Here is a 57,671-nt window from a genome sequence, read left to right as displayed (position 1 = left end):
GTATACTTAGCTTCTAACCGCACATCAAACTTTGGCTGTTGATAGCCTACATAAATTGAACCGCTATTTTTAGGGCGGTAAACGAGGTAATTACCGTAAGTAGGCTCACCAAATGCAGGTTTTATAGGGTTTCTATCTTCTGCGTCTAAATAATTATATCCAAAGCCAAATAAGAAAGAATTGATTTGCCAATCTGACGTTAAACTTAAGCCTTTGATCTTTGCTTCTCCGATATTTTCCCCAGATGCTATTAAGTTTTCTGCATCAGTATGGTAACCAGTAAGTCGTGATAGCTGATTATCAGTGACATACTCCACGAATATTTCGGTGTTCTTAGTGGTTTCAGGTTTTAAGTTTGGGTTTTCATAGCCTGGGAAGTATAAATCGTTAAACGTAGGAGCACGAAACCCTGTGGCATAACTTGTACCAATACGTACACCTTTTAACGGACGTATAGCAGCACCTATATTGTAGGTGCTTTCATTGCCATATTGGGAATTATCATCAACACGGTAATTAGCTTGCAAGTCGTAATACGTGTCGGCTAATTGATAGCCGATAAAAGCACTTTTTATAGTGCGGCTATCGACATCGTATTCAGTAGTAGAGTCTATCTTTTGCTTTAGGTGTTCAAGTCCCAAAATCGCATGACCATCACCTGCTTTAATTTGGCTCTCTAAACGTGCATGGTCTTGCTCAGTATCAAAAACAGTGCTGTTATTTAAATCATTACCATCTTCATAAGTAGAGATTTCATCGATACTACGACCATAGCTTAGCTTAGTAGTAGCAAGATCGTTAGCGTGTTCAATAAATGATGTTGCTGAACCATTTTTCTGATCACTATGAGCATCAGGATGTACAGCTCCAGTTGTCCAATCAGCAAAACCATCAAATTCAGACGTTGATTTGTTGTATAAAGCGCTTAGACCTGCTTTTACATTAGGTGCGATTTTTTTTGTCACAGCAAGGCTTGCGGAAGTCATATTAAATCCATCGTCATCTGGATTGAAATTGCTTCCAGTTTCGACAGCATTGAAACCATCAGTATCAGTATGACTAATGCCTAAGCTAAGCGTTGTATCTTGATTGGTAAATTGACCATTTACTCCCAAGTTATAGAGGTTGTGAGACCCTGCTCCCGCCGTGACTGAAACGTTGTTTTGCTCGATGTTAGAGCCTTTGGTAAATATTTGAATGACACCGCCCATAGCGTCAGAGCCATATATACTAGAGCCTGATGCACCATATAGTATTTCGATACGGTCAATTTGATCAGCAGAAAGTAAGTTTAATGCTGGCGTGCCTAAAGAAATAGAGCTATAGCGGATGCCATCAATAAGTACAAGTATCTGCTTGCTATCGTAACCGCGCATGTAAAAGTTACTAACACTTCCCATACCACCACTTTGAGTAATGTTGATGCCCGGTTGATTCTTTAATACATCTGTTACGGTTTGACCTTGATAACGTTGTAACTCTTCCTTATTAATTACTCGTGTTTGCGCAATTACATTACTTGTCTTAGTAGGTGTACGAGTGGCTGTCACGACGATTTTATCAAGCTCAACTTGTGGTAGGTTACTATCGTTGATGGAAGTATTTTCAGAGGTAGCTGCCATTGCGGTATTTACTGCAAGTAAGCCAAGCGCGCTCAAAATACTTAAACGAAGATAGGTACGTGAAGATGCACGTGATACAGACATAGTCGATTCCAAAGTAATCAAGTTAAAAATGCAGAAATGAGAGGTAACTATTATGACGTAAAAGGGGTCAAAAGTTACAAAAAACAGTATATAAGCAAAACTGCGCTCATTATCTACAAATCGTTCTGCTTTATAAACTACTTTAACCTAATGTTTATTCAGGTTAGGCTGAATGTCATTCATGTTAGCTTACTAAATAGTCTATTGAAAATTAATTTACCTAAATATTTCATTAGCATCTTCTTAGTTTTATAGGAGAAAGCTGTCTTTAGAAATACTTATTATTAGAAATGCACATAGAGTAAGAAACCAAATACCAATACAGTTAGCTACAAAATTGCGTAATCAAAAGCACTGCTGTCATAAATAATTGTTACTATAGTATGGACGTCACCTGTCAATCTATCATGCCATTTTTAAACTAAGAGGTTTGTTTTGTCTATCAAGCATAATCTGACTCCCAGTTCTTCGCCTAATTTATTCTCTGCTATTACTAAAATGCCATTTATAGTCGCGATGCTATTACTGACTATGCTGTTGAGTATCGCCTTGCCAAATAATGCTTATGCTGTCGAGGCTGGTGCGCTTGGAGTGGGTAATGACAGTAGTGGAGAGACAGTAAGTACGCCATTGCCTGATTCGTTTGGCCGAGATACGCCGCGTCATACGGTACAAGGGTTTATCAGTGCGCTGGGTGAAAATGATTATTTGCTGGCAAGTAATTATCTCAACTTATCAAAGTCCGATAACCCAACGACCGTTGTGCGACAGTTTAAACAAGCACTGGATGCCGGAGGGCGTTTTCAGCCGGATCTACAGATTAGCAATTCACCTGAGGGTAATCTAACTGACCAACTGCCACCGAGCCAAGAAAATGTCGGTGTGATTAATATCGGCGAGCGAAGTGTTCCGCTATTGCTAGAAAGGGTAGTCTCAAAACAAAACGAACAATATTGGCAGTTCTCTAGCGATACGCTGACCTCAGTACCAGAAGTGATAGAAAATACTGAGCCGACCTTAGTCTCGCGCTATACGGTTGACTCTTTAGATGGCAAAAAGCTTTTCGGCTATCAACTAGCTGATTTGGTCGCCGCGCTCACCATGATTGTGACTAGCTTTGTACTCACTTATGTCGCGGTATGGTTGCTATACCACTTATTAAGGATTGTTTATCCGTATTTGCGTGGTACGCCATTACCGTTACCTAATAAGGTAATATTGCCACTTTCTGTGGTCATTATGGCATTGATACTATCAGAGGTGATGGTTTATGCAGGCGTATCGGTGACACTACGTGAGCCAGTCAATCGCTTTACGGATATTGCTTCTTGGTTGGCGCTGACTTGGCTACTATTGCGAGTAATCGATGCGATATTTACCCGAGCGGTAAATCTAAGCTACAAGAAAAACTATACTGAGCGTGTCTCAATTTTGGGACTGCTGCGCAAGGTTGTCAAAGCGCTACTCCTGATATTTGCAGTGATTGTCATTTTTGGCAATTTGGGTTTTGATTTGACCACTGGTATTGCGGCACTGGGTGTGGGTGGTTTAGCATTAGCCCTTGGTGCGCAAAAGACGATCGAAAACCTAGTTGGTAGTGTTGTAGTGGTGGCAGACTCACCTGTACGTATCGGTGATTACTGTAAATTCGGTACTTACGAAGGCACAGTTATCGACATTGGTATTCGCTCATCGCGTGTACGGACCTTGTCGCGGACGATTGTTACGGTACCAAATGGTGATTTTTCATCGATGCAGATCGAAAACTTTACCTCTCGCGATATGTTTCGTTTCTTCCATTACTTATATATTAAGCGTACCGCTGATCTTGACGTAATATTTAAAATGGTTAATGACTTGGATGAATTTATAAAAGAGCATGATTTGACCAATCAAGAATGGAATCAGGTCAATATTTTGGAGCTGCGCCAAGATTGCTATGTTATTCAGTTGCAAGCTTATGTGAATGCTATTGGTATCATTGAGTTCTATGACAAACAAAACGCTTTGTTTGTCGATATATTAAAGAAAGTCGCGAAATATAAAGTAGAACATGCATTGCCGACTCAGCAGTTGATTGTTAATCAAACGGAGCTTGAACATCATGTGGGAAGTAGCACTGATGAATCAGCAGAAGGAAATGAATCAGATAATAGTAGTAACTCTGCTAATAATGAAGTGTCTGATAACAAGGAAGTAAACACAAGCGTATACAGGAAAGATTACAACGACGATGGCATTAATATTCGTAAAGATAGCGACAAGACTAAAAATGATGTTGCAAGTCACCACAAATTCTCTATGGCGACCGTCAGCAGAAGTGGTGCGCTTAAGGCACTAAAGCATAAAAGTCATATGCTAAGAAAAAGTAAGTTTAAGCACACTAAAAACAAATCTGGCTTTTCTATATGGAACCAGCCTTAAAAGAGACTTTTTTATCCCGAATGGCGTTTAGTAATATTAGTGCTATTTTTGCTCAATTAGCTATAAAGGTACTGCGGTTTTATCACGTAATGAGCTGTAGCACGACCAAAGCAATAGACTGGCAGCGCTGCGATGAGGTGACCAATGCTGAGTTAGGTCTTTAAGTTGCTTGGGTGTTGGGCGCTCTGCTAAGCCTAACAACTCCATGGCTGCAACTTTAATGGCCAAATCATCGACTGCAAGTATGTCTGCACGTTTTAGCGAAAATAGTAAATACATCTCAGCTGTCCAACGCCCAATGCCTGTCACAGCTGTTAAATTTGCTATGACTTCTTCATTTGGTAAGGTTTCCAATGCTGCAAAGTCTATATCATGATCCACTAAAGAGCGTACATAACGAGTTTTCTGCTTGGACAATCCCTGCGTCTTCAAACTATCGTCTGTCGCTTCACGTATCGCTTGCGGTGTAATTAATTCTGCATCAACCAACCGTTTCCAAATGCTGGCAGCGGCAGCTACTGATAACTGCTGACCGACCATCGCTCTCATCAACTGCTCAAACCCACCTGCATTATGCCTAAGGTTAGGGGTGCCTACCTGCTTATGGACAGGGGCGAACCTTGGTTCAATGGTAATTAATGCAGCAATCTGCTGTTCTAGTTCGTTGGTGTTTTCAATAGTCTGTATGGTCATAGTGATTTCGCTTTGCTAATTAGAAGGAGCTCAAGTCAATATATTAATGCAGAATGAGAAGCTAACATTAAATGGAATGTACATTAAAGAGAGCATTCATTAAAGTACACATCGTTATAGTCTATGTCTAAACCATTAGTAAGCGATAAAAAAAGGACTGCAAATAAGCAGTCCTTTTTATGTAGTACCATATCACTAACAGTAGACCTATTCGCCATCTGCTTTAGGTTTTTTAAGTAGTACTAGTACAGCACCGTTACCACCATCTTTTGGTGGCGCAGAGCAAAACGCTAGTACTTCTGGCAATTGACGTAACCAGCCATTGATACAGGTTTTTAGAATCGCTTCGCTACCTTTACCATGGACAATTTTTACCATGGTTTCGTTTTTCTGCTTGGCTTGGCTCAATAGTTGAGTCATCGCTTCGCGAGCTTCTTCTATTGTACAGCCATGGATATCTACCGCATCATACCAACGCAGCTTGCCTTTTTTGAGCTGATCAAAGATTTTATTTTGCAGTGTAGGCTGCTTATAAGACAAATAAGCTTCAGCAGCAACAGGGTTCAGTAGTGCTTGCATATCTGACAAGCCTGCACCTAGATCACTGGCTTCACTACCTTGAGCCGCCGCACGTTTTGATAGTGTCGCTGCATCAGGTTTGCCTGCCTTAGTTGCACTGGCAGGTGAGCGGACATTTTTGTCTTCTAGCTGATTGACACCGTGCATGGCTTGCATAAACAGAACTTTATCGTCATCGATATGTTCACTATCTAGCTGCTTGACTGTCTTTTTTACTTGCTTTTGAGTCGGTAGCGACACCGGCTCAGTTGGCTTTTGATTCTCACCTTCAGGTGAATTGGTATCACGGCCTTTGCTCAGCTGGCCTTTGAGTTCTTTAAGCTGGTCTTGCATTTCTTTTGAAAACAGAGAGTTTGACATAAAAGTTAACGTATCGTTGATTGATGAATGGTTGATTGAACAATGTCTATAGCGCAGACATTGTTCAAGCTATCGAGCATTTATTGAAACATAAATTATTGAGTTACTTTACCCGTCTGCTGCGACGCCCGCAAGTAAGGATTGTAACGCTTGCCCTGGATGATCAGTTTTCATAAATTGCTCACCGATCAAAAAGTGCTGAATCTCATTATTTAACATGAGACGAATATCATCACTGCTATGAATACCACTTTCGGTCACGATAAGTGGTTTTTGCTCAGCACTATCAGTAGCAAGTGCGTCGTTTAAAATATTCTTAAGATCAAGCGTGTTTTGCAGGTCAACATCGAAGGTATTTAAATCACGGTTATTGATACCGTAGATATTGTGTACTGAACGTGGCAATTGTAGCGCACGCTCAAGCTCAGATTGGGTATGTACTTCTATCAATACGTCCATACCAAGCTCTATACTTAATGCATGTAACTCTTGTACTTGGGCATCATCTAAGCAAGCCATAATGAGTAGGATGCAGTCAGCGCCCATTAGGTAGGATTGATAAATTTGATAGACATCAATCATAAAGTCTTTGCGTAATATCGGTAAGCTTGAAGTATTAGCCGCCTGAATAAGATAGCTGTCATTGCCCTGAAAGTAATCACGGTCGGTCAATACAGACAGACAACTAGCGCCCGCTTGCTCATACTGCTGCGCAAATAGAGCAGGGGTAAAGTTATGATTGATAATGCCTTTAGACGGTGAGGCTTTTTTAATCTCAGCAATGATACCGATACCATTTTCTTTAGTGCCAGCAGCACGTAGCGCCGCAGCAAAACCTCGACGCGGTTTATCATCAGCTGCGACCTGTGCTTGCAAGTCCTCTAGAGACAATGCTTCGCGAGCGGCTTTTAATTCTTCTACTTTGGTGGCGACAATGCGCTGTAGCACTGATGGTATGTCTGAATGGGTTGTGGTCATACTGGTATCCGAATATTGTTAAATGTAAATATAGTCAGAGAACTATTAATAACTACTAAATGGCTACGGCGTTTCCCTTCCTAGATGTACGACTTGTACAATCTGCGGTCGGCTGCCTGTTATCCTTTTTAAATTTCTTTGACTATAGACAGTATATAAATGCGTATAGATTAACCTTGAGCGACTAGCTGTTGGGTATAGTTGGCTAAAGACTCAAGTTTGAGTAAAGCATCGCCATTTTGAATAATTTTTTGTGCTCGGCTAACACCGTTAGGGTAGTTGCTGGCAAGTCCTGCGGTGTATATCGCGGCACCTGCATTTAGCGCAATCATATCACGTGCTTTAAGTACGGCGCGGTCATGAGTGTCGGCTCCAGATAGCGCAGCACGAATCAGCTCTAAACTTTGTGCTGGAGAGTCGACATCGAGGCCGATAAGAGTTTGGGACTCGATACCCGCATCTTCTGGCATCATGTCATAGACTGATATCTCGCCATCTTTTAGCTCAGCGACTGTGGTCGAAGTCGCAAGACTAATTTCATCAAGACCATCTTTTGCGCCTACTACCATGACATGACGTGCGCCTAAGTTTTTCATCACCTTAGCAATCGGCTCACATAACTGCGCGGTAAATACACCGATGACTAAGTTTGGCGTGCCAGCAGGATTGGTCAATGGGCCCAAAATATTAAAGATGGTACGCGCTTTTAATTCACGGCGTACAGGGTTGGCATAACGCATGGCGCTGTGATGATTGGGTGCAAATAAAAACCCGATACCTTGGTTTTCGATACAGTCTTTTGCTTGCTCTGGAGTGAGCGCAAGACTGATACCTGCTTGCTCAAGTAAGTCTGAGCTACCAGATTTGGTCGAGACGCCGCGATTGCCATGCTTAGCAACTTGTGCACCAGCTGCCGCAACAACCAACGCCGATGCAGTTGAGACATTGAACAAGTTAGCACCATCACCGCCAGTACCAACGATATCTACCAAATAATCACAGTTCTTTGGTTCAATATTGGCAGCTAGTGCACGCATGGCACTGGCAGATGCAGTAATCTCGTCAATGGATTCGCCCTTCATTCGCAGCCCCGTCAAGATAGCGCCCATCATAGCGTCGCTGCATCTACCTTGCATGATAATCAGCATCACTTGATACATTTCATCAAAGGTTAAATCGATGTGTTGAAATATTCTACCCAAAGCTATGGTTAGCAATTGATGTGTTTGCTCGTCAGACAATTTTGCAATACTCTCTGGCGTGTGCGTTTCTTCTATTTTTGTCGTACTCATTATGGTCTCACTTACTATTATTTTTTATATGAATCTGTGTGAAATTTGGCATAGGCTTATGAAAGCAGCATTTTTTACCAAGGTATTTTTAGTCAAATCTAGCCAACTTGCGGTAGCTCATCGGATGTCAGAGTAGCCAAGCCATGAGTCTGTAAAAAGTTATTGAGCAATTGATAACCTGCTTCGCTCAATATTGACTCAGGATGGAACTGGACACCTTCTACAGCAAAATCCTTATGGCGAATACCCATGATTTCCTCAATACTACCATCAGCATTCTGTGTCCATGCAGTGAGCTCAAGGCAGTCTGGTAGGCTTGTCTTATCAATGACGAGTGAATGATAACGCGTAACCTGTGACGGGTTAGGTAAGCCAGCAAACACACCTTGCTCGTTGTGATAGATAGCTGATAAACGGCCATGCATGACTTCGCCAGCTTTGACCACTTGACCGCCAAAGGCTTGACCGATAGCTTGATGACCCAAGCAAATACCCAGTATAGGAATAATCCCTTTAAATGTCTCAATGGCTTGCAGCGAAATACCTGCACGGTCAGGATCGCACGGACCTGGGCCAATCACAATGACATCAGGTGCAAGGGCTTTAATCTGCTCAATGCTGACTTGATCATTACGCCAGACAGTGATGTCCTGCTTTAGCTCACCGAAGTACTGTACGATATTGTACGTAAAGCTATCGTAATTATCGATCATCAAAATCATTAAGGCTTCAACTTATCAGTTTTATTATATTTTTAACATAAAATTGGTTCTCACTGTTATCGAGTCACTTGATTGTCAAAGACAAGCAGCTATGACTATAACAGAGGGCGTTATTGCGCGCGGTTATCTTACCACTATTTTGTTTTCTATCAAATGTAGGGTATAGGCTATCTAAGTAAGCACCAAGTAAAAACATATTTTTTATTATTTTGTCGATAATGAAAATAGTTTGAGCAGGGATAGTGTTATTAATTCAGCTATTAACGGCGCACTAATAAATAGCATTATAACGATAAATATATTTTAATTTGCACCAATTTAGTGCTTTTAGTTCTCAACTGGTGCTCTAATTAAGTGCTATTCTAAAACTGAACTAGATGAGAATTAATTAATATCTAACGATATTAATCGTATAAATCACTGTAAATATTGATAATTATATCTGCTTACAACTATATCTAGAGTTGGAGTGTCAATACATTGGCATAGCCTTTGCATTACTGCTGTTATGATTTTTTTAAAGCCAAAAAACTGGTCTAAAAATAATTATTAACAAGAGCCCGAAGAGTTCAGCATTATGAGTTGTATATTGCTAGAATGTCGTTAGGATTGAATTGGCGTATGTTAGACCATGTGCACAAATATTGGTCTGATTGAGTAAACGCTTTAGATGAGCATCTTGACTAATACGCAAAATAGTGCTGATAATAAGCATAATATCGAATGCGCTGTTTTAGTATTGAGAGCACATCTGACATTCTTGGACAAGAACATCATATTAATAATTTTAAATCGCAATTACGTGATCAACACAACGGAGACTATTCATGTCGAATAAACTATTAGATCTTATCCAATCCTCTAACGCTAAATGGGTTGATTTTCGCTTTACTGATACACGCGGCAAAGAGCAGCACATCAGCTTTCCAGCTTCTACCATTGACGAAGATGTGATGGAAGACGGCAAAATGTTTGATGGTTCATCAATCGCTGGTTGGAAAGGTATCGAAGCGTCAGATATGATCTTGCGTCCTGATCCAGAAACTGCTTTTGTTGACCCGTTCTTTGACGCGGTGACTGTGGTAGTGACTTGCGATATCATCGAGCCATCAACGCTACAAGGTTATGACCGTGACCCACGCTCCATCGCACGCCGCGCTGAAGAGTATTTAAAGTCTACTGGTATCGGTGATACTGCTTACTTTGGTCCTGAGCCTGAGTTCTTTGTATTTGACGATGTTAAATGGTCAGTTGATATGTCTGGCGTTAGTCATAAAATCACGGCTGAAGAAGCAGCATGGTCGACTAACGAGACTTACGAGTGGGGCAACATGGCGCATCGCCCACGTGTGAAAGGTGGCTATTTCCCAGTACCACCAATCGATAGCTCACATGATATGCGTGCTGTTATGTGTGAACGTATCGAAGAAATCGTTGGCGAAGGCCGCGTTGAAGTTCATCATCATGAAGTGGCTTCTTGCCAGTCTGAAATCGGTGTTGCATTCAACACGATGGTACGTAAAGCGGATGAAGTTCAACAATTGAAATATGTTGTTCACAACGTTGCGCATCAGTTTGGTAAAACAGCGACCTTTATGCCTAAGCCAATCGTTGGTGATAACGGTTCAGGTATGCACGTACATATGTCAATCTCAAAAGACGGTGTAAACACATTCTCTGGTGATGAGTACGCTGGTCTGTCTGAAACAGCATTGTACTTCATTGGCGGTATTATCAAGCATGCTCGTGCGTTGAATGCGATTACTAACCCATCAACGAACAGCTATAAGCGCCTAGTTCCTCATTATGAAGCGCCTATTAAGCTTGCTTATTCAGCATCTAACCGTTCAGCGTCTATCCGTATTCCACACGTGAGCAGCCCGAAAGCGGTACGTGTAGAAGCACGTTTCCCTGATCCAACGGCTAACCCATACCTAGCGTTTGCTGCACTATTGATGGCTGGCCTTGACGGTATCCAAAACAAGACGCATCCAGGTGAAGCTGCTGATAAAAACTTGTATGACTTGCCACCAGAAGAAGAAGCACAAATCCCAACGGTTGCAGAGAGCTTAGATGTTGCACTACAAGCACTGCGTGACGATCATGACTTCTTATTAAAAGGCGATGTTTTCACTGAAGACATGCTAGAAGCGTTTATTGCTTTGAAAGAGGAAGAAGTACAACGTCTGAACGTAACTGTACACCCTGTTGAATTTGACATGTACTACAGCTGCTAATTAGTCGCTAAAACACTCAGTTATTTTGAGTCATAAAAACCAGCTAAGTTATTCTTAGCTGGTTTTTTTATGCGTATCAATAAAGTATATCAGTCCAATTGATAAATTTTCTTTGAAATCGCTGCTGATTTCATGTCAAAACTCACGCATAATAGTTTTATAAAATTATATTAATAGTAGATACTATCTAGGTTGATGGATTATGACTTTATTAGCAAAATCGAGTTTTTTAAAGGGTAATATTAGAGTTGGGTTATGGACTACGGTTGCTCTCGCTAGTCTTTGTGCATCTTTCACGAATGCTGCACCCATTTATAAAGTGGTCGACGAGCAAACCGGTCAAGTCACCTTCACTGACCGTCCACAGGATTATGAGCAGCAAGCTGGCAAACAAGTCAGTCAAACGGCTATTACGACGGGTAATGAGACGAGCAGGTCAACTAATCTGAATACGACAACCAATTCTAATACAAGTCGCCAATCATCAAGTGCATCTCAGATAGCGACTACTACTGAGTCGCCTGCGATAAATACTAAGGTTACCACGCCAGTAAACTATCAGTTAGCCATTACTGAACCTAGCGAAGAGAGAGCCTATCGTCGTCCAGTACAGAATATCGATGTCAATGTGCAGATTAAGCCTGCGTTACAGGTAGGGGATAGTGCCCGTATTTATTTTGATGATAAAGAGGTTGCACAAGGTTTAAGTGCATCTATTGCTACTGTTGATGTTTTGCCAGGTGCTCATACAATCAAGGCGGTTGTACAAAGCGAAACTGGCCAAACACTTGAGCAAATCACACTTACTGTATATGTGATTCAAAACACGACCACATTGCAAGACAACAAAAGAAAGGCTGCGCAGCTGTTGGCTTATCAAAAGCTAGCTTGGTATCAAAAATTGATGCTAAAACTGCGTCAACAGGAAGTTGCTCAGTCACAATGATGGTCTCAATAATGAATGATGGTCTCAATAATGATTGAATATAGTTAATAGACATCGCTAGCAGAATAAAAAGGCAAGCACCGTTAACGATGCTTGCCTTTTTTAATATAAATCACTTATTTTAAATATAAGCTATCTTATTTAGTTAACTCGATTGTACCGTTAGCAGTCACCGAAATAGTGCTATTACCAGACTCAAAGCTTTGGCTTGGTACTGACTCGTCTGCCATTCCTGTTTTCATGCTCATAGCGCTATACATTGGACGTGGATAGTTGCTACCTGTGTTTAGGTTAACATTGATGACGCGGTAGCCACGAGCATCCCAAGCGCGGGTAAGGCTCTTAGCTTGCTGCTGAAAAGCGCGAGAGGCTTCGGTCATTAGCTTTTGCTCTAAAGCATCCTTTTTGGTATCTGATACACCAAAATTAAGATTATCCATCACTAAGGTTTCTTGTAAGTCAGCAATAAGCTGGCTAGTCGCTGAAAAGTCTGTACTTTTTAAGTCTATGTTTGCTTGACCTGTCCAGCCGATGATTTTATCGTTTTTGTCGTAGCGTGGATAGGTGCGCTGTTGCCCTGTGCTCACGGTCACGCTAGGGTAGCGCTTGGCGATTTTCATGGCATTGTTGATTGAGGTATTAAGCATTGTGGCTAAAGTCTTAGAGTCAGTGGCCTGTGCTTTTTTGTACAAGCTGGCGCGTACTTCGTCGTTCTGAATTTCTTCTTTTATTTCTGTCTGAAACGTCAGTTGATCATAGCCAGTGGGTTCTGCATGGGCGCTACCCATCATCGCTGTCATAAGACAAACCGTACCAGAAGCTAGTGCTGCTTTATTCAATAAAGTATTTTTCATTATTATCTCCTAAGTTGATTCTAATAATATATAAATGACAATTATCAACACTCATTTATACATGACAAGTTGTCCCTATTGTTTTTTAAAAATCGACATGGGTACAACTTCATTCACTAAAATAGCAAAATTCATATAAGTTGCTGTGAGAATTTTGTGACCTAAGTTACTGATATAATTTGTGCTCATACATTGCGAACATGAGCTAATGAACTAAATGACAGTGCTATTTAGGGACTAAAGCAAACAGTTTTAAGATAGGGGTTGTAAAATTAAAAATTTCTTGTATAATTTGCGACTGGTGGCTCCATTGGTAGCCTCGCAACATTGTTCTATGAATCCCGCCAGGACCGGAAGGTAGCAACGGTAATAGTTATAGTGTGTGCCGAGGATGTGCTGATGGAGTCGCTTTTTTTTGCCTAAAATTTGATAATTATATCAATAAAGTACAAAAGACATATTTGTGATGTATGAAGCCCTTCATTGTAAAGGGCTTTTTTTTGGTCAAAATTTTGTCTGATGGTTATCTATTTGCTTATGTAGTTTTCAATTTAGTTTCCTGTTCGATTTCCTTTGTAGTTCTGAGGTTTTATTGATTAATATGAGTTAAAATACAATGTATTAACTTTTTATTAACATTCTAGACACCTTGGAGTTTGATTATGAAGATGTTTGTTTGGCTATTCATTGCATTTGTGGTGTTGGTAGTTGTGTTTGGGGTATCCATTTTTAATAGATTGGTACGCGCACGTAACCAAGCAAAGAATGGCTTTGCTCAAATAGATGTGCAATTAAAGCGTCGTCATGATCTGATTCCAAACTTGGTTGAAACCGCCAAGCGTTATTTGAGTCATGAAGAAGAAACACTCACTCGCGTCATTAGCGCGCGCAATCATGCCCAAGATCTACAAGACTCTAATAAACATCAGCCAGACTCACTAGAACACATGGCACTATTTGCAAAAGCAGAAGGTATGTTGTCTAAAGCGTTGGGTCAATTCTCCGCTGTCGTCGAAGCCTACCCAGAGCTAAAAGCCGATAGTATGATCAAGGAACTCATGGACGAATTAACCAATACAGAAAATCGCATCGGGTTTGCGCGTCAGCATTATAATGACAGCGTGATGTTTTATAATAATGATCGCGAAGTATTCCCGAATAACCTCGTTAGTACGACTTTTGGCTTTCGTCCACTCAGTCAGTTGGTATTTGAAGATAGAGAAGCGATTGCTCAGGCACCGATTGTCAATATGGGCTAAGGTTTAGATAATTTTGGCGAACTCTAGGCAGCCTAATCTGATGGATTTTTTTGGTGAACAGCGGATACGTACGCGGCGCAGTCTATTACTTTATGGACTGTTTTTCTTAATTGTACTTGCTCATATGGCTGTAGGACTGGCTGCCATGTCTATACTGCTGACAGTATTTACAGGCGGTATATACCACTGGGTATTGGTTCTGGTCATCATTCTGACATTAGGTAGTTTCGTTGGTGGTAGTTTTTTAGAGTATCGACGCCTGCGAGCAGGTGGCCGCGCTATTGCTCAGCGAGTAGGGGCGGTTAGGCTGTTTATCGATAACAGTCAAGAAGCATGGGAGCACAGTCAAGGGGTCGCTCATCAACACGAAGCTAAAGAAAAGGTTCGCTATAGTTCACGTCATATAGCAGTACGTGACGAACGCGATTTTCCGCCAGTCTATCGTCGCTACTATGAAATCGCTCAACAACTGGCCATTGCGGCGGGTTTGCAAACCCCTATTTTGTACGTGTTACCTGATGAGCAGGGTATCAATGGTTTCGTCGCTGGTCGCCATAGTCAAGATATGGTACTTGTCGTTACTCAAGGTGCGCTAGATAAGTTGTCTGACGAGGCGCTATACGGACTCGTCGGTCATGAATATGGTCATATATTGCACGGCGATGCTACGTTCAATTTACAGCTGATGGTTGTATTGGCAGGCTTGCAAATACTGTATGACTGGAGTGATCCAATCTCTAATCGTCCCTCTAATTACAGTCACTTTGATAGCGATAGTATCTCCCAAAAGTCTCTATCACAGAGACAGGTTGATATGCTAGCACGCAATACAGAAGCGCAAACGGCCAATTTCACCACGCATAGTGAATGGGTCGCTTACTGGCAGCAGCAGTCACAACAACAGCAGTCCTCAGCCAAGCGTCAGTCTAAATGGGTACAAATGCCACCTATCATAGATCGTCAAGCCCCGCGTAGTGTCTGGACATTGCTACTGCATGGTTTAAGCTTCTCTAGTATGGCAAGCGCGCAGTTGATTAAGCACAGTTTTAATCGTGAGCGCGAGCTACTTGCTGATGCCACTAGTGTTCAATTGACACGTACGCCTGCGATTATCGAAACCTTAAAAGCCATTCATCAAGACCCGCTCGGCTCGCGTTTGTCTGGCATCGCCGATATCAACGGACTCAGCCATTTTTTCTTTGCTAGTAGTGGGGCAGACTTAGGGGATGTGTCATGGTTTGCCACCCATCCAAGCTTGACTGAGCGTATGAGCGCTATTAATGCGGATGCTTATCATCAGTTCGCGGTACAAGTCGCCAAAGAAAAGCGAATAAATCAGCAAAAGGTCAAAGAAATATATAGGCAACGCCGCTTAGGTGATTGGGGAGCAACAAAAGAAAATAGCCTAAGTGAAGATTTCCCAGAAAAAAACTTGCAGCAATCGGCGTTACTTGGATCTCAAACAGCTGCAACGATTAATATAAGAGACAATAAACAGACAAGTGACGGAAAAGTTCTTGCTGAATCTATAAGCGACAGTCGTAATAAAGATAGTAGTGAATCAGAGATTGATGACGGTTTAGAGTTTGCCATAGAAGCTGATGTGGTGGTCGATGGGCGGCTTCAAGTACAGGCCGAAGATATTGGCGCTCATCAGCTATTAAAACCGTGGCAGTCCAAACCTGACGCTGACCTACCAGGAAACACACTAATTGGATTTAATGATATTCAAAAGGTATCGCTACCTCAGTACATACTAAACCATAGTCATCATCCTCTAGGTGCGCTAGCATTAATCGAAGCTGTCTTGCTTTGTCATCAGCATCAACCCTTATCAACGACTGCCACTTATAGTTTGAATGATATTTGGAATGATGACTTCTCTAGTGCAACTGACTCGACTTCCCATGAGAAAATATTACCGCATAGGATAGATACTAAGCTGATGACAGTAGTAGCCAGTTTGGACAGGCGTTTAGACAGCGCTTTGATTGAACTCGCCTTAAACCAATTGCGTCAACAGGATTTATCTGAACTATGTATCGAAAATCTAAAAATTAAAAGTAAAGACGATCATAGTCATGACAGTCATCAGTACTATAAAAAACAAGAGAAATGCCGTACGATGTTGTTGCGTTATCAGCAGGGCATATTTGAGTTATTTAACCAACAGCTGACATTTGACTTAACCAAAAGCTTAGCTTCTGATTCGTCAGATCAAAATATATCTAGTGATAACGCTCATGCAATTGTTCTGAATAACCCATTAGCTTTAGCACAAAAAAAATCGCCAATATTATCACTATGGCAAGCGCTACATTTGCAGCAGTTGCTACCGATATTGTCTAAAGTTTTACAAGATACAGACGCGCAGTCTCTATGGCCGCAAATACTGAAGACTGGTATGGAAGACGTAAGGGCGCAACTAGATCCTTCAAGTCAGGTGTTTACAGGACTTAATAAATCAGACGTGTCAATTGCTGTCTTATTGGCTTATCGACTATCAAAAGATGCCAAAGGCCAGATGATCTCAATGCATGACCGATCGCTATTGAGTGAAGGTAACGACAGTGTGGCGCATTATATTGTAGATTTGAGACGGCATGCGCGCTTGATTGATATTGATCTTATGACAGTAAGCGATGTTAATTTGCAGTGGCTATTATTGACCGCACAGCACTTGAATAGCATTCAGTTGTTGGCGATTATTTCTGCGGTTCCTGTCTCTGCCAATCACTCTCTCAAGCGCGTGGTAGGTGCTCAGAATGCTGATAATTATCGAGAGAAGCAACAGGATGGTAGCCAAATAGATTATAATGAAAGTGAAATGAACCAGCCGACTCATAATGAGTATCGCCAATGGCTAAGTACGTTGCATACGGTGATGTTACACGATACGATAATCAGCCAAGATGAATACGATTGTTTGTTGGCAATATCAGAGCGTTGGCTTGGTATTCGACAGCTGTTTTGATGGGTATGGTATTTAGTACTTAATTAATAGTGTGAAGCATCCTCAGTGAGAGTTGCCAAAACCATAAAAAAATCTATAAATGATATAAACAAAATGAGTAGGATAGTAGAGTCGAATGAGTGATACCCAAGACCCGCTAATTGTATTACAGCGCCGTGTACAGCAACGCCAAATTCTAGCGATGATGGGTATCAATCAGTGGGTACAGCCTGTGTCAAAAACCATCAATATGGCTGACATTGCGACAGTTTCGGTTGAGCAATCACATATTGATTCCACTGACATTGAGTCTAACAACAATGAAGTAGCGAGCGCTGGAATTGTAGGCACAGTTGATCAACCGACTGATGGTTATGATATCAGTGATTATAACGCTAGCGACTATGTTACCGATGAGTATGATGCTGATTTGCAAGCTATCACTGAACAGACGACTAGCGAGCAAAGCCCTGTTACTTATAGTTTTGATTCCGTTGATTCAACTACGATTGGCTCAAATACTGTTAGTTCAAGTACTGAGTCTAACTACCATGACATCCCAAGTACTGCATCGAACCAAACTGCTGTAACCTCTACGACTGCCCCTATTGAGCAACCTCAATTCGCGCAGAGTGATTTTCCGCAGAGTATTAGTGATGACAGCATAAATGATGATAGTTTAAAAAAAGTAGTACCATTTGACCTGCAAGGTGGCCGCTATAATGACTGGGTAATATTGGTTGATATCAAAGCGCTAAATAGTGATAGTCAAAAACTATGGCAAAACATTACTCAGGCGCTATCAATCACTTGCGAGACAACATCATTCCCGATTTGTGATGGTATGGATACTGCTGAGCTTGCCAATGCCAGTCTTGCAGGATATATTTTTCGAATTGGCCGAAGCGAAGATATACAAGTTGCTGCACTGACCGCGCTGCCTGATGGCCTTCAACATCCCAATCTGACCACTGTGCCGACATTAGAAGAAATGCTCGCAGACAGTGATGCTAAACGTCAGCTGTGGGAGCAGATATCTCATTGAGTTGTATGAAAATTAACATCAATACCAATGCCTTTATCAACAAACTGAAATAAAAAACATCCTTTTATTTCATCATACCTAGGACTGTGATTATGCCTACAAACCCAACGTCTACAGCAACTGCCACACCGCATCGCCTGCCAAATTTTTGTGCTGGACCTGCTACCATGCCAACAGCCGTATTAGAGCGCGCACAGAGCGAACTGCTTGATTGGCAAGGTCGCGGCCTATCGGTCATGGAAGTCAGTCATCGTAGCAAAGAGTATATGGCCATTACTGACAAAGCGGAAGCTAAGCTACGCACGCTTATGGAGATACCAGATAACTATAAAGTGCTATTTTTGCAAGGTGGCGCAAGTTTGCAGTTTTCTGCGATTCCGTTGAATCTGTTAAATGGCGGACGCGGTGACTATTTGACGACTGGTGCATGGTCAGGTAAAGCAATCAAAGAAGCCAAGCGCTATGAAGCATTGGGTTTGGGCGAAATTAACCTAGTTGCGACTGGTAAAGAGAATAACTTTACTGACGTACCAGCGCAAAGCGATTGGAATATCAGTGAAGACGCGGCTTACTTTCATTACTGTGCCAATGAGACAATTCATGGCCTACAGATATTTGAGCCACCACAAGTAGATGCACCAATCATTGCTGATATGTCATCTTGTATCTTGTCGCAGCCGATAGATGTGTCTAAATTTGGCATGATCTACGCGGGTGCGCAGAAAAACATCGGTCCTGCAGGTCTAGTCATTGTCATTATCCGTGAGGATTTGATGGGGCAGGCAAGTGAATGGTGTCCTATGCTGCTGAATTATGAGCATCAAGCTGACAAAGAGTCTATGTCTAACACGCCAGCGACGTATTCTTGGTACTTAGCAGGGCTAGTGTTTGATTGGTTGGAAGAGCAGGGCGGTGTAGCTGCTATCGGTAAAATCAATCAGCAAAAAGCTGACTTACTTTATAAGACAATCGATGAGAGCAGTTTTTATAATAATCCAGTAGATTCTAAATATCGTTCTATCATGAATGTGCCGTTTACTTTAGCAGACAGCAACCTTGATAAAGTATTCTTAGAAGAGTCAGAAAAAGCTGGCTTGTTAAATCTAAAAGGTCATCGTGACGTAGGTGGTATGCGAGCCAGTATCTACAATGCCGTACCACTTGAATGGGTACAGCAGCTGGTTGACTTTATGATTGCCTTTGAAAAAAAGCACGCCTAAGCAAAATAATAACGGCTAGCGTATAAAGTCTTGCTATATAAAATGTAAATCAAGAAAGGCGCAACTGATCATGGTTGTGCCTTTTTTATATGTATAAGCAGACAGTTTGGTCGTGCTAGCGCGTAGTAATAATGGTTTGCCACGGATATGACTTAATGCTATCACCATTAAGTCATATCCGTGGCAAACCATTAGGTTAAAAAACCTAAGTTTGTTATGATAAAATTTTGCTATAACGCTGTTTTGCTGTCAGGCTTTACGTTTTGATATTTATATTGGTTAGCATAGAGGTTTGTTATAACGTCATGATAGTAAAAAACGCCCTGTTAAAAGCCATGTTGCTAACCATCACCGTCAGTTGGATACCGAGCAGTATCGCTGCACCTATCACGACGACCGCGCTTGGTCACAATAGCCCCACTGAGTACATCGATGCACCTTACTTACCTTATGCCAATCCAAAAGCGCCATCAGGGGGCACGCTTTCTCTAGATGCTCGCGGTACGTTTAATAGCGCCAACAAATGGATGACCACGGGTGTCGCGATGATTGGCACAGACTATCTGTATGATACTTTAATGACTGGCTCATTGAATGAAGCTTTTACCATGTATCCGCAGCTGGCAAGTAAAGTGACATATGATCCAGATGATACGAGCTGGATTATTTATCATCTCAATCCTAATGCTCGTTTTTGGGATGGGTCGGGTGTGACCAGTCGCGATGTAAAAGCAACTTTTGAGGCGATATTGAACAAAGGCCCCATGTATATTCGCAGTTATCTAAGTGATATCAAAGACATCCAAATCATTAATGATCAACAAGTAAAGTTTGTCTTTGCATCTGCTGAAAACAAAGAGATTTTACTGACCGTTGGGCAGTTTCCTATTTTTGCCAAATCTTCTATTGATACCGATTTTGAGAAAATCAGTCTGTCACCATTGATGGGTAGCGGTCCTTATAAATTGGGACGCGTCGATGCGGGACGTTCGGTAAGTTATATACGTGATCCCAATTATTGGGGGCGTGATTTGATGGTCAATCGTGGCCGCTACAACTTTGATATGATCAAGTTTGTTTATTATCAAAGTGATGAGATTGCATTTGAAGGTTTTAAATCTGGTCAATACCGTTTTCGCCCCGAAAATAAAGCATCGAACTGGGTGACTGGATATAATTTCCCTGCAGTCAAAGCAGGGCTTATCCAAAAAGAGACGATAACCAGCCAAAATCCAGTACCGATGCAAGCATTGGTGATGAATTTGCGCCGTCCAATCTTTCAGGATATCAAAGTTCGCCAAGCACTGACGGCTGCTTATGATTTTGAATGGATGAATAAAACCCTATTTCATGGGCAATATGAACGCTTGCAAAGCTTCTTTCATGGCTCAGAACTTGCCGCAACGGGTACGCCATCTGATGCAGAGATGCAGGTATTGACGCCGTTATTATCTGAGCTTGAACCGATTCAGCGTAAAGCAACATTAGCAGAGTGGCAGTTACCCACCAGCGATGGTAATGGTTTTAATCGTCAAGGGTTATTAGAAGCGCGTAAGCTATTGTTAGAGGCTGGGTTTTATTATGAAGATATGAAGCTGTATCAGCCTGATGGAGCGTTGGCTCAGATTGAAGTGCTCATGACAGGGGAGACTATGGGGCGTGTATTACTGCCTTATATTCGCAACCTAAAACGCTTGGGGTTTGATGTGTCTTTGCGCCAAGTGGATGGCCCACAATACTATGAGCGTATGCGCCGTTTCGACTATGATATGGTCGTTGATGTCTTTGCCCAAAGCCTGTCTCCTGGCGCTGAGCAAGCGGCATTTTGGGGCAGTGCTGCGGCTGATGAGCCGGGCAACCACAATAGCGTTGGCATCAAAAACGTTGCCATTGATCAGGTGGTCAAATCACTTGGTAATGCCAAAAATCGCGACGATATCATGTTGTACACACAGGTGCTTGATCGCTTGCTGCGCGCCGGTCATTATGTCGTACCCTTGTATGGCAAACCTGGCACCAACGTCGCTTATTGGGATCAATACCGTCATACTGAAAATCTACCATCCAATGCCGTCGGTATCGACTATTGGTGGGTGGATAAAGAGGCGGAAGGGCGTATCAATAAGTATTTAAAGCAATAAACAGTATTTACTATAAAGTTTGACCTTGTAACAACGGACAGCTGAGCCTATATGCTGTTTTATCAAATATATGCTGTTGCTATCAAATAACAGTTAGATTAGGGCGTGTCCTCATTTTAAAAATGGTGATAAAAATGAGATAAATTGCCGTCAAACGAGGAAAATAGTGCAGATAATATCGAGATATTGACCAACTATTTGACGATGTTTGGCAAAATTTAGCTGTTTTTAGCTCATTTAGAGGACACTCGTTTGAATTGAGTACACGCCCTAGATAATTCAAAATAACACGCAACAAAAATAACTACCGGTAAGGATTTAACATGAGTATCCGTATTCACCCAATCAAAGCATTTAGCGATAACTATATCTGGACATTGATTAATGAAAATAATAAGCAGGCGATTGTCATTGATCCAGGTCAAGCCCAGCCGGTCATTGATTATCTAGAAACGCATGAGCTTGAGCTAACCTCGATTTGGACGACTCACCATCATCATGATCATATCGGCGGCGTCGCAGAGTTACAGGAATCGTATCCGATGACTCATCTGGTTGCGCATAGTGAGCATGGCGTCGATGAAGATCAAACTATCAAAGATGGTAGCACGGTGAGCGCATGGGGCTGCTCTGCGCAAGTCTGGGATGTGTCAGGGCATACCGCTAGCCATATGGCTTATATCTTAGATATCGATGGGCAAAAGCACTGCTTCTGCGGTGATACGTTGTTTAGTGCAGGTTGCGGGCGTGTCTTTACTGGTACGATTGAGCAATTGCATGAGAGCTTTAAGCGTTTGAACGGCTTGCCTCATGAGGCGCTACTGTATCCGGCACATGAATATACGGCCAGTAACCTACGTTTTGGTCTGTCTATTGAACCTGACAACGAAGCGATGCAGCAAGCATTAGCACGAGCAGAGGCGCAAACTGAGCAAGGCATGGCAACGCTACCAGTGACACTAGAGCATGAGCGCGCGATAAATGTGTTTTTACGTACACAAGAGCCAAGTGTAATCGCAGGAGTGAAATCCAAAATGTTTATCGATGATGAGAAGTCATTGACGGTATTTGCAGCGTTACGTGAGCTGAAAAACAACTTTTAAAAAATGCTTTTGTGTACTGCTTCAACAAAAATCAATTCGCTGCTGAACGTCATTGCCCTCTCTCTTTATTTAGGAAGTCGCCATTATGGGTCGTTATATCTTAAAAAGACTACTACTGATATTGCCGACGCTATTTTTGATATTGCTTGCCAATTTTGTGATCGTGCAAGCAGCACCGGGTGGGCCTGTTGAGCAGCAGCTGGCACTTATTGAGCAGGGCGCAAAGGACAATGCGCTTGGTGGTAATATTGGTGCGGGCAGTGCAGGTGGCAACGACAGCACTTATCAAGGCACGCGTGGCCTCTCTGAGGAGATGGTCGCCGCAATCAATGCCCAATATGGCTTTGATAAATCTGCTCCAGAGCGGTTTTGGCTCATGCTAAAAAACTATGTACGGCTGGATTTTGGTGAGTCGTTTTTTAAAGGTCAATCAGTGACCGATCTCATCGTAGAGAAATTACCAGTCTCGATATCGCTTGGACTATGGAGTACGCTGCTCATCTATATGATTGCCATTCCATTAGGGGTTTATAAAGCGATGCATCATGGCTCAGGCATTGATAAAGCCACGGCTATGTTGCTGGCGATCGGACATGCGATACCTGTGTTTGTCTTTGCAGTGATTTTACTGGTTTTCTTTGCAGGTGGCAGCTATTGGAATATCTTTCCATTACAAGGGCTGACGTCCGAAAATTTTGATCAGCTAAGTGCGCTTGGTAAAGTAAAAGATTATTTTTGGCATTTGGCGTTACCTTTACTGGCAAGTACTGTAGGCGGTTTTGCAGGTTTGACCTATTTGACCAAATTCAGCTTTTTAGAGGAGCTTGGCAAGCAGTATGTACTCACTGCTCGTGCTAAAGGCTTAGGTGAGCGTCAGGTGCTATATGGCCATGTGTTTCGCAATGCGATGTTGATTATCATTGCCGGTATTCCAGCCGCTATTGTTGGTATCTTCTTTGCGGGTAATTTTTTGATTGAAATTATCTTTAAACTAGATGGCCTAGGCTTGTTAGGTTTTGAAGCCATTCAACAACGCGATTATCCAGTGATATTTGGCACACTATTTATCTTTACCTTAGTGGGGCTGCTACTGCAATTAATCAGTGATTTGAGTTATCACTTAATTGACCCTCGTATTGATTTTGAGGGGCGCTAATGTCAAATAATCAACCTTCATCAAAGAGCAGTCCTATTAATAGCGAACCAGATAAAGCGCCAATGCCTGAGCAGCTATCTACCACAAAAAAGCAACGCTTGAACCCTATCTGGCAAGCGCGTTTAAATCGCTTTCGCCAAAATAGACTTGGGGTGATATCACTGTTTGTTTTCGCAGTGATATTTGTTATTTGTATGGCAGCTAACGTCATTGCCAACGACAAACCCTTACTAGTGCAGTATCAAGGCGATTATTACTTTCCGGTATTAAAGGCCTATCCTGAAACGACGTTTGGCGGTGTATTTGAGACCGAAACCAATTATAAAGACCCTGCAGTGCAGTCGCTGATTGATGAGCAAGGGTTTTATATAATGCCGCTTATTCCGTTTGCCGACCAGACGCCGAATGTCGAGCTTGGTCTACCTTATCCAGCAGCACCCAATGCTCAAAACTGGCTTGGTACGGATGATATGGGGCGTGATGTGCTGGCACGGATACTTTATGGTATGCGAGTGTCGTTACTGTTTGGTCTGGCCTTGACGCTTGCGGGCGCACTGATTGGGATCATCGTCGGTGCGGTACAAGGCTATTATGGCGGCTGGGTAGATCTGGCAGGACAGCGATTTATGGAAGTATGGGGCGGTATGCCTCAGCTATTTATGATTATTATTTTGGTCAGTCTGTTTAGTCCTAGCATTATTATGCTGTTCGCCATGATGCTGTTGTTCGGCTGGATGGGTCTAGTCGGTTTGGTACGGGCAGAGTTTTTGCGAGCCCGCAACTTTGATTATGTGCGAGCTGCACGCAATTTAGGTGTTTCGGACAGCCAAATCATGCTCAGACATATCTTACCCAATGCGTTAGCTTCTAGCTTATCGCAGTTGCCATTTATTTTAACGGCTAATATTATCGCTTTAACTGCGCTGGATTTCTTGGGATATGGATTGCCGCCTGGCTCGCCGTCTCTTGGTGAGCTGATGGTACAAGGGAAGAACAACCTTGATGCACCTTGGCTTGCTTTGTCAGGATTCTTTAGTTTGACCTTTATTTTGTCATTGCTCATCTTCGTTGGCGAAGCACTGCGTGATGCGTTTGATCCGAGGCGTTCTTAATATGACTAAAAATATTGTCGCCACCAAGCAACACAACGCGCCAAATGAAAGCCCTAATCGTGCACAAGATAAGCTTATGCTAACCGTAGATAAGCTCACTATCACGACGACTACAGGCGTCCAGTTAGTCGATGCGCTGTCTTATGAGTTAAGACAAGGGCAAACCTTGGCCATCGTTGGTGAGTCAGGCTCTGGTAAATCGATTGCCAGTCTTGCGCTACTAGGGCTGTTACCAGATAGCCTCACCGTTACTGGTGAGGTGCAGCTGGCAAGTACAACAGGCATGTCGACCTTGTCCATAGCAAATGATAAGACGCGTAATGCGGCATTGCGGTCTATTCGTGGACAGCGTATCGGTATGGTGTTTCAAGAGCCAATGACCGCATTAAACCCGTTACATACGGTCGCCAAACAAATCGCTGAATCGTTGCGTCTAGTTGGTGTAGCTAAGAAGCAATGGCGAGAAACCAGTATCGCTTTGCTAAATGATGTCAATATTGCAGATCCTGCTGACAAGTTGAACCGTTACCCACATGAGTTATCAGGTGGTCAGCGTCAGCGAGTGATGATTGCCATGGCATTGGCTCAGCAGCCTGATATTTTAATTGCTGATGAGCCAACGACTGCGCTCGATGTTACCTTACAGCATGAGATTTTGACGCTACTAGATGATCTCAAGCGCAAGCACAATATGGCGATGATACTAATCAGTCATGATCTCAATCTGGTCAAGCGCTATAGTGATGAGGTTATCGTTATGCGCCAAGGTCAAACGATTGAACAGGGTAAAACGTCTGTGGTATTTGATCAGCCTAAGGCCGATTATACTCGCACACTTATCAAGCAAGACTTTGGGCAAGCATTAACCATAGAAGACGATAACGCAGATAAACAACCAAGCATATTAGAAGTGAAGCGCCTTAACGTACAGTTCCCAATTGAAAAAGGTCTGTTTGGTGGTACCAAGCGCTGGTTCGATGCGGTCAAAGATGTTGATATGACACTGCAAAAAGGTCAGGCATTGGGTATCGTCGGTGAGTCTGGCTCCGGTAAAACCACCATTGCGCTGGCGCTTAGCCAACTACTGAGCAACCAAGCATGTGTAAATGGGCAGATAGTGGTCAATGATCAAGATATCTCAGCATTGTCCAAAAAAGCGCTACGTAACTTTCGTTCGCAGATACAGATGGTATTTCAAGATCCATTTGCCAGTATTAATCCACGTATGACGGTCATGCAAATCGTGGAAGAAGGGCTGCTGGTACAAGGCGTGGATAAAGTCGCTCGTCAGCAAGCGGTGCTAGACAGCCTTGCTACGGTACATTTACCTTTATCATTTGCGCAGCGTTATCCGCACGAGCTGTCAGGTGGTCAGCGTCAACGCGTGGCACTGGCGCGTGCACTCATTATGAAACCAAGCTTACTTATATTAGATGAGCCGACCTCTGCGCTCGATAGTACCACACAGGTAACAGTAGTTAGTTTGTTACGTGAAATCCAAGAAAAACTGCAAGTCAGCTATGTCTTTATCAGTCATGATCTCAAAGTAGTACGTGCTTTATGTCAGCATATCATGGTGTTAAAACAAGGCACTTGCGTAGAGTCTGGACGTACCGAAGATCTCTTTAATCACCCACAACATACTTACACTCAGCAACTGTTAAAGGCAAGTACTGACTAGTTTGAACGACTTACTGTAGTCACTGAGACTGATCAGTCAAACTAAGCGACTAAATCAAGCGGCTTGGTATAAAATTGACACATTGCAGTTCATAATAATAGCGACATATTGAAAAAAGCAGTGGTACAATAATTTTAGAGAGCTGCCCATTTTATAATGCTGTGATACGTATCTTTATACATTCTGGCGCTCGTAAATTAGTAATATTTAACTGGCTGGCAAAAACGGTCTTTAACGGTCTCTATTGTAGTTAAAACCATCATTAAAAAGGATTTTTGTGCTCATGAAAACACAAAACAGTATTACTAAATTGGTAAAGAACAACAGCTTGCAGCATGCTGGTTATTTGGCTGTGGCTAAGACTCGGGCAAAGGTATTAAAAGCAGTCTCTTATGTGATACCTATCAGAAGACCAATGCTCTTTGTCGGTGATACTGCCTGTGATGAGCTATGCGATATGCTTATCAATGAAGGCAATACCAATGTGTTTATCGTCACGGATACAGTGCTCAACAAACTGGGTATACCTGCAAAAGTTACCGATTATCTAGATGCGAAAAATATCAGTTATCACATCTATGATGGTATTACGCCAGATCCTACTTTTAAAGTAGTTGAAGAAGGGCTCCGTCAGTCTATAGAAGCCAATTGTGACTCTATCGTAGCCATTGGCGGCGGCTCAGTGATTGATGCAGCCAAAATGATAGCCATGTCTCAAGGCAATAAATGCAAGCCCAAACAGCTAATCGGTATTCTTAAGGCAAGAAAGCCTGCGACCCCGCTATACTGCGTACCAACGACAGCTGGCACGGGTTCAGAAGCGACGCTTGGCGCAGTAGTATCGGATGATAAAACACATCAAAAAGCATTGTCTATCGACCCAAGAATGGTACCGCTAGCCGCAGCGATTGACCCAGTTATTATGAAAGGTATGCCAGCCCATATTACAGCAGATACTGGTATTGATGTATTGACCCATGCCTTAGAAGCATGGATGAGTGCTAATGCCAGCGTAGAGACAGATTATTATGCAGCCTCTGCCGTAAAATCTGTCATGCACTATCTACCACTAGCTTATAAAGACGGTGGCAATCTAAAAGCAAGGGAAGAGATGGGTATTGCCGCTCATTACGGCGGAATTGCCTTTAACAAAGCAGGTCTGGGTTATGTGCATGCTATCGCGCATCAGTTAGGCGCTTACTATAGTATTCCGCATGGCCGTGCCAATGCCATCGTGTTGCCTTATGTGCTTGACGTCAATCGCAAAGCGAGCAAAAAAAGGCTGGCTGCACTGGTGAAAAGAACCGGTATGGTACAGGATGGTCAAGCATCTAATGGCGATAGTGAGATAGCAGATCACCTTATCACGCAAGTTAGAGACTTGATTGCAGATCTAAATATTGATCCAACTGTCAATGGTATGCAAACTAGCAACTTTGATGATATTGCAAAGGCAGCTGCAAAAGAGGTCAGCGATACTTATGCCGTGCCAACTTATCTATCAGCCGCTGAAATCAAGGAAATTCTAACGAAGATTAAGCAGGCTAGTGATGAACGTGCTGATAGTAATAATGAAACAGCGTCATAGTTTTTTATAGAGCTAGTGATATTAAAATAAAAAAGTCTATTACTCTTTGGAGGATGGGCTTTTTTAATGCATTGAGATAATAAAGCTTCTGTCTTATTTTCATAGTTAATTCATACTAAAATATATAATCGTTATCAAACAATCGTTTAATTTATCTTGTGATTACACTCAGTTGCTAAAAAATATCTTAATAAACTGTAAATATATAACAGTATAGGAATGTTTCAGTGATACAAAAGCGTTAGGATATTTAAAGGACATTACGCTTAGGAGATTTTTATGAATCGCATATTACCATCTAAAATTATAGGGTTAGTTATCATAGCGAGTAGTGCGATTTACGCAGGCTGCGCATCAACTGAAAACAGCTCTACTGTAAAGAATACAACTGCCGCTAACCCATATGCACCGACTACGCCAGGACTGGCAGTAGCCACGGTAGCGGGTGGGTGTTTTTGGTGTGTTGAAGCAGGTTATGAAAAAATCCCTGGCGTGGTAGAAGTCGTGTCTGGCTATACGGGTGGCACCGTTGAAAACCCAACCTACAAGCAGGTGTCGGCAGGTGGTACTGGGCATACCGAGGCAGCGCAGGTGTATTATGATCCTAAGAAGATTACTTACAATGGCATAGTACAGGCGCTATGGAGAATCGCTGATCCTACTGATGATAAAGGGCAGTATGTTGATCGCGGCACACAGTACCGTCCAGCGATTTTCTATAACAATGCGCAAGAAAAGCAAATCGCAGAAGCGGCTAAGCAATCACTGCAAGCATCTGGCGTGTATGATAAACCAGTAGTGATCGAGATTGTTCCTGCTAGCACTTTTTATCCTGCTGAAGAGTATCATCAAGATTACTATAAAAAGAACCCGATACGCTATAAAGCCTATACCTTCAATTCTGGTCGTTATCAGTTTATCGAGAGTGTCTATGGTAAAAACTACGAGCTTGATTTTAGTCAGTTTACGCCCGAAGCAGATAGCACACAGCAAGTGACGCCAAATAACACATCAGATAGCAAAGTAAGCAAAGGTTTTAACCCAGATACATTTGTAAAACCTTCACAAGATGCGCTAAAGAAGTCCCTTAGTGATATTCAGTACAAAGTCACTCAAAAAGAAGGTACTGAGCGTGCCTTTGATAATGAGTACTGGGATAACAAAGAGCCTGGATTGTATGTAGACGTCGTATCTGGTGAACCACTGTATTCTTCGCGTGATAAATATAAATCTGGTACGGGTTGGCCGAGCTTTACTCGCCCATTGGATACGAGCTTAGTGGTTGAAAAGCCAGATCGAGGAATATTTGGGACTCGTACTGAAATTCGTAGTCGTTACGCGGACTCACACGTAGGCCATGTATTTGACGACGGTCCAGCACCGACAGGCAAGCGCTATTGCATGAATTCAGCAGCGCTTCGCTTTATCCCACTTGCAGAGATGGAAGCTGCTGGTTATGGTGATTGGGTAGATGATGTAAAACCAGTTAGTTAGTATTGATTTGCTAAAACTTGAAATCTTACTTAGTATAGTTAAACCAAAAAAAGGACGCATTAGCGTCCTTTTTTTGTCTTACTTTCAAGCGTTTAGCTCAGATTTACAAGTGTTTAAAACGCTGGCTGACGCTTAGGTACCGCACCCAAAAATTCATTACGGGCTTGATTGTTGTGTTGATATTCACCAAGCATCGCGGTACTACGCGTGGTTGAATGTTGTTTGCTAACACCGCGCATCATCATACACATATGCGATGCATCCATGACGACTGCGACGCCGCGGCAGCCAGTAACATCCATAATGGTCTGTGCAATCTGCTCACTTAGGTTTTCTTGTATTTGCAAACGGCGGGCAAACATATCAACGATACGGGCAAATTTTGACAGTCCCAGTACTTGGCCGTCAGGTAAGTAGCCGATATGAGCGACACCATGGAACGGTAGCATATGATGCTCACACAGTGAATAAAACTCAATGTTCTGTACCAGTACCAGCTCGCGATTCGCTGATGGAAACACAGCATCATTGACCACTTCATCTATACTTTGATGATAGCCTTGGGTCAGATGGGCAAAAGCTTTTGCAGCACGTACAGGCGTATCTAGCAAACCCGGACGATCTAAGTCTTCGCCAGTTGAAGCAATCAGTTGGCGATAAGATTCGGTACTTTCTTTATAATCTGGGGTTACGATGGGGGTGTTACTCATAAGTTTGGCAGCCATCCAAAATGTGGGTGTAGCTTAACGTTGAATCCTATCATGTGAGGATTCTTATAAAAATTGTGCAAGCTGGGAAGGGCTGTGATTATACTCGAAATCTGCTGAACTTCATACTGCTGTGGCTAGCAGTTGAGTCTTTAATCAATAAAGGGGTGCTTGGTACTTAATCGAAACAATTGTAGTGTTAATATTCGAAGTGCGATTTTTTCATAAAATAAGCAAACTACTATAGTCTGAGTATTTTATCTTTAAGCGTTGATGCTAAAATGCAATTTAATAACTCACGAAAAACTCTCACTGTCGATACTACTTCAAGTGATAAACTGCCATATAGTCATTTTGACGTTATTAGTTGTTTATATCAGTCAATCCAATAACAAGAATCAAATACAGTTTACGACTGTTTACTTAAATTAATTCGTGTATAATAACTCATCTTTTCATTTGTACTATTTAGTAGTCTCAATCTTCTAATTACTCTAAATAAATTCTTATTCTAAATCATCTCGATTGATTCAAAAGGAAATTTTATGCTATTGCAAGGACAACGATTTGTCGTAACTGGCATCGCAAGTAAACTCTCTATCGCTTGGGCTATCGCAGAAGCGCTGCACCGCGAAGGGGCTTCACTAATCCTGACTTACCCGAATGACAAAATCAAAAAACGCGTCGATATGGCCGCTGAAAAATTTGAAGCAGATTTGGTTCTAGAATGTGACGTAGCTTCTGATGAGTCAATTGCTGCGTGCTTTGAGCAAGTAACTGCCCATTGGGGTGATGGTATTGATGGTGTGGTACATGCCATTGGATTTGCACCGATGGATCAGCTAGATGGTGACTTTGTGAATGCCACTACGCGTGAAGGCAGCCACATCGCGCATGACATCTCTAGCTATAGCTTTGTTGCATTGGCAAAAGCAGCTCGTGAATTACTAGCGATGCGCCATGGTTCTATGTTGACATTGACCTATGAAGGCAGCATTTCAGTATTGCCAAACTACAATGTCATGGGTATGGCAAAAGCCAGTTTAGAAGCCAGCGTTCGTTATTTAGCAACGTCTATGGGCGGTGAAGGTATCCGTGTTAATGCGATATCTGCAGGTCCTATCCGCACGCTAGCGGCTAGTGGCATTAAATCTTTCCGTAAAATGCTCGATATCAGCGAAAAAATTGCGCCACTACAACGCAACATCACACAGACAGAAGTAGGTAACGCCGCATTGTTCCTATTGTCACCTTGGGCATCTGGTATCACAGGTGAGATTATGTTCGTTGATGCAGGCTTTAATACAGTAGCTATCAGCGAGCAGTTGATGATGCTTGATGAACCAGCACAGTAATTGTTATAGATGATTCGTTTGATAATAGAAAAGACAGCCAATTGGCTGTCTTTTCTATTTATACTATGAGTCTTTTTGGCTACGTGCTTTTTTAGCAATGCGCCTTTTTAGCTGCGTGCCTTTGGACGAGGGATATGATAACCAAGTTACCAAAGTGGATACTATGGGGCGGGGCGGTATTGGCATTTAGTGCTGGTTGCGTGAATACGACGGCATTAATGGGATTTGCCAATTTATCAGTGTCGCATGTCACGGGCAATGTAAGCTTGTTTGCTGCGGCTATCGCTCATTCAGACGCGCGTAGTATTTTATATATTGGTACCTTGTTGCTGTCCTTTTTGGCAGGGGCTATACTAAGCGGCTTTGTCATTGGACAGACATCATTGAAACTCGGTCGTCGTTATGGGCGAGCGCTATATTTAGAAGCAGCACTACTGTTGGTTAGCTATTGGTTGTATCAGCAGCATGACTACTTAGGGCAATTAGCAGCAGCAATGACATGTGGATTGCAGAACGCGATGGTGGCAACTTATAGTGGGGCAGTCATTCGTACCACTCACTTGACAGGGCTGACCTCAGACATGGGTGCAGCAATCGGTAACTGGCTTGCTGGTCGCTCTATTAGTAAGCCAACCTTAGGGTTCCAAGCCATTATCTGGTATTGCTTTTGTGGTGGTAGCGCAGTAGGTGCTTTCTTGTTTGCAAAAGTTAGCTATGATGCTTTGTTCGTTCCCATCGCCATTGTGTCGACAGCAGCATTTGTATACAACTATGTCTCAGATCATTTGCCAGAGGTTAGAGAACCGAAAAAAGATAGGCGCTTATCATAGTGATAAACGCCTATCTTTTTTGTTTGTACTAGATAAACATAATCTACTTAAAAATGAAGATAAATGTCATTGTTAATGAGATTTATTTTCTATCTTCTTCATGATCTTCATGTTCATGCATACCTTGCATCATATCTAATACAGAGTCGTCAGTACGCTGTTGATCTTTTTTGGCCAACCCATCTTGGTTAATGTCTTTTGGTGCCATTTTGGTGGTTGCATCAGTTTTATTTGCGTCTGTCATAAAGTTATTCCTTTTGTTTTTATTGATAATTTTCTATTCAACCTTTTGATTATGTTGTATCAGTTTTTGCTTGTATAGCCCTAAATGATGAATGTTTAGAGGCTTTATGTAATTTTTATAAATCAGGGTCTGTATGAAAAGCAGTGAGAGAGCCGTTGTTCAAAAATAAAATTAGTCGAAGGGTAACGGCTATTGACAAATCAAACAGATAAACTAAAGAAACAAAATTACTCAGATTGTATTCATACATAAATTATTCTGATATGATATTTTCCCGCGTAATATTCGCTATACGAATATCATGATGTCATAAAATAATTGTGTATTGCAATAATTTTTGATGTCATATTCCCTCTGGAGGCAATAAGGATAATTTATGTCAGAGAAAAAACTGGATAGCCATCTTCCTAATGATGGCAATGAGTATTTATTTACAGATACATTCCCAAAGGGAACGGGAAAAGGGTTGATCGTGGTCGCCATCGCGGCAATCATTAGCTTTATTATCTATAGCGTATTACCATTTGAAGTCAGTGCGAATAAAGGGCTAGCGTTGTTATTCTTTATTGGTGTGCTATGGCTCACTGAGGCGATACACGTCACTATCACTGCGATTTTAGTGGTTGTAGTTGGTACTTTGGTTGGTATTCCTGATTTTAATGCTGAAGTAGGTCTGCAGAGCTTTGCCAGCCCCATTATTTATCTCTTCTTTGGTGGCTTTGCCTTGGCTGCCGCGTTACATGTGCAAAAGCTCGATAGAAAAATCGCACTAAAAATTCTATCGTTGTCGGGCGGCAAGCTTAGTACAGCAGTATTTTTGATATTTGGTGTGACGGCATTCTTGTCCATGTGGATTTCAAATACAGCGACAACGGCAATGATGTTACCGTTGGCACTCGGTATTTTGACGCAAGTTGATAGTAAAGAAGATCGCGGTACTTTTGTGTTTGTACTGCTCGGTATTGCTTATTCAGCAAGTTTGGGTGGTTTGGGCACGATTGTCGGCTCGCCACCAAATGCGATTGCCGCAAAAGCATTGGATATCGCATTTGTTGATTGGATGAAGTTTGGTATCCCAATGATGCTGATACTATTACCAGTACTGTTGGGTGCGATGTATTTGTATCTAAAGCCGAACCTAAACCGTACTATGCAGCTAGAGCAAGATGAAGTTATTCCTTGGACTAAGACACGTGTATTAACAATTACTGTTTTCATTGTCACGGCAGTTAGCTGGATATTGTCTAAGCAAATTGGTGCTGCAGTTGGTATCGAAGATACAGATGCCGTTGTCGCGTTGCTGGCAGCAGTGGCGGTCGTGAGCTTAGGTCTAGTTTCTTGGAAACAAGTATCAGACAACACGGATTGGGGCGTACTCATGTTATTTGGTGGCGGTATTGCGCTATCAAATATCCTAAAAGTATCAGGTGCGTCATTAGTGTTGGGCGAGACGGTTGCTAATGGCTTACAAACAGCACCACTATTGGTGGTGATGCTTGCAATCTCAGCCTTTATTATTTTCTTAACAGAGTTTGCATCAAATACGGCTTCAGCCGCGCTCTTAGTACCTGTATTTGTGGCAATTGCTGAGCATATGGGTATACCGAGTGAGGTCTTAGTGCTTATTATTGGTATCGGTGCGTCTTGTGCCTTTATGCTACCAGTTGCCACACCGCCAAATGCTATTGTGTTTGGTACAGGTTTGATCAAGCAAACAGAGATGATACGTACAGGTGTCATACTTAATATTATCTCTACTATCATCGTTGGGTGTTGGGCATACTTTTTCTTATTGTAGTTAAATAGCTCATGTAGACACAGTCATATGTACAAATGCTAAACACCCCGATGTTCAAGACAAATTGAACGTTGGGGTTTTTTATGGCCTATCATACGAGCTAGCGGTATAGAATGTTTATTATTAACGTCATCTTATTAAATGGATTTGATCACATGATACAGTACTTATTAAAAGCAACTGTTCTGATATTACTAGGCGCAATTGCCGTGTTAATGGTATTTATAGCAAAATACTGGGCACCTGATCGTACCGTCGCTGAGCTAAAACAATGGCAACTACCTAGCAGCGAATTTATAAATATACAGGGTATGCAGGCACATGTATCACAGTCAGCTAATTGTCATGCAGATCGTGGCAATACAGCCGAAAAGAATCAACCTGAAACCATCGTTTTATTGCATGGTACATCGGCAAGTTTGCATACATGGGAGGGCTGGACCAAGGCGCTGTCTGAACAATACTGTGTCGTGAGCATGGATTTGCCAGGGTTCGGTTTGACTGGTCCTTATGTAGACGAAAGCACGCGATACAGCAGCGAAAATTATGCGGCGTTTGTTATTGAAGTACTCAATCATTTGAAATTGGATCGTGTCACGCTAGCCGGTAATTCATTGGGAGGCAAGGTAGCGTGGCGTACCGCTGCTTTGTATCCTGAGCGTGTCAGTCGATTGATATTGGTAGACTCAGTTGGTTATCCAGCAACGCCCAAACATGTCCCTGTTGGTTTTAAACTTGCTAAATATCCAATGATGTCACCAATTTTAAATCGTATCCTACCCAGAAGTGTCGTCGAAAAAAGCGTTTTAAGCGTGTATGCCGATGACAGTAAAGTCGACGAGAAATTGATTAACAGATACTATGAATTGACCCTACGTAAAGGTAATCGGCAAGCATTAAGTCGTCGCCTAAATGAAACTGATGATGAGAGCGTTCAAGCTCAAATAAAGCAGCTGGACATACCGACTTTGATCTTATGGGGTGCAAAAGATGATCTTATTCCTGTAGAAAACGCCGCATTATTTCATAGAGATATACGTAATAGTCAGCTTAAGATATTTGATAACTTAGGTCATGTACCGCACGAAGAAGATCCGTTAGCAACCGTTGACGTTGTAAAGCAGTTTTTGATTAGTGAGTCAGGAAATGGATAACTTAGAAAAGAAACAGATAAAAACCATCGCTGCAATTTCAGATATTCATAGTAATGTTTATGCCCTTGAAGCTGTGCTTGCCGATATAAGACATCGAGATGTTGATCAGATTGTCAATCTTGGTGATATTTTATACGGGCCAATAGCGCCTCATGCTACCTATGAGCTATTAATGGCAAATCGAGATGATATTATTACCATTAGAGGCAATCAGGATAGGCAGATTTATGAAGCCACTACAGCAGAAATTGCTAATAATCCAACCATGGGTTTTATTATCAAAGATCTCTCTAAAAAAGCGATTGAATGGATGCGGTCTTTGCCATTTGATTTTCATGTCAGTGAGGATGTATACCTCTGCCACGGTTCGCCGACCGATGACATGATATATTTACTAGAGGATATTGAAACGGGTCAACCAATAGTGCGTAATGATGCGACTATATTGGCGTTACTTGATGGTATTGATAATGATATTATCTTATGTGGTCACACACATATCCCGCGAACAGTAGTACTGTCGTCAGGACAAACTATTGTGAATAGTGGTAGCGTTGGCTATCCAGCTTACGAAGATGATTTGCCTATTATTCATAAGATGCAAACTTATTCGCCTCATGCTAATTATGCTCTTATCAAGTGTATTGAGACTCAACAAGGTAAACATTGGCAAACTGAGCATGTCAAAGTGGCTTATAACTATGAAGCAGCAGCAAATATGGCTCTAAGAAACGGACGTGAAGATTGGGCATTTGCATTGAAAACGGGTAGAGTGGTTCCAATATGACAGTTCTTAAAAACATTCTATCCTAGCAATGACAGCATTACCTTTAGATTAACTATGGATTTTGATTTAATAGAGATTACGTAAAATGGTAACACTATATATGGTTCAACTGGGCGGTCGTCCTAAAGGCCGTCTGATTGAGCAACACGATATTTTCTTTGGCGCAGCCAGCCAGGTGAGTGACTTGATAGCAGATATCAATGAGCATTGGCCTGAAGTAAAAAATAAATGGCATATTGATTCATATCGAGCAATTACTAAAGTGGGTAGTTATGCCATCAAGTTAATTGAACCAAGTCAGCAAATAACGGCTGCTGCTGACTTAAAGTTATTCTTTATCAATCTAGGTGGCTATCAGCAGGGTAGTTTTGAAGAATTTCATTATAAGCTACTTATCGTCGCACCTAACCAAGCTGACGCCATCAAACAAGCGAAAAAAAGTGATTTTTATAAGCAATTTACTTTGAAAGATGAAACGTCACCTTTTAATGCAGCTTCTCATATTGATGATAAGTTTGCAGTAGATATAGATGACATATATAACGTAAATGATCTTATCTCAAGTGTTCAGCTTTCGATTGAGCCTACTAGTGATACAGATGAGCTGAATGCTTGCGAAGACAAAGAATACGTCGGCTATCTAAGCATCAAGAATTTAAAGAAATTGGCGCTATAATAGGTTTGGCTATATTTTATAAAGTAGAGCAACATACATCTGATTCAATGAACCTAATGCATGGCTTACGAGAGCAATCAGGACTCGACTAACTTGAATCATACCCCAATTACCCCCATAATCTAACCACTTCTACATAATAAATAGCCTAAGTAAATATGCCCAATACTTCTAAGCTCAATATTCCTAAAAACAGCGATTCAGACACATCTACTGTAAATGAAACTCAAGATACTAAGAAGCCAGCAGTACCACTGGCGGATTTACCAGTACTTGCTAAAGACAGCTATTACTTAAGCCGTCTTGAGCGAGAGCTGGCACGTACTGCTGTGTCTAAAAATAAAAAATCTAATCAGGGTTCTGAGCAAAAGAACAATCTAGATGATGTACTTGCTAAAAAACGTGCTCAGTACGAGAAAATAAAAACGCGTTCTCAAGAAGCCGTACAGGCACGTATCGATAGTATTCCAAGTGATTTACCTGCCAAGCTAAATCTGGATCTGCCTGTTAGCCAACGCGCAGAAGACTTAGTACAAGCGATTATCGATAATCAAGTTATTATTGTCGCTGGTGAGACGGGTTCTGGTAAAACGACGCAGCTGCCTAAGCTTGCGATGCTGGCAGGGCGTGGTATCACAGGGCAGATAGGGCATACACAGCCGAGACGATTGGCTGCTCGTAGTGTGGCAAACCGTATCGCAGAAGAGCTGGGTGAGCCATTAGGTAATACGGTCAGTTTTAAGATTCGCTTTAATGAGCAAGGGACAGCGCAATCTGTTGTAAAGCTCATGACCGATGGTATTCTGCTCGCTGAGTTGGGTCATGATCGGTTCTTGAGTAAGTACGATACGATTATTATCGATGAGGCGCATGAGCGTAGTTTAAACATCGATTTTATTATGGGTTATCTCAAAAAGATGCTGCCCAAGCGTCCAGATTTAAAAGTCATTATTACCTCGGCGACCCTTGATACCAAGCGCTTTAGTGAATACTTTAGCCGTTATGACAATAAGCTCAAACGGCAAGTCCCTGCGCCTATTTTTAATGTAGAAGGGCGTAGCTTTCCGGTAGAAGTCCGTTATCGTCCATTGACAGATGAGCCAGTGAACAGCTCAGAAGATGACAGCTACGATGATTTTGAAGAGAACCTGCCGCGTGCTGTGGTTGCCGCTGTCGAAGAGTGTTTTAGCGATGCGCAGAGCAAAGGCCACGCCGATCAAGCTGATATTTTGATATTTGCTGCGACTGAAGCGGAGATTCGCGAAACGCAAGAGGTGCTTGAGCGTCATGGCCCGCGCCATACAGAAGTACTGCCACTCTTTGCACGGCAGACTTATGAAGAGCAGCAGCGTATTTTTCAGCCATCGGGTCGAGGTCGACGTATTGTTATCGCGACCAACGTTGCTGAGACTGCATTGACCGTGCCAGGTATTCGCTATGTGATCGATTTGGGTTTTGCGCGGATTTCGCGTTACTCGTATCGCTCGCGCGTACAGCGTTTACCGATTGAAGCGATTTCGCAAGCAGCGGCTAATCAGCGTAAAGGTCGCTGTGGCCGTGTTGCTCCAGGTGTTTGTATTCGTCTTTATAGTGAAGAAGATTTTAGTGGTCGCCCTGAATTTACTGAGCCTGAGATTTTACGTACTAACTTAGCATCAGTAATCTTGCAAATGGCTAATCTACGTCTAGGTAGTGTGGATGACTTTGAATTCATTGAGCCGCCTGATAGCCGTTTGGTCACTGATGGTCATAAACTGCTAGATGAGTTGGGCGCTATTACTTCCAAGAAAGATGCCGCTGCTCAGGACAAAACCAATAAGCCAAAAGCTAGAAAAGGTCTTGATCACCTGCGTTTGACAGCAACTGGTCAGAAAATGGCACGTATGCCAATCGATCCAAGGCTGGCACGTATGCTGGTGGCTGGTTCTGACTTTGATTGTATTCGCGAAATGCTAATCGTTGTGGCAGCGCTTGCTGTACAGGATCCACGCGAACGTCCTGCCAATAAACGTACGCAAGCGGATCAAAAGCATGCAGTCTTCCGTCAAGACGACTCTGACTTCTTATTTTATTTGAGCCTATGGAAGGCGCTGTTTGAAAAAGATGAAGACGGTAATAAACTGTCTGGTAATCAGCGTAAGCAGTTTGCGAAGAAAAACTATCTGAGCTTCCCGCGTGTACGTGAATGGCATCAGACGCATCGTCAGTTGGTACAGATGGTCACTGAGCTGAAGCTAACTGATGTCAATGAGTCAAGAACTGCTGATAAAAATGTGGCTGTTAATGATCCGACAGCGATCGAAGACGAAGAGCTAAAAGCGGTCAAATATGCCAATCTGCATAGAGCGTTATTGACGGGTTTATTGTCTATCATCGCGCACAAGACCGAAAGCCGCGGTGAGTATTTGGCTGCGCGTCAGCAAAAGGCCAAGATATTCCCAGCCAGTACGGTGTTTAAACAAATACCCCCTTGGGTGATGGCGTTTGAGATGGTGGAGACTTCACAAGTCTTTATGCGTACTGTTGCCAAAATCGAACCAGAATGGATTATTTCAGCGGCAGGTGATTTGCTGAAATATCATTACTTTGAGCCACATTGGTCCAAGAAAACAGGACGAGTTAAAGCTTACGCGCAGATTAGTCTGTTTGGACTGATTATTATTAGTAAGCAGCTGACTAACTATGAGCAAGTTAATCTGGTCGAGTCACGAGAGATATTTATCCGTGATGGCTTGGTGACAGGCAATTTTGGTCGCAATGCACCATTCTTGCAACATAACATGGACAAGATTGCTCATGTTGAGCGCATCGAAGACAAGCTGCGTCGCCGTGATTTGTTGGTGGATGAGGAAACGCTCTATCAGTTCTATGATAAGAAAATTCCTGAGCACGTTGCCAGTCGTAAAGCATTTGAGGATTGGCGTGCAGAAGTGGAGAAGCATGATGCCAAGCATCTGTTCTTCACTGATGAAGACGTACTTAATAGCCAAGCGCCGACCACAGGGGACTTCCCAGAAGTGTGGAAGCTAGGCGATCTAAAACTGCCACTCCGTTATATCTTTGATCCCGCCAGTGATGATGATGGTGTGACCATACGTGTGCCGCTTGCCGCATTGCCACAGCTCGATGCGATTGAGCTACTGTGGGGCGTGCCTGGTTGGCGCTATGAGTTGGTATTGCAGCTGCTCAAGTCGCTACCAAAAGAGATACGTCGTCAAATCGTACCGATACCCAATACTGCAGACAGTTTGTTTGATGAGTTGCAGCCAAAGGGTGGACAAGGGTTGCTGAAACAGCTATGTCAGGCATTGCATCGTCGCGGTATTATGTCGGTGACACCAGAGAACTTCAATCCATCTACGATTGATCGCTATTTGCAGCCACAAATCTGCGTGGTCGATGAGAAAAACCGTATCATCGAAAAAGGCCGTGATCTACAAACCCTACAAATTCGTCATGCATCTGAGACCAGTCAAGCGGTAAATGAACAGCAAGGCGTGCATACTGAGTTCCCTGAGCATTTTGCTTTTAGCAAGAATCATCATAGCGCAGGTGTGGTAATGAAACAGTTTGCAGCGCTCGTCGCTGATGAAGCGGGAGAAGCTGTATCGATTCATCAATATACTGATGTCAATGCAGCACTTCAAGCACATCGTATCGGGGTGCTGACTTTAATCAAAGGCAAACTTGGTGCAAAGAAAAAGCAGCTAACGAGCCAAATCGACAGTATATTTAAACTGGCATTTGCGCCACTTGGCGACATGGATAAACTCAAAACGATCGTTATAGATGCTGCGTTAGACGCGGCTCTCGAAGAGCACTACGTCTTATTCGATCATGCTGAAAATTTACCAGAAAGCGCCGATGATATTGCAGTCGGATTGAGCGAAGAGCTACCGTTTACCTCTGAAGAGTATGCCCAGACTCTCGAAGTGGTAGTGAATAACTTTTTATTAACTGGTCAAAGCGTTATCAAAACGCTTAAGAATGTCTACACTCGTTGGCAGCGTATTCGCCAAGGGTTATTGATGCTAGATCGCGAGATATTTGGTGAGTCTATCGATGATATCGAAGATCAGCTAGAAGACTTACATTTGGCTGATTTTGTTTATCGGATGGACTATAGCCATTGGCAACAGTACCCACGCTATCTTGAAGCGCTACAGATTCGACTAGAGCGTCTGGAGCACAATCTCGACGCCGACCTCGATGGCGTCTACGCGCTTGACTTGCATATGGAACGGCTAGCAGGACGTGCGGACAAAGAAGCCATCAGTGAGTATCGTTGGATGGTGGAGGAATACCGTATTCAACTGTTTGCCCAGCCTATGAAAACTCGTATGGCAGTGTCGCCCAAGCGTCTAAGCAAAATGTGGGACAAGGTAAGTTAGGCTAAATCTTAGGTTTGTATGGTACGTTATGTTATAGAGCACACATTGATCTTAAGATGCGGGCTTTATAACTAAGCGTTCTAAATGCCATATGTTACCTACTAAATTGGATATCAATCTCAAATAAAAGGACAATTAAAATGTGGGATGAACGCTATAGCGGCACAGAGTTCGCATTTGGCACCGAACCTAATGATTTTTTGAGAGAGACATTTGAGCAGATACCTGTAGGTGGACACGTACTTTGTCTAGCAGAGGGCGAGGGTAGGAATGCAGTATTTTTAGCCGAGCAAGGCTTCAAGGTGACTGCGATAGATATGTCCGAAGTAGGGTTAAATAAAGCGAACAAGTTGGCCAAAGATAGAGGGGTAGCTATTACCACCCAAGTAGCTGATTTGGCAAATTATAACTTTGGTCAGGATAAATGGGACGCCATAGTTTCTATCTGGGCACACGTGCCTGAAACGGTACGTCAATATGTACATGCACAAATTAGCACTGCTCTCAAGCCAGAGGGTGTATTTATCGTCGAAGCTTATACAGAACGGCAGCTTGAAACAGAGGCAGTCGGTGGACCACCTGCCAGTCAAAGGGAGCGTTTTGGCGCTTTAGAGAACTTTCAACATGAGCTTGTAGGGCTGAACGAAGTGATTGGTGTAGAGAAGTTGCGTATGGTATCAGAAGGAAAACGGCATCAAGGGCTTAGCGCTGTAGTACAGTTTGTTGGCAAAAAAGCCAGAAACTAGCCGTTGTAAGTTAAAGCTATTAGTAGCTATATACATAGTTAGAGAAGATAGTTTGCAAACTATCTTCTCTATGAGCTATTAAGGCTTAATGTCTGACAATTAGTGGCTGGTGTCTAATGACTAGTATTTAATGATCGGTACTTGATAATTGACACTTAATGATTGGTACTTAATGACTAATCTTTTCTGTCAGTACACCCATGCTATAAAGTACATAGGCAATCACTGTTAATGCGACGATAAATGGAGTAAGCATCCAAATCACAATATTAATCAAAAGTGATGGTAGCAATCCATTGAACAGCTCAATATCTGGTGCGAAAAAATCGGTCATGACATCGACTGCACGCTTAGCAATAGGGAATAGCAAGGTGCTAAAAGCTAACATATAAATGTACTTACTAAACCCAGGGTCACTCATGACTACCATAAAGTAGAACACTGTAAAAAACGTGATGCCAAGTGCCCAGCATTTGAGAGTGTAGCTTAAACGAATCATGTTATCTCCTCCCTAAGCTTCCTATTGATCGCTTTACATCGATCGTACGCAGAGTAAAGCTGCTCCTATACATTCATTATTTTAAATATATATTATATGTTATAATACGAATATATAGTCACGTCAATCAATTTTTCTATTTATTTAAAATACTCCATAAGTTATTTGACATAAAAATGATATGTTTAAGGAAGAATTCCATAAACATAATAGTAAATAGCCTAAGTAAATTAAATTTATTCTATTAAAAAATAAGATTATAACTACAACTCATTACTTGGGCTCAAACCAAAAAACCGCTTATATTCTCGGCTAAACTGACTAGGGCTTTCATAGCCTACTTGCATCGCTATTTGTGATATTTGCGCTCCATGCATCTTAATTAAGCGCCTAGCTTCCATTAAACGTAAGCTTTTTTGATACTGTAGCGGACTCAGCTGGGTTATTTCTTTAAAGTGCTGATGAAACCCTGAGACACTCATGCCACATCTGCTAGCCAAGCTCTCAACCATGATAGGTTCATCTAGATGTGCCTTTATCCAGTCAGTCGCTTGGGCAATGCGGTATGTATGGCTACCACTAACGACCAATTGCTTAAGTTTGTTGCCTTGCTCAGCTAAGAGTAGGCGATAGTATATTTCTTGTTGAATCAAAGAAGACAGAAAATCAATATCGTTTGGATAATCAAGCAAGCGTATCAATCGATCAAACGCGTCCATTATGGTGTCATCTAAGTGCCACTTTATTCCTAAATGACGGCCTGCTACTGGGTGTGTGGTCGGTATCTGCGCTAATACATCTCTAATCATAGCTAAATCTAATTTCATTGATAAAACAATGACAGGGTTCTTTATCGAAGCGTGTTTAATATGCATACTTAGCGGTATATTAACCGGACAGAACATCAAGTTACTATTGTCAAACCTTTGACAATCAGCACCCAAGTAAATCTCTCGTTCACCTTGTAGTACAATACAAATACTTGGCTCTTGGATATAGCTTACGGCTTTGCTTGGTTTGTCCGCGCAATAAAAGAATAAACCTGAAACAGCAGATTCAATGGTTTTATTTCTAGGTAGTACAGTAAGAAGTTGGTCAATAGTCGTTTGATTCATCACGAGTGCTTATTTTATAGAGTTGCCTAATAGTATAAATATTTGTAGGATTAGGCAAGAGTTATAGAGGTCTGTTCTAACGTATAAGTGCAGAGGAATCTATAATAATCTCATCGCAACAGCGTAAGTACGACCTCTAATAATATGAAACAAGGAATAATTACTCATGAAAATATTTTATAGAACGCGCGCAACCGCTACTGGTGGACGTTCTGGCCATACTGGATTAGACGATGGTTCGTTAGGATTTGACTTGGTATCTTTTCAAGAGCAAGACAAAGAAGGCGTGAACCCAGAACAGCTTTTTGCCATGGGTTACGCGGCTTGTTTTGATAGCGCTTTGAGCATGACAGCACAGCACATGAAATTGCCTGTTACGGCTTCAAAAACTTCTGCGCAAGTAGGTATCGGTATGAAAGCCGACGGTAGCTACAACTTAGAGATAGAGTTGTCTGTAGAAGTATCAGGTATTGATGAAGCGCAGGCGCAGCAGCTGATAGAAGCCACGCATCAGGTGTGCCCGTATTCTAATGCTACTCGCGGCAATGTCGATACTCGTCTAGAAGTGACAGTCGTTTAAGACTGTTTTTTGAAAGCTGTTGACCATAGACTAGCAATATTAAAATAATAACTCGAATATAAAACGCCCCGATTTATAAAAGTCGGGGCGTTTTTATATTGTTTGGCAACGTAATTAGCTGGAACCTTTTCTGAGCAGCTTAGCTAATGATAAATCATTAATAGCCTTATCTCATGCTGGTACTTTTTTATTTAAGGTAAACACCAAGACCGCGCCCAAAATGACTGTGCTTGCAACTATAAATGGCATAGACAGCTGTTCAGACAAAAATATCACACCTAGCAAGGCAGCAATCACAGGGACACATAGCTGAACGATAGCGGCTTGTGTGTTTTTCAATAGTGGCATCGCTGTATACCAGATACTGTAACCCAACCCTGAGGCGATCGCTCCTGATGCACAGGCGAGTAATATACCTTCAGTGGTAATACCATCCAAATTGATATTTTTAAAACCCAAGTCATCTAGATACGTCATGCCTACCAGTAATAGTATAGGCACAGCGACTAAACTACGCACAAAATTAAACCCTGTCGCTCGAAGCGGTGAGACACATGATTTGCCGCGTATACTATATACTCCCCAAGCTATGCCGCTCATAGCCATTAACGCTGCTGCCAATGGTGATGGTATGGCAGCTGATGGCAACATCAGATATACAAATCCTGCCACTGCAACAGCAAACGCCAACCATTGTAGCGCGCTGAGCTGTTCTTTTTTATAGATACCCCAGCCAATCATCGTCAGCTGAACCGCTGAAAACAAAATCAATGCCCCAGTGCCAGTATCCAGCTCTACATACGCAATTGAAAAGCACAGCGCATAAATCACCAAGCTGAGACTACTCAACCAACTGCCTTTATCATTTAATATAGCGTGGACAGTAGAGTTGTCATGATTGGGCGTTTGGCGTTGCAGTCTGTAAGCATGTATAGCCATGATAATGCCTAGACAAGCTGTAGCACTTACTAGCCTGATAATTGTAAAGCTCCAAGCGTCGATATAGCCTTCTGCCAATGCCATTCGGCAAAACAGGGAGTTTGCGGCAAAGGCGATTAACGCAATAATAGTATAAATAGTGGCTTTCAAAAGTAATTCCTACAATGAATAAATGACACAAAAAAGGCAAGCATAGGATTTTAATTTTAGGTTTTGAGATACGCTGTTATAACGAACGTTTATTTTTAGCAAAGATAATAGATTTATAACTGATTAATCTAATCTATAGCTGTCTCACAGGACAGGATATTTTGTCGTACTTATGGCAAAAAGTCTCTTTTAAATCAGAATAACGATAGTTGTATTGACGATAAGGTCTAAAAATAGGGATGATGTGCGTCGCATCAAATGAACTATTAGAACAGCACTCATGAAACACAATAATTAGATAAATAAATAGGAAAGATAGTATGAATTGGGCAAGTATTTTTATTTATGACACAACTTGGTTGTTTGCCGTAGAAATTTTAATACGTGTCACTGTAATGTTTGTATTAATTATCACATTTTTACGATTCACTGGTAAGCGCGGTGTCCGTCAGCTCTCTATTTTTGAGCTGACCATTATTTTATCGTTGGGCTCTATTGCAGGTGATCCTATGTTCACCGAAGACCTGCCCATTATCCAAGCGGTATTAATCATGGGTACAGTCATTTCACTCTATAGGCTGTGTACTTGGGCGATGATGAAATTCCAGCCTTTTGAGGACCTGCTAGAGGGGCGCTCAATGTATATTGTAGAAGAGGGCATGCTAGTGCTTGATAAGATTAAACAGGGGGAAATGTCACACGATGAGTTTTTTGCTGAAATGCGCCAACAAGGGGTTGAGCATTTAGGACAAGTTCGTGTCGGTTTGCTCGAAGCTGATGGCAATTTTAGTATTTTATTGCACACCTCTGAAAAAACAGACTACGGGATGCCGCTTTTCCCAAAGCAATACCGACCTGTCGAGCAAGTAGAAGCAGGGGTTTATTATGCTTGTATGTATTGCGGTTACGTTGATGAAATCTCTGACCCTAATCAGTGTTGCCCGCGCTGCAAGGATAATTGCAATAACTGGGCTAAAGCGTTAAACAATCATATCGTCAAATAATATAACGATTAGCTGCCTTAGCTCAGTTGATAAGCTAAGACAGCCAAGTAATTTTTTTCAAATTATTAGATAAAAACCTTTCATTTACTGGCAGTTTGTCTGACTTGCTTTATACAGCGCATGGCTCTAATAATTTATGTCACTTTATACCAGTCGAGTTTGCGAGTCATCACCATCACGCAGGCAAGTAATACAAAGCAGAATATCGCACCCAGTAACAGATTGAGATCTTCTGTACTTAAAATACCGAAAAACGCAGCATATAGCCCAGCAAGCGTCGCGGTAAAGATTACTGCCCGTTTGAAACCGCCAAATACATAGTAGCTATACCAGCCAATAAGCCCAACACAAGCACTGGCCGCTACCATATAGGCTTGCCAAAATGCGATTTGTTCTGCAAGTGGTAGTAATAAGACATAAAAGACAAATAGTGCGCAGCCGACGAGCAGATACTGAATAGGGTGGATACGACTTGATTTGAGCACTTCAAATAAAAAGAAAGTGCCAAAAGATACCAAAATTAATAACAAGGCGTACTTCATGGCTCGTTCAGTTTGTAGATATACATCGTTGGGGCTTGCAAAACTAACCCCAAAGCTGTTTAGCAGAGCACCTTGATTACTACCAGCTACTGCTGCACTGTCTGTCGTCAGACCTCTTGATGCCTCAAACGAATCAGGATTGTACGACTGGCTATCAGTATTGATCGTTGATTCACTCGTGATAATACATTGATGGTTAGGTGTGCTGAGACATTGAGAGAGGTACTGATTGTTTGCAACGGTTAAATACTGATTTTGCCAACTGGCATCGAATCCTGCAGCGGTAATGCTCTTGGTATTTGGTAATGCTTTACCGATGAAGTTTGGTGTCTGCCAATCGCTGTGCATAGATAGAGTAAAGTTCTGCCCAGTTGGGACAGTCGTTAAATTACTAATGCCAGCTAATGGCAAGTCGATCACAATATGAAGCGCTTGATTGTCTTTAGGATTAGATAACTGGCTATTTACCTCTGATTTATCTAGATTTTTATTTATTGAGCCTGTGGTAGCCAAGCTGTCTTTATTATGTTGGCTAGTAGGACTGCTTAATTGCTCCAATACATCTTTAGGAATATCTACTTCGACATAGGTTAAGTTCTCTATCATTGGTATCTGCGGATAGTTTGCTGCAATCGATTTTTGATTGATTGTGACAGTAGGCAGGGTAGCGACACCGCGTAAGTCAGACACGGGAATGATAAGTTTTGCCTTGTTCCAGTGGGTAATGGTTTTGGCTAGCTGTGTCTTATCTGCATCATCGTCAATTGTAGTGCCAACCTGATCTAAATTTTCTAGAGTCTTATCAAGCGTATAACTCTGATCGAATGTCAGCTGACCATCATAGCTAGTAGCGCTATAGATACCGCGTTTATAAGTCTCTGTGTTTACTTTTAGGTTCTGTGTTGCCTGCGTCTGAGAGGCAAACATCGTCTTAATTTTCGAGTATGACGGTTCGCATTTGCTCTTTATATTTGGTGTATCAGATGTATTTGACTGACATGCCGGTGTGACTGTCGTGGGAATAGCGATAAATGGGTTGATGACTTCTTGTGGATTGACATGCTGCTCGGTGATTTCTTTTATCACTGACTCTGCGTAGTATTGCCTCTCGTATATGATGTCGCTAATCATAGTGAGACCAATCGAAAAAACGATACACAGTCCTACAATGATGGATAATTTAGTCAATAATGTTTTTTGCATGTGGTCGCCTCCTAAGTGTCTTTAATCCACAGCTGCCGAGATAGCAGACTGTGGCTTTAAAAGACATCATAGAGAGGGCATGAAGAGAAGATGTGCAGGAAATATGGAATAACTGTGAAAGGGTAAAAGTTGATGTTTTCGGATAATTATTTTTCGATTATTAATGTGTTTAATGCTTTTTCGTGTCGCCAACGACTTTATCCATAATAGCGAATAACAAGCCAGACAATACAAAGGTCATATGAATAATAACTTTCCACATGAGTTTGTCAGCATCAAGTTCACTCATTCCGCTAGAGATATCCATAAAGGATTTCAAAAGGTCAATAGCCGAGATAGCAACGATCGCTCCGATGACTTTGAGCTTTAGACCCGAAAAGTCCACTTTGCCCATCCAGCTAGGACGATCATCATGAGTGCCAGTATCGATTTTTGAGACAAAAATTTCATAGCCACTGAATATAATGATAAGCAGTAAACTGGCAACCAGAGAGATATCAACCAATACCAATATATCTACAATCACACTGGCTTCAGAGGCCGTCAGAATGTCAGCGAACATATACCAAAGCTTTTGGACAAACTTAATAAATAATAAAATAATGCCTAGCACTAATCCTAGATAAAAAGGCGCCAGTATCCAGCGACTATTAAATATGGTTTTTTCTAAATAAAGCTCAAACTTCTTTAGCATGGATATCTCTTAGGTTTCAAATACAAAAAACTTTTAAAGACAAGAAAGTCTTAAAGACACAAATATGAATAAGTTTTTGGGTATAGCTGTTTAGTTTTAGTCATACGATCTTTTTTCTATATCATCGAGCTGCGCTACTACTTGCAGCACGCGCGCTTTTCTATTGCCACTAATGCGTTGAAATGGTTTTTGATGCTTGCTCAATTGATTGGCGAAATAAGCACTTATCTCATCACGTTGGTGTGGACTGTCTCGTAGGTCATCAGCCACCCATGGCGTATCAACCTCAGTTAGTAATATCAAGTCATAGTGATGGGCCAATGCTGCTTGCTCAAGGGCCGTAGGGCAGTCGCCATAATACCAATAAGAATAAACCATCAGCTCAAACAAACTGGTATCGCAAAACAAATAATGACTGGCATTAGACGACTGAGCGACTTGTTTGGCTAAGATATTCTCTAGTGTAATCTGCCCTTGTGCGATAGGGAGCAGATCTTCCCACGTACAAGTCAGCTGCTTGTCGTCCCACTTTGCTTGTAAGTAGGTACGCATATATTCTGACACCCAAGGAGTATCAAAATGCGCGGCCAAATCACGACATAAGGTCGTTTTACCCGTACTTTCTGCCCCTAAAACCGCGACTTTGATGACGGGTTTAGGCATGTGCTGCTCTAGGTTGTACGCGGTAGCGTCGTTGCCATTCATAGTATGCCCAGATTGCGATAAGAGTGAAGACTACATATTGTAGCGCGGTAAAAGTAAAACCTTTATAGAAGTATAGCGGTACCGATATCGCATCAGCGATGATCCAGAGTATCCAATGCTCGATTTTGCGTCGTGCCATAAGCCACATCGCCATCAAAAACAAAGCCGTAGTGAGCATGTCGGTATAGTCGACCCAAGTAAATAGATGCAGTCCAAGTACCGCACCATCTAAACTAAAGCCATTATTAATTACTGGACGGAAATAATAAACCAATCCTACAAAAGCTATGGTTCCCGCTGCCAAAGTAGAAAGTATAGGGATGTCACCTGCATGCAAATGCTCAATACGGACATTATTGGTATTTGACTGCTTGTGCTCAACAGACTGATTTTTCTTATTTTTTGACCAGTTAATCCAGCCATACAAGCTCATCACGGTATAGTAAGCATTGATGAACATATCGCCAAACAGCTGCCACTTCCACAGTAGGTACACAAATATAGCAGTGCTGACCAGACCGATAGGAAAGACTAAGATATTGGTTTTGCTGGCGAGTAAGACACTTGCTACGCCAAAGACAACGGCAATCAGTTCAAGAATGATGAATATCGTAGAGTAGTCAGCGTATTGACCAAATAACCAGTTGAGAAGTTCTGCCATTAGCATTCCTAAGTATGAGCGTGTATCGATGTTCTGAATAATTAAGAGAGTTCGATGAATAATACAGAATAAAATGATGTCAATTATAACGTAGCTACCGAAAAAGGACGCCAGTCTTTGCTAATTTATGGCAAGAAACAGATTATTTGTAACAAAGTATTAGAAAAATTATAATATTCAGGCATAATAAACACACTGATTTTAAGTTTACAGTTATTCACTGAATTTGAATGGCTATTATTTTTCCACTTTTATGCTTATTCCAAGCACCACAGTAGTAGACAAGGAAGCTTATCATGACGACTTGTATCACAGGCACTGGTCTTTATATCCCACCTTACAGCATTAGTAACGAAGAGCTAGTTGAGTCATTTAACCAGTATGTTGAAAACTATAATACCGAACATGCTGAAGAGATAGCTGCAGAGACAATGACGGCACTTGAGCCTTCTTCAGCTGCCTTCATCGAAAAAGTATCTGGTATCAAATCACGTTATGTGATGGAAAAAGAAGGTATCTTAAATACTGAAATCATGGCGCCAGTTATCCCTTACCGTAACTTGGGCGAAGAGCTGTCGGTAATGGCCGAAATGGGTGCAGCAGCACTGAGAGACGCTTTGGCTGATGCTGGACTTGAGGCCAATGACTTAGACGGTATCATCCTTGCTTGCTCAAACTTCCAGCGTACTTATCCTGCGGTTGCTATTGAAATCCAAAACGAAATTGGTATGATTGGTGGTTTTGCTTATGATATGAACGTTGCGTGTAGTGCGGCGACTTTTGGTCTATCCCAAGCACATGGTTCTATCATCTCTGGTTTGGCCAAGCGTATTGCTGTGGTCAACGTTGAGATTACCTCAGCGCATCTAAACTGGCGTAACCGTGACAGCCACTTTATCTTCGGTGATGTGGCGACGGCTTCTATTGTTGAAGAATTAGATACGCCAAAAGGTTACGAGATTCTAAACTCTAAGCTATTTACTCAGTTTTCGACCAACATCAAAAACGAATACGGCTTTATGGATCGCTCAGAGTATCTAGCAGCGCAGACTGAAATGTATCCAGATATCAAAGCACCGGTCACTGATAAGCTGTTTTTGCAAAATGGTCGTAAAGTATTCCGTGAAGTCTGTCCAAAAGTGTCAGAGATTATCACTGAGCACTTGCAAGAAAACGACATCCCAACATCTGATGTTAAGATGATGTGGTTGCATCAAGCCAATGCCAATATGTTGGATTTGATTCTACGTACCGTGGTTGGTAAAGATGCCGATAAATCGATTGCTCCGAGTGTTATTGCTGAATTTGCCAATACCAGCTCAGCGAGTCCTATGATTGTATTCCATCGCCACAAAGATGACTTAGTATCAGGCGATCTGGGCGTTATTTGCTCATTTGGTGCAGGTTACTCTATTGGATCGGTCTTAGTTCGCAAGGTCTAATACTTTAACTTCCTATCCTGATAAAAATAGCTAAGAGTCTTCTTAGCTATTTTTTTGTCTGTCGTTTTTGCTATTGAAATTAGGTCATGACATCTAAATATAAACAGAGAACTTTGAGAAGATAGCATCGAGATTACCGACAATATCAACAAGAATGATTAGAGGTTTTAATTTACCCCAAAAAATTTGCTATAATCACGGGCTTATTCATCTTATCCAATTAAAAGTCCTTTTATGAAAGAATCCTTACGCCTGCGTTTAGACCAGATGGTAGACCGTTATGAAGAGGTCACCGCTTTATTATCAGATCCTAGTGTCATCAGTGATAATAATAAGTTCCGTGAATTGTCTGTTGAGCACAGCGACTTGATGGAGATCACGACGCTGTGGCAAAACTACGTGGGTGCAGAAACGGATCAGGCTGATGCAGAAGCGATGCTAGCCGATGCAACAGATCCTGACATGAAAGAGATGATGATCGATGAGATTGAGAGTGCGCGTGATACCATCGTAGAGATGGAAGAAGCACTTAATCTGATGATGCTACCAAAAGATCCTAACGACAAAGTACCAGCGTTTTTGGAGATTCGTGCAGGGACAGGCGGCGATGAAGCAGCGATTTTCTCTGGTGACTTGTTCCGCATGTACCAAAAATACGCGCAGAGCCAGGGCTGGACACTAGAAGTGCTCTCTGCAAATGAAGGTGAGCATGGCGGTTATAAAGAAATTATCACTCGCGTATCTGGCAACAGTGTATATGGTCGCTTAAAGTTTGAATCGGGCGCTCACCGTGTACAGCGTGTCCCTGAAACTGAGAGCCAAGGTCGTGTTCACACATCAGCTTGTACGGTTGCGGTCATGCCAGAAGTTGAGATTGATGATACCGTCGATATCAATCCTGCTGATATTAAGATGGATACTTTCCGCTCAAGCGGCGCTGGTGGTCAGCACGTGAACACGACTGACTCTGCTGTACGTTTGACGCATATTCCGACGGGTACCGTGGTAGAGTGTCAGCAAGAGCGTAGCCAACACAAAAACCGTGCGCATGCTATGAAAATGCTGGTCTCTAAAATCCAACAAGCCAAAGTGCAAGCACAGGTCGATGTGGCGGACTCTATACGTCGTGACTTGGTCGGTAGTGGCGATCGCTCAGAGCGTATCCGTACCTATAATTTTCCACAAGGTCGCATGACCGATCACCGTATCAACCTTACCTTATACAAACTCGACTCCATTATGGAAGGCGACTTGGATGAGATTCTTGATGCACTATTACGTGAGCATCAGGCTGATTTGATGGCCAGTATCGGTGGCAATGACTAGTAGTTAGTCTTTAAGAGTACTAACAGTTTTATCGTTTTTATCACCATGTCTGTTCTTATAATAATAAGTATTGATTTAATTTTTCTGTTTTCGTTTATCCATTTAATTACCTAAAAATATTGAGAGTGTTATGTCAAAGCACAATAATCAGAACCAAGATCAAACCCCAGTCGTAGAAGATGCTAACGAGCTAATCGCACAACTGCAAGCCAAGCTAGATGATATCAGTGCTTCAGGTAAACAGCCGTATCCTAATACGTTCAAACGCACTGATTATGCGCAAGACTTACAGACGGCTTTTGATGGTGTCTCAAAGCAGGAAATTGAAGAAAAAGCAGCAAATGGTGAAAAAACACAAGTCAACGTGGCAGGTCGAGTCATGCTCAACCGTGGTTCGTTCATTGTGATCCAAGACATGACAGGCCGTATTCAGCTATATGTAGCACGTAAAGAGCTTGATGAGGAGACGCGTGCGAGCATTAAATCACTAGATTTGGGTGACATTGTTGGTGTATCAGGCTATATCGGTCGCTCAGGTAAAGGCGATTTATATGTGCATATTGAAGAAATTACGCTACTGACCAAATCACTACGTCCAATGCCAAATAAATTCCATGGCTTGGCTGATGTAGAAGCGCGCTATCGCAATCGTCATCTTGATTTAATGACTAATGAGACGACTCGCAATACCTTTATGGTTCGCAGTCAGATCGTTAGTGGTATTCGTCAATTTATGCTTAATGAGCGTTTTATGGAAGTTGAAACGCCAATGATGCATCCGATACCAGGCGGCGCAGTAGCTCGTCCGTTTGAGACACATCATAATGCATTAGACATGCCTTTATATCTACGTATCGCGCCTGAGCTTTATCTTAAGCGTCTGGTCGTTGGTGGGTTTGAGCGCGTATTTGAGATTAACCGTAGTTTCCGTAACGAAGGGGTTTCAACTCGTCATAACCCTGAATTCACCATGATTGAGTTCTATCAAGCCTACGCTGATTATCATGATTTGATGGATTTGACTGAGCGTCTGTTTAATCAGTTAGCAATAGATGTGTTGGGCACAACAGAGCTGACTTATCAAGAAGAAGCCATTAGCCTAAAAGCACCATTTGCTCGTCTATCAATGTCTGATGCGATTGCAAAATATGCTGAAAACTTTGACATGACACGTATCAATGATCGTGAATACCTAGCAGAGTACGCATCTACGACACTTAAGCAGCAAGTCAAAGATGTGTTTGGTGTGGGTAAACTACAGACGATTATCTTTGAAGAAACGGCTGAGCATCAATTACGTCAGCCAACGTTCATTACTGAGTACCCAGCTGAGACCTCGCCTCTAGCGCGCCGTAGTGATGACAATCCTGAGATTACTGATCGTTTTGAGCTGTTCGTTGGTGGTCGTGAGTTGGCCAATGGTTTTAGCGAGCTTAATGACCCAGCAGACCAAGCCGAGCGTTTCCGTGGTCAGGTTGCTGAAAAAGACGCGGGTGATGATGAAGCTATGCATTTCGATGAAGAGTATATCGAAGCATTGGCTTATGGTTTGCCACCGACAGCTGGTGAGGGTATTGGGATCGACCGTCTAGTGATGCTATTTACCGACTCTGCTAGTATCCGTGATGTGATCTTGTTCCCGCACATGCGCCGCAAACAAGACAGCTAAGATGGGTTTGCTTGCTGTAAATCCAAACTGATACTTAACTCAGCATAAAAAGCTTTTGCTCATTTTCACAGAATGGGTATCAGCTTTTTTGTGAAATATCGTTTATAGAGGTATTATGGATATTCAGCAAGCATCACATGCGCCATGGCAAAAAATGATTCAGCAATGTTTTTTATCATTGTATGAGTTGCCTGATGACAAAATCACTGACTCTGATCATTTTCAGGGTTATGATTTTGTTTTTGAGTTTTCTGGCGCTACTATTTATTTGCTCGTCAATACGGTTTTGATGCAGGCAAATAAGCAAGAAGTAGATAATGCTAAAGTTCGTGAGTGGAGAAAAGAAGTTGTTAACCAACTTATCAAACGCCACGCTCAGATTTATCAAAAAAATGATAGTCTAATTGTAGATAGAAGTGCCGCGACAACTGATAAAGCGGTTTATTTTATTGGCTTAACGTCATTATCTATTAATCATCAAGACGATCAATCGGGCCATTCATCTTATGCAGTTGGCTACGAATATGGAAGTCGGTTTTTTGCAGAAGACTGTGTTTTAGACTTAGATGATGAGCAGAGTATCCTACAAGTCTTTAGTCATCAAAACTTTGTTGATATCCTCAATCAATTGGTGACGCCAAGTGATTTAACAACCTTTTTAGATTTTCATCGTCGTCAACTATCTAGCTTTGCATCATTTCAAAACGAATCAACATTACTTAAACAGTTTCTACAATCGCCTGACTTTCATCAAAGAGCGATTAGGGTGCAAGAACAGCTAATCAATAGCGAGTTAATTGAGCAAGTTGAATTACGCTTGCTTAAAGCAGTAGAGCCGAATCAGACTGTATTTGCCGATGCTCTAATAGCTGAGATGCAAAAAAATACTGGTATGTGGTTCAAGCTATTCAACAGTGTGATTGAGCGTTATTATGAAGCGGGTACACCTTTACCAAATGAGCAGGTTGATATTTTGGTAGATGAGTCAATGTATACCTATGCATGTCTAGTAGAAAAAATCTTAGCTTATAGAACCATGGATCAAGACTCGCGCTGGAATGGATATGTCCGCCATGAGCATTCTTATCATGTATTTGGACGCCATTATCTTATGGTGTTTTATGCGCAAGACGATAGCAGTTCGCTGAGCGCAGAGAATGTTAGGCTCTCTTATAAAGACTTACTGTCAGATATTAATGTCCAATTACAAGAGCCAGTAATGGATGATTTGTTTTTACTGGGCGTAGAGTTTAGGCCGTGCGAAGACAGTGTAAACACTGAGGTTTATCTGGATATATTTCATCAAGAAGGCTCATTGATTGATGAAAGCACTCAGCGCCTATATGACCGACTGGCACAACTTCAAGCTCAGTTATAACCTAAACATAGTATGATTCATTAGCCCGACGCTTCCTTTATATTTGTATTATTTACATTGGCATTTCTTATGACGCAGCAATATCAAGTTTTAGCTCGCAAATACCGACCAAAAAACTTTCACGAGTTGATTGGGCAGACGCATGTGTCTCAAGCATTGATTAATGCGATTGATTATAATCGTCTGCATCATGCCTATCTGTTCACAGGTACGCGCGGTGTGGGTAAGACAACGATTGCGCGTATTTTATCTAAATGCTTGAACTGTGATACAGGTATTACCAGCACTCCTTGCGGCGTATGTGATAACTGCGTTGCTATTGATCAAGGGCGTTTCATTGATCTTATCGAGATTGATGCCGCTTCTCGTACCAAGGTCGAAGACACGCGTGAATTATTAGACAACGTGCCTTATGCGCCAAGCCAAGGGCGTTATAAGGTCTATCTGATTGATGAAGTACATATGCTGTCTACGCACAGCTTTAACGCGCTATTAAAAACGCTAGAAGAGCCACCGGAGCATGTGAAGTTTTTATTAGCGACGACTGATCCACAAAAGCTACCGATTACGATTATTTCGCGCTGCTTGCAGTTTGTACTGCGTCCATTACCACAAACGTTACTTAGCGAGCACTTAGCAAATATCTTGACCAAAGAGCAGGTAGGCTATACTCAGCCAGCCATTTGGCAATTGGCAAGTGCGGCTAAAGGCTCTGTACGTGATGCTCTATCATTGACCGATCAAGCCATTGCTTTTGGTCAAGGCGCACTGGATGATGCGACTGTCAACGCAATGCTTGGTCTTATTGATGCTGCTGACTTAGTACGTCTAATCACGGATATTTATAATCATGATAAGTCTGCGGTTGCTGCTCACATTGAGCAAATGCGCGCGCAAATGGTCGATGCGACTAGCATGTTCGATGGGCTTGCTGAGCTGTTACATCAGTTGGCCTTGACTCAACTGTTGCCTGAAGTCGCTCTTAATGTCAATGAGGCGCAAGCAAAAGATATTTATACGCTAGCTCAGCATATCAGCCCTGATGTCTTGCAGCTGTATTATGAAATTGTTGTACAGGCACGTGAAGGTGTCAAGCTTGCAAGTACACCGATGCAAGCGCTTGAGATGTGCATCTTGCGTTTATTGGCGTTTCGTCCTTTGCCAGTCGATGAAGTCTTGAGCAATACTCATGATAGTGATGGGTCTGCTACCAAAGTACCAGCTATAGAACCAGTTTCTTCCGCATCAGCTCCAGATGCTTTTGTACATGAAGCGTCAGCACCGCCGCCAGAACTTTATAGTGTTGATTATCAGCCACCAAGTCACGATGAGTTGCAAAGCGGTATTGATGATAATGACAATTTAGCACAGTCAATGGCTAGTGCTATGCCTGAACCAGTTGTTGAGCCTGAACCAGTTGTTGAGCCTGAACCAGTTGTTGAGCCTGAACCAGTTGTTGAGCCTGAACCAGTTGTTGAGCCTGAACCAGTTGTTGAGCCTGAACCAGTTGTTGAGCCTGAACCAGTTGTTGAG

Annotated in this window: 45 protein-coding genes and 1 other RNA gene (1 of these 46 running past the window's edge); 30 read left to right on the top strand and 16 right to left on the bottom strand. The window is 42.1% G+C overall.

The features are described from left to right. On the bottom strand, nucleotides 1-1,706 hold the 5' portion of the coding sequence (locus ABFV72_RS08030) for a TonB-dependent receptor plug domain-containing protein (RefSeq protein WP_347163108.1). It extends 217 nt beyond the left edge of the window; 1,706 of the gene's 1,923 nt are visible here — the first part of the coding sequence; it begins with the start codon at nucleotides 1,704-1,706; the stop codon falls past the left edge of the window. 498 nt (nucleotides 1,707-2,204) lie between these two features. On the opposite strand from ABFV72_RS08030, the gene ABFV72_RS08025 reads away from it, so the two are divergent. After that, complete coding sequence (locus ABFV72_RS08025) at nucleotides 2,205-4,130, top strand: mechanosensitive ion channel family protein (RefSeq protein WP_431192091.1); 1,926 nt, start codon at nucleotides 2,205-2,207, stop codon at nucleotides 4,128-4,130. Nucleotides 4,131-4,190: 60 nt separating this feature from the next. On the opposite strand, the gene ABFV72_RS08020 is transcribed toward ABFV72_RS08025, so the two are convergent. The 5 genes from ABFV72_RS08020 to ABFV72_RS08000 form a co-directional block, all read right to left on the bottom strand. Continuing rightward, entirely contained in the window at nucleotides 4,191-4,823 is a 633-nt protein-coding gene (locus tag ABFV72_RS08020) for a DNA-3-methyladenine glycosylase family protein (RefSeq protein ID WP_347163106.1), read from the bottom strand. 207 nt (nucleotides 4,824-5,030) lie between these two features. Continuing rightward, the gene (locus tag ABFV72_RS08015) at nucleotides 5,031-5,762 is read right to left on the bottom strand and encodes a Smr/MutS family protein (RefSeq protein ID WP_179798976.1); all 732 of its coding nucleotides are present in this window, start codon (nucleotides 5,760-5,762) and stop codon (nucleotides 5,031-5,033) included. A gap of 108 nt (nucleotides 5,763-5,870) precedes the next feature. Further along, nucleotides 5,871-6,740, bottom strand: a complete 870-nt coding sequence (gene trpC, locus ABFV72_RS08010) for an indole-3-glycerol phosphate synthase TrpC (protein WP_347163105.1) — start codon at nucleotides 6,738-6,740, stop codon at nucleotides 5,871-5,873. A gap of 170 nt (nucleotides 6,741-6,910) precedes the next feature. After that, the gene (gene trpD, locus ABFV72_RS08005) at nucleotides 6,911-8,032 is read right to left on the bottom strand and encodes an anthranilate phosphoribosyltransferase (RefSeq protein WP_347163104.1); all 1,122 of its coding nucleotides are present in this window, start codon (nucleotides 8,030-8,032) and stop codon (nucleotides 6,911-6,913) included. A 98-nt stretch (nucleotides 8,033-8,130) separates the two neighbouring features. Further along, nucleotides 8,131-8,754, bottom strand: coding sequence for an anthranilate synthase component II (locus ABFV72_RS08000; protein WP_347163103.1), 624 nt, complete (start codon nucleotides 8,752-8,754; stop codon nucleotides 8,131-8,133). 827 nt (nucleotides 8,755-9,581) lie between these two features. Between ABFV72_RS08000 and glnA the strand changes: the two genes are divergently transcribed. After that, nucleotides 9,582-10,991 (top strand): type I glutamate--ammonia ligase, encoded by a 1,410-nt coding sequence (gene glnA, locus ABFV72_RS07995; RefSeq protein WP_347163102.1) that lies wholly within the window; start codon nucleotides 9,582-9,584, stop codon nucleotides 10,989-10,991. 202 nt (nucleotides 10,992-11,193) lie between these two features. Beyond that, nucleotides 11,194-11,937, top strand: a complete 744-nt coding sequence (locus ABFV72_RS07990; RefSeq protein WP_347163101.1) for a DUF4124 domain-containing protein — start codon at nucleotides 11,194-11,196, stop codon at nucleotides 11,935-11,937. 137 nt (nucleotides 11,938-12,074) lie between these two features. On the opposite strand, the gene ABFV72_RS07985 is transcribed toward ABFV72_RS07990, so the two are convergent. Further along, entirely contained in the window at nucleotides 12,075-12,791 is a 717-nt protein-coding gene (locus ABFV72_RS07985) for an SIMPL domain-containing protein (RefSeq protein ID WP_347163100.1), read from the bottom strand. Nucleotides 12,792-13,099: 308 nt separating this feature from the next. Between ABFV72_RS07985 and ffs the strand changes: the two genes are divergently transcribed. The 12 genes from ffs to msrB all read left to right on the top strand — a co-directional run bounded on the left by ffs (nucleotide 13,100) and on the right by msrB (nucleotide 29,543). After that, an RNA gene (ffs, locus tag ABFV72_RS07980) (signal recognition particle sRNA small type) lies at nucleotides 13,100-13,196 on the top strand. A gap of 257 nt (nucleotides 13,197-13,453) precedes the next feature. Continuing rightward, a complete protein-coding gene (locus tag ABFV72_RS07975) occupies nucleotides 13,454-14,050 on the top strand; it encodes a LemA family protein (protein ID WP_347163099.1) in 597 nt (198 codons plus the stop codon). 13 nt (nucleotides 14,051-14,063) lie between these two features. Continuing rightward, entirely contained in the window at nucleotides 14,064-17,024 is a 2,961-nt protein-coding gene (locus tag ABFV72_RS07970) for a M48 family metalloprotease (protein WP_347163098.1), read from the top strand. Between the two features lie 115 nt (nucleotides 17,025-17,139). Then, the gene (locus ABFV72_RS07965; RefSeq protein WP_347163097.1) at nucleotides 17,140-18,048 is read left to right on the top strand and encodes a DNA polymerase III subunit psi; all 909 of its coding nucleotides are present in this window, start codon (nucleotides 17,140-17,142) and stop codon (nucleotides 18,046-18,048) included. Between the two features lie 92 nt (nucleotides 18,049-18,140). Then, nucleotides 18,141-19,268: a 3-phosphoserine/phosphohydroxythreonine transaminase gene (serC, locus tag ABFV72_RS07960; RefSeq protein ID WP_347163096.1), complete on the top strand. Its 1,128-nt coding sequence runs from the start codon at nucleotides 18,141-18,143 to the stop codon at nucleotides 19,266-19,268. A gap of 308 nt (nucleotides 19,269-19,576) precedes the next feature. Further along, the gene (locus ABFV72_RS07955; RefSeq protein ID WP_347163245.1) at nucleotides 19,577-21,409 is read left to right on the top strand and encodes an extracellular solute-binding protein; all 1,833 of its coding nucleotides are present in this window, start codon (nucleotides 19,577-19,579) and stop codon (nucleotides 21,407-21,409) included. A gap of 323 nt (nucleotides 21,410-21,732) precedes the next feature. Beyond that, the gene (gene gloB, locus ABFV72_RS07950) at nucleotides 21,733-22,512 is read left to right on the top strand and encodes a hydroxyacylglutathione hydrolase (RefSeq protein WP_347163095.1); all 780 of its coding nucleotides are present in this window, start codon (nucleotides 21,733-21,735) and stop codon (nucleotides 22,510-22,512) included. A gap of 85 nt (nucleotides 22,513-22,597) precedes the next feature. Further along, nucleotides 22,598-23,668, top strand: a complete 1,071-nt coding sequence (gene yejB / locus ABFV72_RS07945) for a microcin C ABC transporter permease YejB (protein WP_347163094.1) — start codon at nucleotides 22,598-22,600, stop codon at nucleotides 23,666-23,668. Nucleotides 23,669-23,730: 62 nt separating this feature from the next. Next, on the top strand, nucleotides 23,731-24,780 hold the full coding sequence (locus tag ABFV72_RS07940; protein WP_431192090.1) for an ABC transporter permease: 1,050 nt from the start codon (nucleotides 23,731-23,733) through the stop codon (nucleotides 24,778-24,780). A gap of 1 nt (nucleotide 24,781) precedes the next feature. Beyond that, nucleotides 24,782-26,461, top strand: a complete 1,680-nt coding sequence (locus ABFV72_RS07935; protein WP_347163093.1) for an ABC transporter ATP-binding protein — start codon at nucleotides 24,782-24,784, stop codon at nucleotides 26,459-26,461. A 283-nt stretch (nucleotides 26,462-26,744) separates the two neighbouring features. Beyond that, a complete protein-coding gene (locus ABFV72_RS07930; protein ID WP_347163092.1) occupies nucleotides 26,745-28,049 on the top strand; it encodes an iron-containing alcohol dehydrogenase in 1,305 nt (434 codons plus the stop codon). Nucleotides 28,050-28,328: 279 nt separating this feature from the next. Continuing rightward, entirely contained in the window at nucleotides 28,329-29,543 is a 1,215-nt protein-coding gene (msrB, locus tag ABFV72_RS07925; protein WP_347163091.1) for a peptide-methionine (R)-S-oxide reductase MsrB, read from the top strand. A gap of 113 nt (nucleotides 29,544-29,656) precedes the next feature. On the opposite strand, the gene folE is transcribed toward msrB, so the two are convergent. Next, nucleotides 29,657-30,253, bottom strand: a complete 597-nt coding sequence (gene folE / locus ABFV72_RS07920) for a GTP cyclohydrolase I FolE (RefSeq protein ID WP_347163090.1) — start codon at nucleotides 30,251-30,253, stop codon at nucleotides 29,657-29,659. 542 nt (nucleotides 30,254-30,795) lie between these two features. Here folE and ABFV72_RS07915 point away from each other — a divergent pair. Further along, nucleotides 30,796-31,605: an enoyl-ACP reductase FabI gene (locus tag ABFV72_RS07915; protein ID WP_101205004.1), complete on the top strand. Its 810-nt coding sequence runs from the start codon at nucleotides 30,796-30,798 to the stop codon at nucleotides 31,603-31,605. A 134-nt stretch (nucleotides 31,606-31,739) separates the two neighbouring features. After that, the gene (locus tag ABFV72_RS07910) at nucleotides 31,740-32,435 is read left to right on the top strand and encodes a YoaK family protein (RefSeq protein WP_347163089.1); all 696 of its coding nucleotides are present in this window, start codon (nucleotides 31,740-31,742) and stop codon (nucleotides 32,433-32,435) included. Nucleotides 32,436-32,517: 82 nt separating this feature from the next. Here ABFV72_RS07910 and ABFV72_RS07905 read toward each other — a convergent pair whose 3' ends face one another. Next, nucleotides 32,518-32,679: a hypothetical protein gene (locus ABFV72_RS07905; RefSeq protein ID WP_347163088.1), complete on the bottom strand. Its 162-nt coding sequence runs from the start codon at nucleotides 32,677-32,679 to the stop codon at nucleotides 32,518-32,520. A gap of 376 nt (nucleotides 32,680-33,055) precedes the next feature. Here ABFV72_RS07905 and ABFV72_RS07900 point away from each other — a divergent pair, with 376 nt between their 5' ends. The 6 genes from ABFV72_RS07900 (at nucleotide 33,056) to ABFV72_RS07875 (ending at nucleotide 42,231) form a co-directional block, all read left to right on the top strand. After that, nucleotides 33,056-34,477 carry an SLC13 family permease gene (locus ABFV72_RS07900; protein WP_347163087.1) on the top strand — a complete coding sequence of 474 codons (1,422 nt, stop codon included), beginning with the start codon at nucleotides 33,056-33,058 and terminating at the stop codon, nucleotides 34,475-34,477. A 155-nt stretch (nucleotides 34,478-34,632) separates the two neighbouring features. Then, nucleotides 34,633-35,631 (top strand): alpha/beta fold hydrolase, encoded by a 999-nt coding sequence (locus ABFV72_RS07895; RefSeq protein WP_347163086.1) that lies wholly within the window; start codon nucleotides 34,633-34,635, stop codon nucleotides 35,629-35,631. Further along, a complete protein-coding gene (locus ABFV72_RS07890) occupies nucleotides 35,624-36,418 on the top strand; it encodes a metallophosphoesterase family protein (RefSeq protein WP_347163085.1) in 795 nt (264 codons plus the stop codon). Before ABFV72_RS07895 ends, ABFV72_RS07890 begins: the two co-directional genes overlap by 8 nt. A gap of 85 nt (nucleotides 36,419-36,503) precedes the next feature. Continuing rightward, on the top strand, nucleotides 36,504-37,094 hold the full coding sequence (locus ABFV72_RS07885) for a DUF1543 domain-containing protein (protein ID WP_347163084.1): 591 nt from the start codon (nucleotides 36,504-36,506) through the stop codon (nucleotides 37,092-37,094). A 158-nt stretch (nucleotides 37,095-37,252) separates the two neighbouring features. Continuing rightward, entirely contained in the window at nucleotides 37,253-41,485 is a 4,233-nt protein-coding gene (hrpA, locus tag ABFV72_RS07880) for an ATP-dependent RNA helicase HrpA (protein ID WP_347163083.1), read from the top strand. Nucleotides 41,486-41,625: 140 nt separating this feature from the next. Then, a complete protein-coding gene (locus ABFV72_RS07875) occupies nucleotides 41,626-42,231 on the top strand; it encodes a class I SAM-dependent methyltransferase (RefSeq protein WP_347163082.1) in 606 nt (201 codons plus the stop codon). A gap of 169 nt (nucleotides 42,232-42,400) precedes the next feature. Here the strand turns inward: ABFV72_RS07875 and ABFV72_RS07870 are convergent, their stop codons facing one another. Both ABFV72_RS07870 and ABFV72_RS07865 read right to left on the bottom strand, forming a co-directional pair. Further along, the gene (locus tag ABFV72_RS07870; RefSeq protein WP_102091713.1) at nucleotides 42,401-42,730 is read right to left on the bottom strand and encodes a hypothetical protein; all 330 of its coding nucleotides are present in this window, start codon (nucleotides 42,728-42,730) and stop codon (nucleotides 42,401-42,403) included. 263 nt (nucleotides 42,731-42,993) lie between these two features. Further along, nucleotides 42,994-43,845: an AraC family transcriptional regulator gene (locus ABFV72_RS07865; protein ID WP_347163081.1), complete on the bottom strand. Its 852-nt coding sequence runs from the start codon at nucleotides 43,843-43,845 to the stop codon at nucleotides 42,994-42,996. A 166-nt stretch (nucleotides 43,846-44,011) separates the two neighbouring features. Here ABFV72_RS07865 and ABFV72_RS07860 point away from each other — a divergent pair, with 166 nt between their 5' ends. Further along, a complete protein-coding gene (locus ABFV72_RS07860) occupies nucleotides 44,012-44,425 on the top strand; it encodes an organic hydroperoxide resistance protein (protein WP_347163080.1) in 414 nt (137 codons plus the stop codon). A gap of 171 nt (nucleotides 44,426-44,596) precedes the next feature. Here ABFV72_RS07860 and ABFV72_RS07855 read toward each other — a convergent pair whose 3' ends face one another. Further along, nucleotides 44,597-45,514 (bottom strand): DMT family transporter, encoded by a 918-nt coding sequence (locus ABFV72_RS07855; RefSeq protein ID WP_347163079.1) that lies wholly within the window; start codon nucleotides 45,512-45,514, stop codon nucleotides 44,597-44,599. A 320-nt stretch (nucleotides 45,515-45,834) separates the two neighbouring features. Here ABFV72_RS07855 and ABFV72_RS07850 point away from each other — a divergent pair, with 320 nt between their 5' ends. Further along, nucleotides 45,835-46,518, top strand: coding sequence for a DUF421 domain-containing protein (locus ABFV72_RS07850; protein ID WP_347163078.1), 684 nt, complete (start codon nucleotides 45,835-45,837; stop codon nucleotides 46,516-46,518). 134 nt (nucleotides 46,519-46,652) lie between these two features. Here ABFV72_RS07850 and creD read toward each other — a convergent pair whose 3' ends face one another. From creD to pnuC, 4 genes are all read right to left on the bottom strand, one after another. Then, entirely contained in the window at nucleotides 46,653-48,263 is a 1,611-nt protein-coding gene (gene creD, locus ABFV72_RS07845) for a cell envelope integrity protein CreD (protein ID WP_347163077.1), read from the bottom strand. 169 nt (nucleotides 48,264-48,432) lie between these two features. Further along, a complete protein-coding gene (locus ABFV72_RS07840; protein ID WP_101204361.1) occupies nucleotides 48,433-48,957 on the bottom strand; it encodes a TIGR00645 family protein in 525 nt (174 codons plus the stop codon). Between the two features lie 96 nt (nucleotides 48,958-49,053). Beyond that, the gene (locus tag ABFV72_RS07835; RefSeq protein ID WP_347163076.1) at nucleotides 49,054-49,620 is read right to left on the bottom strand and encodes an ATP-binding protein; all 567 of its coding nucleotides are present in this window, start codon (nucleotides 49,618-49,620) and stop codon (nucleotides 49,054-49,056) included. After that, on the bottom strand, nucleotides 49,613-50,323 hold the full coding sequence (gene pnuC / locus ABFV72_RS07830) for a nicotinamide riboside transporter PnuC (RefSeq protein WP_347163075.1): 711 nt from the start codon (nucleotides 50,321-50,323) through the stop codon (nucleotides 49,613-49,615). The genes ABFV72_RS07835 and pnuC overlap by 8 nt, the downstream gene beginning before the upstream one ends. A 296-nt stretch (nucleotides 50,324-50,619) precedes the next feature. On the opposite strand from pnuC, the gene ABFV72_RS07825 reads away from it, so the two are divergent. The 5 genes from ABFV72_RS07825 to dnaX all read left to right on the top strand — a co-directional run. Next, entirely contained in the window at nucleotides 50,620-51,765 is a 1,146-nt protein-coding gene (locus tag ABFV72_RS07825; protein WP_347163074.1) for a beta-ketoacyl-ACP synthase III, read from the top strand. A gap of 234 nt (nucleotides 51,766-51,999) precedes the next feature. Continuing rightward, nucleotides 52,000-53,091, top strand: coding sequence for a peptide chain release factor 1 (gene prfA, locus ABFV72_RS07820; RefSeq protein WP_057760300.1), 1,092 nt, complete (start codon nucleotides 52,000-52,002; stop codon nucleotides 53,089-53,091). Between the two features lie 130 nt (nucleotides 53,092-53,221). Continuing rightward, a complete protein-coding gene (gene lysS, locus ABFV72_RS07815; protein WP_347163073.1) occupies nucleotides 53,222-54,760 on the top strand; it encodes a lysine--tRNA ligase in 1,539 nt (512 codons plus the stop codon). Between the two features lie 115 nt (nucleotides 54,761-54,875). Then, nucleotides 54,876-56,138 (top strand): hypothetical protein, encoded by a 1,263-nt coding sequence (locus ABFV72_RS07810; protein WP_347163072.1) that lies wholly within the window; start codon nucleotides 54,876-54,878, stop codon nucleotides 56,136-56,138. Between the two features lie 69 nt (nucleotides 56,139-56,207). Further along, nucleotides 56,208-57,671, top strand: a 1,464-nt coding sequence (gene dnaX / locus ABFV72_RS07805) for a DNA polymerase III subunit gamma/tau (protein ID WP_347163071.1), incomplete at its 3' end; no start/stop codon positions are given.

It is taken from the genome of Psychrobacter proteolyticus (genome assembly GCF_039762275.1).
Lineage (GTDB): Bacteria > Pseudomonadota > Gammaproteobacteria > Pseudomonadales > Moraxellaceae > Psychrobacter > Psychrobacter proteolyticus_C.
This window is presented reverse-complemented; position numbering and strand designations above follow the sequence as displayed.

What these genes read in the sequence shown, in the direction of transcription:
- ABFV72_RS08025 (WP_431192091.1), top strand. Translation starts at nt 2,205, where the DNA reads ATGCCATTTATAGTCGCGATGCTATTACTGACTATGCTGTTGAGTATC.
- ABFV72_RS08020 (WP_347163106.1), bottom strand. Translation starts at nt 4,823, where the DNA reads ATGACCATACAGACTATTGAAAACACCAACGAACTAGAACAGCAGATT.
- ABFV72_RS08015 (WP_179798976.1), bottom strand. Translation starts at nt 5,762, where the DNA reads ATGTCAAACTCTCTGTTTTCAAAAGAAATGCAAGACCAGCTTAAAGAA.
- trpC (WP_347163105.1), bottom strand. Translation starts at nt 6,740, where the DNA reads ATGACCACAACCCATTCAGACATACCATCAGTGCTACAGCGCATTGTC.
- trpD (WP_347163104.1), bottom strand. Translation starts at nt 8,032, where the DNA reads ATGAGTACGACAAAAATAGAAGAAACGCACACGCCAGAGAGTATTGCA.
- ABFV72_RS08000 (WP_347163103.1), bottom strand. Translation starts at nt 8,754, where the DNA reads ATGATTTTGATGATCGATAATTACGATAGCTTTACGTACAATATCGTA.
- glnA (WP_347163102.1), top strand. Translation starts at nt 9,582, where the DNA reads ATGTCGAATAAACTATTAGATCTTATCCAATCCTCTAACGCTAAATGG.
- ABFV72_RS07990 (WP_347163101.1), top strand. Translation starts at nt 11,194, where the DNA reads ATGACTTTATTAGCAAAATCGAGTTTTTTAAAGGGTAATATTAGAGTT.
- ABFV72_RS07985 (WP_347163100.1), bottom strand. Translation starts at nt 12,791, where the DNA reads ATGAAAAATACTTTATTGAATAAAGCAGCACTAGCTTCTGGTACGGTT.
- ABFV72_RS07975 (WP_347163099.1), top strand. Translation starts at nt 13,454, where the DNA reads ATGAAGATGTTTGTTTGGCTATTCATTGCATTTGTGGTGTTGGTAGTT.
- ABFV72_RS07965 (WP_347163097.1), top strand. Translation starts at nt 17,140, where the DNA reads ATGAGTGATACCCAAGACCCGCTAATTGTATTACAGCGCCGTGTACAG.
- serC (WP_347163096.1), top strand. Translation starts at nt 18,141, where the DNA reads ATGCCTACAAACCCAACGTCTACAGCAACTGCCACACCGCATCGCCTG.
- gloB (WP_347163095.1), top strand. Translation starts at nt 21,733, where the DNA reads ATGAGTATCCGTATTCACCCAATCAAAGCATTTAGCGATAACTATATC.
- yejB (WP_347163094.1), top strand. Translation starts at nt 22,598, where the DNA reads ATGGGTCGTTATATCTTAAAAAGACTACTACTGATATTGCCGACGCTA.
- ABFV72_RS07940 (WP_431192090.1), top strand. Translation starts at nt 23,731, where the DNA reads ATGCCTGAGCAGCTATCTACCACAAAAAAGCAACGCTTGAACCCTATC.
- ABFV72_RS07935 (WP_347163093.1), top strand. Translation starts at nt 24,782, where the DNA reads ATGACTAAAAATATTGTCGCCACCAAGCAACACAACGCGCCAAATGAA.
- ABFV72_RS07930 (WP_347163092.1), top strand. Translation starts at nt 26,745, where the DNA reads ATGAAAACACAAAACAGTATTACTAAATTGGTAAAGAACAACAGCTTG.
- msrB (WP_347163091.1), top strand. Translation starts at nt 28,329, where the DNA reads ATGAATCGCATATTACCATCTAAAATTATAGGGTTAGTTATCATAGCG.
- folE (WP_347163090.1), bottom strand. Translation starts at nt 30,253, where the DNA reads ATGAGTAACACCCCCATCGTAACCCCAGATTATAAAGAAAGTACCGAA.
- ABFV72_RS07915 (WP_101205004.1), top strand. Translation starts at nt 30,796, where the DNA reads ATGCTATTGCAAGGACAACGATTTGTCGTAACTGGCATCGCAAGTAAA.
- ABFV72_RS07910 (WP_347163089.1), top strand. Translation starts at nt 31,740, where the DNA reads ATGATAACCAAGTTACCAAAGTGGATACTATGGGGCGGGGCGGTATTG.
- ABFV72_RS07905 (WP_347163088.1), bottom strand. Translation starts at nt 32,679, where the DNA reads ATGACAGACGCAAATAAAACTGATGCAACCACCAAAATGGCACCAAAA.
- ABFV72_RS07900 (WP_347163087.1), top strand. Translation starts at nt 33,056, where the DNA reads ATGTCAGAGAAAAAACTGGATAGCCATCTTCCTAATGATGGCAATGAG.
- ABFV72_RS07895 (WP_347163086.1), top strand. Translation starts at nt 34,633, where the DNA reads ATGATACAGTACTTATTAAAAGCAACTGTTCTGATATTACTAGGCGCA.
- ABFV72_RS07890 (WP_347163085.1), top strand. Translation starts at nt 35,624, where the DNA reads ATGGATAACTTAGAAAAGAAACAGATAAAAACCATCGCTGCAATTTCA.
- ABFV72_RS07885 (WP_347163084.1), top strand. Translation starts at nt 36,504, where the DNA reads ATGGTAACACTATATATGGTTCAACTGGGCGGTCGTCCTAAAGGCCGT.
- hrpA (WP_347163083.1), top strand. Translation starts at nt 37,253, where the DNA reads ATGCCCAATACTTCTAAGCTCAATATTCCTAAAAACAGCGATTCAGAC.
- ABFV72_RS07875 (WP_347163082.1), top strand. Translation starts at nt 41,626, where the DNA reads ATGTGGGATGAACGCTATAGCGGCACAGAGTTCGCATTTGGCACCGAA.
- ABFV72_RS07870 (WP_102091713.1), bottom strand. Translation starts at nt 42,730, where the DNA reads ATGATTCGTTTAAGCTACACTCTCAAATGCTGGGCACTTGGCATCACG.
- ABFV72_RS07865 (WP_347163081.1), bottom strand. Translation starts at nt 43,845, where the DNA reads ATGAATCAAACGACTATTGACCAACTTCTTACTGTACTACCTAGAAAT.
- ABFV72_RS07860 (WP_347163080.1), top strand. Translation starts at nt 44,012, where the DNA reads ATGAAAATATTTTATAGAACGCGCGCAACCGCTACTGGTGGACGTTCT.
- ABFV72_RS07850 (WP_347163078.1), top strand. Translation starts at nt 45,835, where the DNA reads ATGAATTGGGCAAGTATTTTTATTTATGACACAACTTGGTTGTTTGCC.
- creD (WP_347163077.1), bottom strand. Translation starts at nt 48,263, where the DNA reads ATGCAAAAAACATTATTGACTAAATTATCCATCATTGTAGGACTGTGT.
- ABFV72_RS07840 (WP_101204361.1), bottom strand. Translation starts at nt 48,957, where the DNA reads ATGCTAAAGAAGTTTGAGCTTTATTTAGAAAAAACCATATTTAATAGT.
- ABFV72_RS07835 (WP_347163076.1), bottom strand. Translation starts at nt 49,620, where the DNA reads ATGCCTAAACCCGTCATCAAAGTCGCGGTTTTAGGGGCAGAAAGTACG.
- pnuC (WP_347163075.1), bottom strand. Translation starts at nt 50,323, where the DNA reads ATGGCAGAACTTCTCAACTGGTTATTTGGTCAATACGCTGACTACTCT.
- ABFV72_RS07825 (WP_347163074.1), top strand. Translation starts at nt 50,620, where the DNA reads ATGACGACTTGTATCACAGGCACTGGTCTTTATATCCCACCTTACAGC.
- prfA (WP_057760300.1), top strand. Translation starts at nt 52,000, where the DNA reads ATGAAAGAATCCTTACGCCTGCGTTTAGACCAGATGGTAGACCGTTAT.
- lysS (WP_347163073.1), top strand. Translation starts at nt 53,222, where the DNA reads ATGTCAAAGCACAATAATCAGAACCAAGATCAAACCCCAGTCGTAGAA.
- ABFV72_RS07810 (WP_347163072.1), top strand. Translation starts at nt 54,876, where the DNA reads ATGGATATTCAGCAAGCATCACATGCGCCATGGCAAAAAATGATTCAG.